Raw genomic sequence first — 57,671 nt, 5'->3', positions numbered from 1 at the left:
GCTCTGACAGACCAGTTTCTGGAAAATTTCGACCGCTGGCATGGCGGGCAGGAACTCTTCAACCTGGTCGACAAGGCGCTTGGCTACGCTGGCTCGTCGAACCCCGCATAAGAAAAACGGGAGGGCAGTTTGCAGACAGTAGAGGACTTCTTACGGCGAAAGTTCTGGGGCTGGGGGTATCAGGCAGGCCCCTTGGACGACACCCTGACAGATACCTTTGTTGATTTCTTGCGAACGACCACTGGCATGGAGGCCAGTTCCCCTCTGGCACTCCCGGATCGGGAATCCATCACCTTGCCCGACCCCAGATTCCCCCTACCCTCTGCCTGGGAAAACTGGATCACCAGCGATAAAGAAATTCGACTACATCATTGCTTTGGCAAGTCTTACCGTGATTCCTGGCGATGCGCCCATGGTCAGTTTGATAACCCCCCGGATTACGTGGCGTTTCCAAACGATGAGGAGCAACTGTCCGAATTAATGGTATTCGCCCGCAATAACCGTATAAGTCTCATTCCATACGGCGGCGGCTCCAGCGTGGTTGGCGGCATTGAGCCACCGAAAAGAACGTCCTCTGGCGGGGTCATCACAGTCAACATGCTACACTTCAACAAGGTGCTTGAAGTGGACACCCAGTCCCGCTGCGCCCGCATTCAGGCCGGCACCTACGGCCCGGATCTGGAACAGCAATTAAAGCCCCACGGGCTTACCCTCAGGCACTTTCCCCAGAGCTTCGAGTTTTCCACGCTCGGCGGTTGGATAGCGACCCGAGCGGGTGGTCATTTCGCCACGCAATACACCCACATTGATGACTTTGTGGAATCGGTTCGCGTGGTCACTCCCCGGGGCGTCATTCAAACCCGTCGCCTGCCCGGCAGCGGTGCCGGCCCCAGTGAGGAGCGGCTGTTCCTGGGCTCAGAAGGTACCCTGGGCATCATTACCGAGGCATGGGTACGACTTCAGTCCGCCCCTGAGTATAAAGCGTCTGCCACGGTCGGCTTTAAAGCATTTGAGCACGGGGTCGAAGCCTGCAGACAACTCAGTCAGTCAGGCCTTCATCCAACCAACGCACGATTCATTGGCCGGGGTGAAGCCCTGTTCATGGGGCTTGGTGACGGCAACCTGGACATCCTGATTCTGGGCTGCGAATCCAGTACTTTTCCGGTCACTCAAAAACTCAAGGATTGCCTGTCGATTGCCACCGCGTGCGGTGGCATCAACCTGTCCGAGCCAGCAGCATCCGAAATCGACAACCAACGGGATGACAAGGCCGATACGTGGAAGCAGGCCTTTATTACCGTACCCTACCTGAGGGATGAGTTGGTCCGCAGGGGCCTGATTGTCGAAACCTTTGAAACGGCAATCACCTGGGACAAGTTTGAACATTTCAATGCCCGGATTCTGGCTGCCGCTGAGCACGCCATTGAAAGATTATGTGGCAAAGGGTTTGTTACCTGCCGATTTACCCACCTGTATCCAGACGGTCCCGCGCCCTATTACACGGTGATGGCTCAGGGCAATGGCACGGATGATCTACAGCGGTGGGATGAGATCAAGCGTGAAGTTTCGGATGTGATCATCAACGAAGGCGGCACGATTACTCACCATCATGCCGTGGGTAAGGATCACCGAGAACACTACCTGCGACAGGCGTCTCCGCTCTTTATTTCCATGCTGGAGAATGCAAAAACTTCGGTGGATCCGGAACAGATTCTGAATCCCGGTGTTCTGCTTAAAAGCCCGGAAAGCCGGACGAACTAGCTCGAAAAACAACTCGAGGAGGCCCAGGCCTCCTCGACAAAAGGTATCCCTCAGGAAGGGCAGCAGGCTCTGCCATTTCGCAAGTTAGCGAGCACTGGCGGCATACTGTTTCTGTAGCGGCAGCAGATCAAACACCCGCTCCGGCCGATTCGGGTCCACCAACTGGGTTGGAGATTTGTATACCCGGGGAGTGCTGTAAAGCATCTTCAGAGCCGTGCTGTGAGGCATGGCCATATACCGGTCGCCATGGTGCTCTTCCAGCCACTCACGCACCCTCGGCGCCATGTTGGACGACATCTTCGGGAAGAAGTGATGTTCGATGTGGTGGCTAAAACGGAAGTGCAGACGATCTAGCACGGGCCCCACCCGCAAGCTCATGGAGTTATCCAGCGGGTTATTCGTCGGGGTTTGTGGGCGCAGAAAGTGGTTGGTCAGGATGTATCCCTGCCCCAGGGCATTGGCAATCATGAACGGTACCAGCACCGTGAATACCGCCAGTGGCCCGGACAATACCGCCAGGACACCCCATGCAGCCACACACACAAATGACTGAACAATGGCCTTCCTTCGATTGAAGCCCTTGAACTGTTTGCGTCGCTTGGCCTGGAACCACAGCACCAGCTGGGCGTGGAAGGTGAAGGAGTAGAAGAGAAAGAAATAGCTGTACCAGGTGCCGGATCCCGGCGCCAGCTTGGTGAATTTCTTCTGCTTCGGATCCACCTTGTAGCGGCGCAAAGTACCAAAACTGTCCGGGTCGGTATCCCCCGAATTGGTATTACCGTGATGGACCACGTTGTGCCATTTGCGCCAGAACTCAGGCGGAACAATCAACGGTCCAAAGCCAAGCCAGCCAAAGAAGTTCTGCCATCCCTTGCTCATGCCAAGGGCACCGTGCATCACCTCATGGGCCAGCAGCGCCTGGCAACCAATGGTATGACCAACGACCAACGCCAGGCCAAGATTCGCATACCAGGGCAAGCCAGCGAGAAGAATGGTTGCCAACCCACCCCAGATCACCATCTGCAGGGGCAAAAACCAAATTACCCGCCAAGGTTTGGCCTTGAAGGTATCCGCCGGCAATTCCTTTTTCATTCTGTCTCTGAGCTCACGCTCATCGGCCTGTCCAAACACCACACTTTCCAACGGTTCGGGTTTCACGGCTGCATTCATTTTTCACCTATTCGCGTGTTCATATCTTGCACAAAACTAAGAGTACACGTGTGCGCTGAAATCTACAATACAACAAAGGAAATAACAACCAGAACCCATAACAATTACCATTAAACGACCATTAATGAGTACACATGTACTTATTTAATTCGCACCCAAAGACCATTCCATGCTTCACCCCAGTGGAACGTCAAAAAGCTGAATGGCATCAACGGGCAAAAAAAACGGGAGCCGAGGCTCCCGTTTCTTAACACTCATTCTGGTGAATATTCCGGCTCAGCCGCCAGATAAAGACTGGTCCGTTGGGTCAATCTCCATCTGCTGGATGGCGATAACGGCCTGAGTTCGATTCCGGACACCCAGCTTGCGAAACACGGCCGTGATGTGAGCTTTAATGGTGGCTTCCGAGACATCCAGATCGTAGGCAATCTGCTTGTTAAGCAGCCCCTCTGCCAGCATTCCCAAGACCCGGAATTGCTGGGGTGTAAGGGATGCGAGCCGCTCCGAAAAATCCGTTGCTTCGGAATCCATCCGCTCGATTTTTTCAGCCACCCCTTCCGGCAACCAGACGTCTCCCTCGAGTACCGCCTGAATGGCTTCGGTAATGGTCGGAAGTGGTGCCGACTTCGGAATGAAGCCGGACGCCCCATAATCAATGGAGCGTCGCATCACCTGAAGTTCCTCGGAACCTGAAACGACGACCACCGGCAAACCGGGATACTGGCCACGCATAAACACCAGCCCGGAAAACCCGTGGGCCCCCGGCATGTTCAAATCCAGCAGAACCAGATCCGCATCCGGGTGCGACTCAACCGCCGCCTGCAGTGCCTTGATGCTGTCCACTTCAACGGTCTTGGCATCCGGCACTGCCTGACTGACCGCCTGCTTCAACGCAGCTCGAAACAGCGGATGGTCATCAGCGACGATGATTGTCTGTGTCATTCACTTGGTTCCTCTCAGGTTCAAGGCCCTGTTCCGGGCCTTATTTAAACTCACGATTGCTGATCAACTCATCCACCACGCCCGGATCGGCCAGGGTGGACGTGTCGCCCAGCTGCTCATGCTCGTTGGCTGCGATTTTTCGCAGAATCCGGCGCATTATCTTACCAGAGCGAGTCTTCGGCAGCCCGGGGGCCCATTGGATAACATCCGGTGAGGCAATCGGACCAATCTCCTTACGCACCCACTGGACCAGTTCTTTCTTGAGCTCGTCCGACGGTTCCTGACCCTGGACCAGGGTCACGTACACATAAATACCCTGTCCCTTGATGTCGTGCGGGTATCCTACCACGGCTGCTTCAGCCACCTGGCTATGAGCCACCAGGGCGCTTTCCACTTCGGCGGTGCCCAGACGGTGACCCGACACATTCAGCACATCGTCCACCCGGCCCGTGATCCAGTAGTAGCCGTCTTCATCACGACGGGCACCGTCACCGGTAAAGTAGCGGCCTTTATAGGTACTGAAGTAGGTCTGCTTGAACCGTTCGTGGTCACCGTAAATGGTCCGCATCTGGCCGGGCCAGCTGTCCAAAATCACCAGATTGCCCTCGGCCGCACCGTCAAGGATATTGCCATCGTTATCCACCAGCGCCGGCTGAACACCGAAGAACGGCAGCGTGGCGGAGCCTGGCTTGAGATCAACCGCACCGGGCAGCGGTGTTATCAGAATGCCGCCGGTTTCGGTCTGCCACCAGGTGTCCACAATCGGGCACTTGCTGTTGCCGATCACCCGGTAGTACCACTCCCAGGCTTCCGGGTTGATCGGTTCACCTACGGAGCCCATCAACTTCAGTGAATCCCTGGACGTATCTTCCATACAGGATTCGCCCACCGCCATCAGCGCCCGAATGGCCGTCGGCGCGGTGTAGAGGATGTTCACCTTGTGTTTATCAACCACCTTGCCGATGCGCGATGCGTCCGGGTAATTGGGCACGCCTTCGAACAACAGGGTCACGGCGCCATTACACAGCGGGCCGTACAGAATATAACTGTGGCCGGTGATCCAGCCGAAATCGGCAGTACACCAGTACACATCACCGTCGTGGTAGTCGAAGACGTATTCATGGGTCATGGAGGCATACACCAGGTAGCCCCCGGTGGTGTGCAGCACCCCTTTTGGCGCGCCGGTGGAACCGGAGGTATACAACATGAACAGCGGGTCTTCAGCATTCATCGGCTCCGGCGGGCAGTCGGTGGACGCCGACGCCATCAGGTCTTCGTAACGCTCATCCCGGCCGTCATTCCAGGGCACATTGTCATTGCCTGTGCGCGTCACCACGACCACTTTTTCCACGTGGCCGGCGCTCTCGTTTTTGAGGGCCGCATCCACATTCTTCTTGAGCGGGATCACCCGGCCGCCACGAATCCCCTCGTCAGCAGTAATGACATAACGGGACTGACCGTTAGCAATCCGGGCCGCCAGGGCTTCGGGGGAGAAGCCGCCAAAGACCACTGAGTGAATCGCACCGATTCGGGCACAGGCCAACATGGCAACGGCCGTTTCAACAATCATCGGCATGTAGATGGTGACCACATCGCCCTTCTTGACCCCAAGCCCTTTCAGGACATTGGCAAACTTGCAGGTCTCTTCGTACAGCTCACGATAGGTCACGTTGCGCGAATCAGACGGCTCATCGCCTTCGAAGATAATGGCGGTCTGATCGCCCCGCTCTTCCAGGTGGCGATCCAGGCAATTGGCGGAGGCGTTGAGCTCACCGTCTTCAAACCATTTGATGGACAGGTTATCGAAATCGTAGGTGGTATTTTTTACTTTCGTGAAGGGCTTGATCCAATCAACACGTTTGCCGTGCTCAGCCCAGAAGGTGTCCGGATCTTCGACTGACTGACGGTACATGTCCTCATATTGTTGCCGGTTAACCAGCGCCCTTTCGGCAACCTCAGAACTTACCGGAAAAATGTGTTTCTCAGTCATAGTGCTCTCCCTTTCGTTAAATTCTCTTGTCATTGTGTTCTAACAGAGTGCTGGGCAGCGTCGACTCTCAGGCCCTTTTCCTGCGAATAGCCGTAGTTCACCATGTGTTCAATAGAACAATGAATTAGACCAACGTCCAAACCGAACACGGGCCGCCAACGGCAGGCGGAGGCGTCCCGTTTCCGCTACCACACCTGCTTAAAGCTTAGAACACGCATAACGAAAAACAGCCGGGGGGAGAGCCGCCCGGCTGTAATGGTCTTACATCAATCAATAGGGCCCGACGGTACTTCCGGAGACAGGCCTTTTCGATCAGGCCGCTGCTTTGCGGACCTTTGCAGAGCGTAGGCTATACACCTTGCGTTTCTTGAGCGCATACCGGTTCAAACCGGCAAGATGCGTGTCTCGCAGATAAGAGCGCCAATCGATGGCTTTCGCATCTACCGGGAACAGGGCCTGGTCAACACTGCCCATCCGCCTCGCGAGGGCCTGAAGACGATCGTTATGGAAGACGTAATCCGGCGCAGTGTAGAACCCGAAGATCGTCGCCAGCGAACGGGTGGTATCCAGATTTCGAAGTATTTTCAGCTCGCGGCTGTTGCCCAGCATTTTCAGCATCCGGTCGGTGATGCTCAACGGCAACCTTGCGCCACTTACGACCAGGTCAAAGAGCTTCCGATCCACCGCAAAGAAAGGCTTCGAGGGCTGACGGTAGAAAAGGTGGTCATACCGATCATAGTTTTCTCTGGCTTCAGCCATGATGTGGTCAATGAACTCGCCAAGTCGAATGGGATTGGTTCCGCCGCTGCACGACTGGTAGATACGATGTTTGCCGGGCTCGGCCATGGCTTCAGCCAGCGAAAGAATGATGGAATTCGCAACCAGGTCCACCGGAATCACATCGATAATGCTAGAACGTTTGCCCGGGAACAGAGTGACCTTCTCACGGGCGTAGGCCAGGATGATGGCATCAGCGACCTTCACGCCTTCAATCCAGCCCGGTGCTGGTTCGTCCAGAGCACTTTCAATAATAGAAGGACGCAGAATGGTCAGCGACCGGCCTGACAACGCCTTCATCAACAGCTGCTCTCCCAACCACTTGGTAAAGGTATAGGTATCACTCCAGCCATAATGGTTAGCCTCCCGAATACCCAGGTCGACCAGCTTTTTCTCCAGGGCGCTCCCCGAATAACGGGACCGCACATCCGCAATCTTATCCTCAAGCAAACGGACCAGCTCCTCGATTTCGAAGTAACCGTCGTCGCTTTGGGGAATGTCGGCACCAGCCGGCTTAATCACGGCCTCACCAACGTTACCGGCATTCTTGCCATTGACGTAGCAGGTGGACACCTGAATCACCGCAAGTTCACTGTTCCGGAATGCCAGTTCAGCAATGTTGTACAGGCACAGCGTGTTGATTGAGAGCGCCTTGTCCAGCTCTTCCCGGAAATTCACGCTCGCTGCGGAGTTGATAATGGCATTCAGATTGCCAGCCAGCGCCTCAAACGCCTCATCTGACAAACCGAACATCGGCTCGGTCACTTCACCGGTAATGCAGTGGACACGCTCCTCGATGAAATTCTCGAAGGCCTCATTATCGTCATGTCGCAAGCGCTCAAACACTGAAGACGTGGCGATTTCTTCCAGAAACCGACCCCGTGCATCCGGATGGCGCTTGTTACCACGAATGAGAAGATGAATACCGCCAATCTCGGGTACGGCTCGGATCAGTTTTTCAAGCACGACCTTGCCAAGAAATCCCGTCGTTCCGGTAATCAGAACATGTTTGCCTCGAAGCTGTTCGAGGACTTTCGATGTCGTCTCTCCGGACGATAACTGCTGTGCTGCCATGGGCGAACTCCTTCTCAATTGTCTATAGATCTTCGGCCACTAACTTCCTGTGACCTCAAGTCAGCTAAAAATGGGTGCATGAAACTCGCTGCACAATGCGGGCCATAGTCACCAGACCTTTGAACAATAATTGCACGGGCATCGTGACACTCTAGTGACAGAGCACAAGTTACGGGACGGTAACCGCCGTTGCGGCAATGGGAAAAGGCAGGAGGAATTCCTGCCTCAAGAAGGTTTAGTGCTGGCCGCCGAAGCCACCTGCCATCGTATTAAGCAACTGGTCGACCGAGACATCCTCTGGCTGTTCTTTCAGGGCCTCAACCAGTCGCGACTGGTCTCCGAATCGCCCCGAGTCATAGGCTATTTCAGCTGCTGGCAACACAGGTTCCGGCTTGGCAGCCGGTTCGGGCGTGATCAACGATTCGCCTGCTCCGGAAGACGGGGTCTGAGACGCAACGGAAACCAGTTCCGTCCGAACCGAAACAGGTAAGACCTGATCTGCCAGATGCCGCAGGTGCTCAGCAAAACGCACACGGTCTTCCTCGGACAATTGCTCCCACTCGAGCCCACCTAGACCTGTCTGGATGATTTCAATGGTGTCACTGTCGGGCATGCTCCCGAGCAGTGCAAACAAACGGGTGAATGCCTCATAACGCAGCATGCTGTTGCTGGCCACCATGGGGAGCACCGTTTCCAGTTCCCGCACCGCGCTCATACAACGATCCCCGGGACGCGCCAGCGTCTCTCCAAGCTGTTTCCCTGCCATATCAAACTCCCTGTATCCATTCAGAGTGGCTTCGGCTTACCTGCCTTAAAAATCCTACACAAATCACAAGTCCGGCAAGAGACTGCCAGAAATACTACCTCAGCCGTTTAATCGCCGGCTGATATTGTCTAAGCTCGACCCCTGTTACAAAAGCAAACATTTTTCGGAGCATTAACTGCTTCTCAAAATCCTCGAACGAATGCGGCAGGCAAGCGTATGGATTTAGCTCCTGATCTTCAGTTACCGAGTCTTCCTGAGATCATTCTGCGTGTATTGGACGCCTGTCGCCAAAACGACACCCCCCGCTCAATCAGCGACCTGGCGAGCATGGATACGGCCCTGGTTGCCCGAGTGCTCTCACTGGCCAACTCATCAAGCCCGAAACCCGAAAGCATCACTTCGATCGATGAAGCGCTGATCCGGCTCGGCAGTGAACGCTTTCGAAGCCTTGTACTTACCGCTGCGCTCCAGCAGCTACCACTGGATCTGGGCTATGAAGAGTGGCTCCAGCTCAGGGACTTCTGGCGCCATTCCCTGAGCACGGCACTGACGGCCCGAGCCCTGGCCACATTGACCCGCTACCCGAGCCCGGACCAGGCGTTTATGCTGGGCATTCTGCATAACGTGGGGGAACTGCTTGCCATCAAGACCCCCACGCCCGAGGACAAGCAATACTACTTCAATAATCTGACTCTAATTGCCGCCAAGCTAGCCACCGACTGGGGGCTGGGTATCGTTCCCGCCGACGCCATGCGTTATCAGCAGGCTCTTCCGGACGAACTGCGGGACGCAGGCCACCTGGTCAAAATCATCAGTGTCGCGACGCGGCTGGCATTATCCGATGCGGCCGGAATAAAGGCCGCGAAAACGGTGTTTGGCCTGACCGAGGAACTGATCAAGGAACTCAACCGACGCATTGCGCATGAAGTTGCCACGGCAGCCACCGGGTTCGGAATTACGCTGGATGGTGACTACCATGGAGAACGCGCAGCCCGCCAACTTCAGCAAACCGTGTTACAAGAAAGCATGGCGAGTCAGGCTCTGCAGCGGTCCGATCTGACCGCGAGCATGGACAACATACTCGCCGACACGGTGAACAGCCTGAGCATGGTAACCGGGCGCCCCGCCCTCTGTTTCCGACATCGCGGTGAAAACCTTGACCTGCTGGCCGGAACCCTCGGTTCTCTGCCCGAGCTATCGGTCTCCTGCAGGCCGGGCGGCAGTGTGTTGACCGAGGCGTTCAACACAGGAAGCGCCACCCAGCTCGGCGACCGTCAACCCACGGTCTTGGATCGCCAGATTCTTTCGATATTGCGCACCCCAGCGCTGATTGCCGTCCCACTGCATACGGGCACGGTATGCCCGGGCGTCTATCTGCTCGGCACCGACCGTCAGAATCTCGACGCCACTACGGAACTGGCCTCCCTGTTCACCAATTTATTGTCCACACGCCTGCACGAACATTCCGACCACTTGCTGGAGAGTAAGGACAGGCCCGACTCGCCTGAGCTCAACCAGGAACTGATTCGCAAGCAGGTGCATGAGATCAATAATCCTCTCACCATCGTACGCCAGTACCTTCATCAGCTGAGTCGGCAGGCCCAGAGTGGGGAAATTCTTGAGAACCTGGCCGTCATCAAGGAAGAGCTCGATCGTGCCGGACTTCTTATTGATCAACTGGGGCACCCGGCACAACAAAGCTTGCCCGAAAGAACTCAGATCGAATTGAACGACGAACTCAAGAACCTGCATCGCATTCTCGGCGACACGCTTTTTGATGATGACAAGCACCAGTTTGAGGTTCAGCTTTGTGAATACCCCTCACGACTGGCCGCCGATGCATCGGCCATCCGGCAGGTAGTGATCAATCTGGTTAGAAATGCGGCCGAGAGCTTGCCCGAGGAAGGCGGCAAGGTTGAGGTTCGAACCGCCTCACCCATATGGCACGACTATCGCACCTGGGTAGAACTGGAAATATCAGACACCGGCACCGGAATCCCCATCGACGTTCGGGAAACCCTGTTCAAGCCGGTACAAAGCACAAAGGGAGAGGGCCACAGCGGACTGGGCCTGAATATTGTGAAGAAAATCATTGATGACATGGACGGCATCATCGCTTGTCGAACGGGACTGGAGGGCACAACCTTCCGGATTTTGCTGCCGACGGTGAGCGAACAAACATCTCTCGTTGAAGACGTAGAAACAACGGAAACAGCCCAATGGCATCTGAATTCACAGCCAACAAACCCGATGGTCAACTGACAGCCCGGATACTACTCGCCGATGACGAACCGCGACTCTTAACCATGTTGGCCCGGCTCCTCAGGGAGCAGGGCTATCAGGTAACCGAGGCACACGGCGGCAAACAGGCCTGTGAGATTGCGTCAAAGGAAGTATTTGACCTGGCCCTGCTGGACCTGCGTATGCCCGGGGTGGACGGCTTCGCAACCATGACTCACCTTGCCCGCAGTCAGCCCGACTGCGGGGTAGTCGTGGTCAGTGGTGAGAGTTCGTTTAATGCTGTGAGCCAGGCCCTGAGACAAGGCGCCCTCGACTACATCCGCAAGCCCTACGACCCGGAAGAGCTGCTCACCACGGTTGCCCGGGTTCTGAAAAAACGCTCGCTCCTGAAGGCCCATGAGCATATTCAGGTCCGTCTTGAAAAGTCCGAGGCGCTGCACCGCTACATTGTTAACAGCTCCCCGGACATTGTGTTCATGCTCGATTCCCAAGGCCAGTTCTGTTTCGTCAACAGCAAAGTCAGTGGCTTGCTGGGCTACCAGCCAGCCGAATTGTGCGGTCGTCACTTCCGCCACATTATCGACGAGCGGGATATCACCAAGGGTATTTACTCCCTGAAAGACCCAACCATTTCCGCCGACAATCCCAAGACCCTGGAGCTGAGATTGAAATCCCGGGGCGACGGGAACAATGCCCGGCACTTTGAAGTGACTGCATTTCCCATCGACCCCCAAACCTGGCCCCACGCCGGCACCACCCAGGGCAATGGCAGCGGGAAAGGCGCCCGCTATTACGGCACAGCTCGGGATGTCACCGAGCGCAAGGAAGCTGAGGCCTTCATTAACTACCAGGCCTACCACGATCTGCTCACCCGGCTGCCCAATCGCAGCCTGTTCCAGGATCGTCTGGAACTGGCCATCACCCATGCCCGGCGAAACAGGCAGCGGCTGGCCGTCATGTTCCTGGACCTTGATCGTTTCAAGGTCATCAATGACACCCTCGGTCATGGAATGGGCGATCAGCTGCTGCAGGCCGTCGCCCAGAGACTGGAAAAATGCCTGCGCAAGGGCGATACGCTGTCTCGATTTGGCGGGGATGAATTCACCCTTCTTTTACCCTCCATTACTGACGAGGAAGACGCCCGCGGGATCGCCAAAAAGCTAATTGATGCCTTGAGGGCCCCTTTCCGCCTGGGTGACCACGAGGTCTTCGTCGGCGTCAGCATCGGCATATCGATTTATCCCGAAATGGGCACCAGCCTGGATCAGTTGATCCAGAACGCCGACATCGCGATGTACCACGTGAAAGCCTCGGGTAAGGACGGCTACCGTTTTTACAATGAAACCATGAGCGTCGATGCCACCAGCCGTCTGCAGATGGAAAGTGACCTCCGCCTGGCACTGGAAAGAAATGAACTGAAAGTGTTTTATCAACCGCAGGTATGTTCAACGTCGGACCGTGTTGTGGGCCTTGAGGCGCTGGTACGATGGCAGCATCCAGAGCGAGGTCTGATTTACCCGGGCGAATTTCTGCCTCTGGCAGAGGAAACGCGCCTGATTGGTCAGGTCAGCGAACGGGTACTCGACCAGGCCTGCCAGGATGCCGCACGCTGGATTCGGGCCGGGCACAAGGATTTGAGGCTGGCGGTAAACCTCTCTCCGGTGCAGGTGGAGCACCCGCGCTTTGTCGAAACCCTGCTCAGGAAAGTCCGTGCCCATGGGCTTCCCACCAGTAACCTCGAAATCGAAATCACCGAAAACACCATCATGAATGACCTGGAACAGATCAGTGAAAAGCTCCGGGAACTGGCAGCAACGGGTGTTCGGATTGCCATTGATGACTTCGGCACCGGTTACTCTTCACTGAATTACCTGCACAGGCTTCCGATTCACACTCTGAAAGTGGACCAGTCGTTTGTGAAAGCCATTCGTGGCGGGGAAGACGGTGCCTGTATCGTAAACGCCATCGTTGCCATGGCACACGGCCTGAAGCTGGACATTGTGGCCGAGGGAGTGGAAACGAACGAACAACTTACCTACCTGCGCCGCCTCGGCTGCCACCAGGTGCAGGGTTTTTACTATGGCCCGGCAAGGCCGTCCGCGAACATCTTGCAATCGCTGGTAAAAACCCGAACGGCTGCGCCAGTCTTCTAGCTCTCCTTTTTCGATTGTCGAACACTCCGCTAACGAACATTGACAAGGTTTGCAAAGCGAGCCTTTGCGTAACTTTTTGTATATCGAAATGCGGATTGCTGCACATAATTCAGCCAGCCTGTTCACTAATCTCAGACCTACCAGGCGTTGATCATCGTCCCCGGCTGTCAGGCCAACAATGACAAAAAACGATGACAACATCCCGAACAACAAGAACAGGCGGCAGTCACCATGCGCGACAAGTACAAATACATCGGTCCGGCCTACGATTTTCTGAGCCACCTGTACAGTGGCAAGAACATCCATCGATGCAAGACGGCGATGCTCGATGTTGAAACCGTCAAACCGGGTGATCGCATCCTGTTTGCCGGTGCAGGCCATGGGCGTGATGCCATCCGTGCCGCGGAACTGGGTGCCGAGGTGACCGTTGTCGACCTGTCCGAAACCATGCTGCGCAAATTCGCTGCGGCCCAGCAAAAAGAAGCGCCGCGCCTGAAAATCCGTCGAATCCACAGCGACATCATGAACGTCGAAGAGGTTGAGCAATACGACATGGTCGTTGCCAACTTCTTCCTGAACGTTTTCGACGAGGAGATGATGGTATGGGTGCTGGAGCACCTGATTCGTCTGGGCAAGCCCAATGCCAAAGTAGTGGTGGGTGATTTCTGCTACCCAAGTGGCAACCCCCTCGCCCGCATGTTCAAGAAAACATACTGGTATCTCGCCGTTTTGATCTTCTGGCTATTTGCCAACAACGCCTTCCACAAGATCTACAACTACCCCGAACACATGCAGCGTCTTGGATTGCGAGTGGCCGACAAGAAGCATTTCAGGCTGCTCAACATGGACTGCTACTGGTCCATTCTCGGTAGAAAGCAGGCCTGAAACGGCCACCTTAGGGACAAACATCAGGGAACAAACGCATGTCGGATCAAACCCTTGCCCTGGATGGACTCCAGACACTCGCCAACAACACGTTCACCTTTGCCGAGCGGGTAAGCTACCTGAAAAAGCACGGGATTCACTCCCAGTCCTTCTCCACCCTTCAGCCTGGCATGAGGTATTTCGACATGCCGGGAATCGGGTACATCGCCTACATGAGGAAATGGGGCGGAACATTCGTTCTATCTGACCCGGTCTGTGCCCCGGAGCAGTTCGCAGTGATTCTGGAACACTTTCATAACCGTTTTCCGAACGCCAACTACATCCAGGTGTCGAAGGCAGTCGTGGATTTTCTCCACCTGCGCTTTGGTCTCTATGGCACCCAGTTCGGCTGCGAATCCCGAATCGACCTGCGCAAATGGTCCATGAGCGGCAAGAAAAAGCAGATTTTGCGCACTGCACTGAACCAGGCCGAGAAGCACAACATTTCTGTCAAGGAGCGATTCAGCGATGACCATACACGGGAAATTTCCGAGGCCTGGATTCGCACCCGCAAGTGCAAGAGTAACGAGATCCGCTTCCTGATCCGCCCGATGGAAATGAATTATCGGGAAAACGAGCGGCACTTCTACGCCTACCAGGATGGCAAGGCTGTTGGCTTCATCTACTTTGACCCGATCTACCTGAACAACGAAATCATCAGTTACGTACCGAACATTTCCCGGGCCAACGCCGACTTCAAGCAGGGCATCTTCTATACCCTGATGATTCGCGCCATGGAGGTCTTTAAGGCGGAGGGGGTCCCATTCGTCGATCTTGGGCTGATTCCCATGTCACTGGATTCCACCACAGAACATCAGGAGAGCCGCATCCTTAAGAAGCTTGAGCATCTGGTGTATGAAAAAGGAAACTTTCTCTACAACTTCAAGGGGCTCGAGTTCACCAAATCACGGTTCCGGGGCGAACAGTTCAAAACCTATTGCTGCCATAAGCGAGCGCTGCCCGCACTTGAGTTCCTTGCCATGTTCCGGCTAACCCGTCTGATCTGACGGGTTCGGCCATTGTTCAGAAATGATCCTGGGAGCCAACCCCAGACCCGCCATGAACTCCTCCACATGATCAGGGGCTGGCCCGGAAAACAGCGCCTGCTGGACGGGCCAATGGCCTCTGCTCTGATGGTTCTGGGCTGCCTCGAGTTGCCCCTGCTCCTGTAACCAGTGTCCAACCCGCCGTGCAATGGCCTGACCGGAGTCCACCCAGTGGTCGACTCCGGGCAAGACTTCCTTCAGCGCGTCCTTGAGCAACGGATAATGGGTACACCCCAACACCACAGTATCCACCTCCAGCTGACGGAAAGCCGCAACCACCTCCTGCAGTTCCTGTCCAGGCACCGGGACACCGCGCACAAGATCTTCCGCCCAGCGCACGAGTCCCGGATGACCTATCCGCTCCACCTGGCAGTGCGCCGCAAACTCGTTCACCAGATTATCCAGGTAAGGTCGTCGAATGGTGGCCGGGGTAGCGAGGACGCCTATTCTTCCGTTGCGAGTCTGGGCGGCGGCCGGCTTGATGGCGGGCACCACGCCAACGACCGGCACGGGGGTACTGGCACGAAGGTGAGGCAGAACCACAGTACTGGCGGTATTGCAGGCGACCACAATGACATGACAGGGCATCTTTTCCAGCGCCGCCGAAATCAGGCTCAGGCAGCGTTCCACCACAACGGTTTCCGGCTGATCGCCATAGGGAAAACCCAGGTTGTCCGCCAGGTAAATCAATTCAACTCCAGGCCATTCACGGGCAATGCAGGACGCCACACTCAAGCCGCCAACGCCGGAATCGAACACAAGCACCCTGGGTGCCGGCTGTTCACTCACTGGCGGTCTCCATCACCACGAATCTGCCTGCCCATGGCGTGAATCAGGCGACCCGCAATGGTTGTGCTCGGTGGCACCGGAGGCATACTGTCTGGCATAAACCAGTCGGCATCCGCCAGCTCATCTTCCTGAAGCTTCAACTCGCCACCGGCATAATCAGCGAAGAAACCGACCATCAGCTGGTGGGGAAAGGGCCATGGCTGGGAGGCGTAGTAACGGACATTGGCAACATCCATCCCGGTTTCTTCCTTCACCTCCCGGACAACGGCTTCTTCCAGGCTTTCCCCCGGCTCAACGAAGCCCGCTATGAGGCTGTAGAAGTGCCGCTTAACCCGAGAGGATTTGGCCAGGAGCAGGCGATCGGCCTTCCTGATCACCACAATCACACAGGGCGCCAATCTCGGATACCAGGGAATCTGGCAGGCCTCGCACCACTTGGCTCGCTCCCTGTCATGCACCTGGGTCTGTTCACCGCATCGTCCGCAATAGCGATGATCTCGCCACCACTGCCAAACCTGGGCGCCGGTACTCAGCAGTCCGGCCGGCGCATCCTCCGCCATCAGAAGGGCATCACGGAGACTCACCAACTCCAGCTCTGGCAAAATGTGCTTTTGTCCCTCGGTCACAAACACCGACTGCCTGCCCAGGGTGCCCAGAGAAACCATCTCTTCCGACAACTCCTCCAGCAGGTGCTCGCTGGCCGGCACCAGCCAGCCTTCCGCTGGCTTTAGGATGTCATGTCCTGAAAACAGTAACAGCGAGTCTCCTGGTTGAGGAGCGGTTGTTGCCCAGCCCGGAAGCCATTCGTCGTCGGGAATCGTCATATCGGCCTTTTAAATATCCTACGGATGCGCCACGCTGAAATGTAACATACCGGCAAGGAAACCAAGTATGTACTCCGGCTTTCCGCACCGGTCTCAACCAAGTAAAATTAATCCCTTTATGTTTACCGGAGCACGAAAGTATGCGACTTTTCCAGGGCATTCACAGCCTGATTCTGGCTTTTTTCCGGAAGATCCTGTTTCTCTGGGTCAGGACCGATGCCAGCGGCAACAGTGCTGAAGCCCTGGGGCTGGATCCTGAAAAACCGGTTTGCTACGTGCTCCCGACCAGCTCCCTGTCTAGCCGCCTCGTTCTTGAGCATGAGGTTATTCGTTCCGGCCTGCCCGGGGCAACGGAAGCCCTACCTGTCAAGAACGGCCCGGCCCACTCATTCTTTTTCCTTTACGAACGTCCGGGTGGCCTCATTCGTCGCCGGCCAACCCCCACCACAACACCCGAGTTTGAAGCACTGATCCAATACGGGCTGGCGCACCCTGACGAAGACGTTCAGATCGTGCCGGTGTCCCTGTTCTGGGGCCGCTCACCCGACAAGGAAAAATCGCTGGTCAAGCTGCTGCTGTCCGATACCTGGAACGTAGCAGGGCGACTGCAGAAGCTGCTCATCATTATGGTGCACGGCCGCAGTACCTACGTGCAGTTCAACCAGCCGTTGTCACTGAAACTGGTCATTGATGAGTACCGCCATTCCGAAGAGCGGGCCAAAAGAAAACTCGCGCGTATCCTGCGCACCCACTTCCGGCGGGTACGTCAGGCGGTCCTCGGGCCGGACCTGTCACACCGGCGAACACTGGTCAGCAGTCTGGTACGCACCCCCGCGGTAAAGGAAGCCATTCGGGAAACCGCCGCCAAAGAAGGTGTTGCCCCGGAGAAGGTGCGGGCGAAGGCCTGGAAGTACGCAGACGAAATTGCCGCCAACATGTCCATCGTCACCATCCGCTTTCTGGAAGTGGTGCTGTCCTGGCTCTGGAACCGGATCTACAACGGGATCGCCGTCAATAATATCAAGGTGGTCAAAGAGGTCGCCCAGGAAAACGCGGTTGTCTACGTTCCCTGCCACCGGTCCCACATTGATTACCTGTTACTGTCCTACGTCCTGTACAAGAATGGCCTGATGCCCCCCCACATTGCTGCCGGCATCAATCTGAATATGCCCGTGGTCGGGCCGATCCTGCGCCGCGGCGGTGCCTTTTTCATGCGCCGGAGCTTCAAGGACAACCCGCTCTACGCCACTGTGTTCAACGAGTACATGCACGTGATGTTCTCCCGGGGCTATTCGGTGGAGTACTTTGTGGAAGGTGGCCGCAGCCGGACCGGGCGGATGCTTCAGCCCCGCCCCGGCATGCTGGCCATGACGGTGCGCAGTTTCCTGCGGGATCACCGCAAGCCCATCGTGTTCGTGCCCGTCTATATTGGCTATGAGAAAGTGATGGAGGGGCGAACCTACCTGGGTGAGCTTCGGGGCAAGAAAAAGCAGAAGGAAAGCATCTTCACCCTGGCCAAGACCGCTCGCAAGCTGAGCAACTCCTTTGGCCAGGTGGCGCTGAACTTTGGCGACGCAATTCCGCTGACTGACGTGCTCGATGAAGTTCACAATAGCTGGCGCGAGGAAGCCTATGATTCGGAGTACCGCCCGGCCTGGCTCAACAGCGTGGTGGACCAGCTCTCTCAGCGGGTGGCTGCCAACATCAATGCTGCCGTCGCAGTAAACCCGATTGGCATGACCGCAACCGTCCTGTTAGGTACCGAGCGTCTGGCGATGGACGAAAAACAACTGATCCGCCTGATGGATCAGTACGCCGAGCTACTCAAAGCCTTCCCCTATGCCGATACCGTCACTCTGCCCGAGGGGAGCGGTAAGGACTGGGTGGCCTACTGCGAAAATATGGGTCTGGTGGAGCGCCAGCCCCAGAAACTGGGCGACATTATTGCCCTGGAAGGCAGCAATGCCATCCTGATGACCTACTACCGGAACAACATCCAGCACCTGTTCGCCCTGCCGGCGCTGGTGGCCAGTCTGTTTGAAAACAAGGATGCCCTCAGCAGGGAAAAGATCCTGTTTCTGGCAGGTGTTGCCTATCCGTATCTGCAGGCTGAACTGTTCCTGAAGTACAGCGCCGACGATGCTGAAAAGGTCATCGATCAGTGGATTGATGTATTGATCGATCAGGGGCTGCTGATCACTCTGGAGGACGGCCGGATTGGTCGCCCTGCCGAGGGCACAGAAGAGATGCTGCGCCTGCGGGTACTGTCCCGCTTTATTATTCAGACCCTGGAGCGCTACCACATCGCCCTGGGAATCCTGCGCAAGAATGGGTCCGGCAAGCTGACCGCCGAAGAACTGGAAAATCAGAGCACCCTGCTCGCCGAGCGCATGTCCATTCTGTTCGGCCTCAATGCACCGGAGTTTTTCGACAAGACTCTGTTCCGCAATTTCATCGCCCATCTCAAGAAGAACGATGTCATCACAACCGATGACAACGGCCTGATCAGCTACGGAGATGGCCTGGATGAGGTAGCGGACGATGCCCGGCTGGTCCTGGGGATAGAGAAGCGGCAGGCCATCCAGCAAGTCACCATGCTGGATGCGTGAGCCTAGCTGGCCGGCAACGCCTTGATCGGATAAATGTCGTAACGGCTGCTCTTTCCCTCGACCACTGTTGCCGGCTCTGCACCCTCAATCGAGGGTGCCTTCCTGGGACGCTTGACCACAACGCGGTAACGCGCACAGTCAAGAGCGGCGGCCAGCAACTGCGCGGAATCCTCATCGTCACCAACGATTTGCCGGAACACCTGCATTTCCTTTTTGACCAGCGCAGACTTGTCCCGATGCGGGAACATAGGGTCCAGATACACCACGTCCACTGCATCCGGGCCGGCTTCCGATAGCCAGTCGATACTGCTGCCCGACATCAGCGTCATGCGCTCAACGATGGGCGCACAATCCACATTGAGTGCTGCCCGGGCCAGGCCATCGGCCAGCAGCGCATGAATGATCGGGTTGCGTTCGAACAAGGTTACCGTGCAGCCGAGACTGGCCAGCACAAAACCGTCTTGCCCCAGGCCTGCCGTCGCATCGAGCACATGCAGCGCTGCCTTGGTTTTTTGCATTCCAACTGCCTTGGCGACCAGCTGCCCCACTCCGCCGCCATGCTCGCGCCGGTAACCCATTTTGCCAGCAACGAAGTCCACGCGAACCGGGCCCGGGGCACCTTTGCCGGTTACCTGCAGACACAAGCCCTGTTCGTCGGAAAACAGAATGACTGGAAAATCCCGGACATCTTTGGGGCGAACCACCCCAAGGTCGGGCAGGCCCAAGCTGTCTGCGAGAGAGGACGTAAGAGAAGAATCACCGAGTGGACTTCGGCCAATGGCCAGCCCGTTACCGGAGGAAGAGGGTGCGTTCCGTGCCCGTTTCATTAAACCAGAATACTGATGTCAGCCAGCGCGCGAACCGGCCCAGAGCGCTTCCTGCCGGAAGAGCTGCTGCCAGTCTGAACACCGAAATTACCAGATGCTACGCCGCCAATCATGAAAGTAACCAGGACTCAGGAAAAAGGACAAGTAAACGGCAAGTATGGGCGATGTACGGGCGGAAAAAAAGTCGCCCTATTCCCGACCGGGCAGCTTCTTCCAGGCCACTTCGTCCCGGATGTAAACTGGCTGAGCCTGTTCCGCCGGGACGCTCCGCCCGTGCCGGACCTCTTGTTCTGCCAGCCGGGCAACCCAGGCGGCCCGAGGCACCAGCGACTTGTCTACTGAATCAACCTCGCTGACCACCGACTCCGGCATCTGATCCCTGAAAGCCCAGCCCATTCCGGCACCGATCCAGCGTTTCGGAGCACCTTCGAGCGTCACCAGAGACGGAGGGCAAACCCGCTCTTCCCCCTGCAGGATGGGCAAATTGTCCTGACAGGCGAAGCAGCCCCAGTACACCTCGCTCATTCGAGCATCAAAGGCCACCGCTACGGCATCCCCATCGTCGAGCCTGTTGGCATCGATTGCCCCCAGCGCCACTGCTTGCAGCGAGGACACAGGAACCACCGGCACTTCGAGGCCCCAGGCGAGGCCCTGAATGACGCCGGTGGCAATCCGAACCCCCGTGAACGAGCCGGGGCCGCGGGCAAAGGCCAAGGCATCCAAATCCGAAGGTGCGAGCTCCGCTTCTGAAAGCAGTTCGCGAACCATAGGCATGAGCAGACGCGTATGCCCACGGGGCGCGATTTCAAATCGCTCGGACAAAGCACCATTCACCAGGAGGGCGGCAGAGCAACCCTCCGAGGATGTATCGAGTGCCAGCAATTTCACAGAGAGGAAATCCCGATGTCTTATTTAAGTTCGGACAGGATCTGGTCGCGAATGCTATCCAGGCTACCAACACCTTCAACGCGGACGTAACGCGGCGCAGCTTCCGGTTCCTTGGAGGCCCAGTCCTGATAGTAACCAATCAGAGGAGCGGTCTGGTCGTGGTAGATACCCAGGCGCTTACGCACGGTTTCTTCCTTGTCGTCCTCGCGCTGAACCAGCGGTTCGCCGGTTTCGTCGTCCTTGCCCTCAACTTTGGGCGGATCGTATTTGACGTGGTAGATCCGACCGCTGCCCTCGTGTACCCGACGGCCAGACAGACGGCTAACGATCTCCTCGTCGTCTACGGCGATTTCAACCACGTAATCGATAGAGATGCCCTGGTCTTTCAGAGCCTCGGCCTGAGGAATGGTGCGTGGGAAGCCGTCCAGCAGGAAGCCATTCTTGCAATCCGGCTCCTGGATACGTTCTTCGATCAGAGCGATGATGATGTCATCAGACACCAGCCCACCGGTCGCCATCACTTCCTTGACCTGTTTGCCAAGCTCGGACTCAGCCTTAACCGCGGCTCGCAGCATGTCACCGGTGGAAATTTGCGGGATGTCAAAGCGCTCGGTAATGAACTGGGCCTGAGTTCCCTTTCCTGCGCCCGGTGCGCCTAGCATGATGATCCGCATAAGTTTGTGCTCCCAATATAAGTAGTATCGTGTGAAAAGTTGCGGCAAAAGCTCTGACCTTTGCGACAACCTCTCTATCCTTTGACACCCACTGGCCTCCAGATTCAGAGAACGCGCATTATACGAAGTCAGCCCTCATAGAGAAAGTCGACCTACGTACCAGTCCCGAAGCATAGTGTTCTCTGCAACCGCCATCCATCCTGGGTTGGACTGCCAAGGTAACCGCAGAGAATCCGGCGCTGACTGGACGACAATCTGCCGCCCGCACACTCCGTGAGGTGTCGGGCAGTGTTCCAGAGCCCAGCCAGCGCTGTGTGCCTGGAAGGTCAGCGGCAGTCTACTCTTCACATCCCTAATTAACCGGTGTTTCGCATGCCAGCCGATATTCCGGCCATGGTTACTTTCAGTGCGCGCTCTACCAACTCCGACACTTCACCCTGCTCCTCCCCTTGCCGGCTACGTCGAAGCAGCTCAGCCTGCAGATAGTGCAGAGGATCCGTGTATGGATTGCGCACCCGCATGGAGTGAGCGAATACCGGCTCGGCTTCCAGCAACTCACTCTGTTGCTTGAGTTCCAGCAGCCGCTGAATGCACTGCTGCAGCCGACTGCGCAGGTCGGCGCCTAACTCCTTGAGCTGCGGATCATCAAGCAACGTCTTCTCATAATAACTGGCAATCCTGAGGTCAGCCTTCGCCACCACCATTTCCAGCATGTCGATGTACGTTCGGAAAAACGGCCAGCCTCGCATCATCTCCCTGAGCTGGGGCAGCTTTTTCTCCTGCGCCGCTTCTTCCAGAGCAACGTCACTGCCCAACCAGCTGGGGAGCATCAAACGCATCTGGGTCCAGGCAAAGATCCACGGAATCGCCCGAAGGCTCTCCACCCCGCCGGTCGCCTTGCGCCGGGCCGGTCGACTGCCGAGGGCCAGCTTGCCCAGCGCCTGCTCCGGCGTGACCTGCCGGAAATAAGGCACAAAATCCGGGTGCTCCCGAACCACTTCACGATAAGATTTCAGAGACCGCTCTGTCAGCCAGTCCATGGTCTCCCGCCAACCCGGTTCGGGTTGAGGCGGCGGCGCCAGGGTGGCTTCAACAACCGCTGTGGTGTAAAGCGTGAGGCTTTGAACCGCCAGTTCCGGCAGACCAAACTTGAAGCGGATCATTTCACCCTGCTCGGTAATTCGAAAACTGCCATTCACAGACCCAGGGGGCTGAGAGAGGATCGCCCGGTTGGCCGGTCCGCCACCCCTGCCGACCGTGCCGCCACGCCCGTGGAAGAGGGTCAGGTGCACACCATACTGGCTGGCGACTTCCGTCAGTTTTTCCTGGGCCTGGTACTGCGCCCAGGCGGCCATCAGCTGACCGGCGTCTTTGGAAGAATCAGAATAACCAATCATCACTTCCTGGCGACCCTGGGTGTACTGCCGGTACCAGTCCACCTGATACAGGGCCTCCATGCTCTCAGGAGCCCCACGCAAATCGTCCAGAGTTTCAAACAGCGGCACAACACGCATCGGGTGCCTCATCCCGGCTTCGCGAAGCAGCAAAATGACATTCAGCACATCGGAAGGCTTGCTGGCCATGGAAATCACGTAGGAGCCCAGGGCCTGAGGCGTCTGTCCGGCAACCACTTCACAGGTGGCCAGCACTTCGCGAACGTTATCTGAAGGCTCCCAGTTGCGAGGGACCAAAGGGCGTCGGCCCTGCAGCTCCTCAACAAGGAACGCCTGCCGCTGCTCTTCCGACCAGGACAGGTAGTCCCCAAGGCCGAGATAACTGACCATCTCGGCCACAGCCTCAGCGTGACGGGAGGCCTCCTGCCGGATATCGAGACGAATCAGCGGCAAGCCAAAGGTATGCGCACGGCGAATAGTGTCCAGTAAGGGTCCATCGGCAATACTGTCCAGGCCACAGGCCACCAGCGATCGGTAGCACAGCTCCAGGGGCGCGGTCAGATCCTCGTTTTCAAACAGTATGCCGGTAGCATCGGCCGGCTCACCGTTAATGCAGGCCTCGGCCCAATCGCGGGTTTTGATCAGCCGCTCGCGCAGACCGCCAAGCACTTCGCGGTAGGGTTCCCGGGCATCGCCCACCACACCTTTCAGTTCATCGCTGGCCTGCCACATGGAAAGCTCGGCACGCAGCATCTTGATGTCCCGCAGGAACAGGTCAGCCGCCATCCAGCGGCCAAGCAGAAACACCTGCCGGGTGACATCGTGGGTCACATTCGGATTGCCGTCCCGATCCCCGCCCATCCAGGATGCAATGCGGATGGGCGACACCTGCATGGGGAGACCATTGCTCGTCGCGTCCATCAGTGAGGCATCCAGACTCCTCAGGAACTGGGGTAATGCATGCCAGAGGCTGTGTTCGATGACCGCAAAGCCCCACTTGGCTTCATCCACCGCCGTCGGACGCTCATGGCGTATTTCATCGGTGTGCCAGGCCTCCGTAATTAACCGGAAGAGTCGGCCAACGATCTCTTCCCGCTCGGCGGGCAGCAGATCATCGTGATCCAACTGCCCCAGGCAGTGGGACATCTCGTCATACTTCATAATCAGCGTACGGCGAGCGACTTCCGTCGGGTGAGCCGTCAGCACAAATTCGAGCCGCAGATCCGCCACTTTCTGGTGCAGCTCTGCCGGGCTGACGCCGCCTGCTTTCAAACGAGCAAAGACGTCCCCCAAGGATTCAACCACCAGGTCGGATTGGTGCCCACGCTTGCGGCGGATGCCGTGATATTGCTCGGCCAGATTGGCAAGATTGAGAAACTGGTTGAAGGCGCGGGTAACCGGCAGCAGCTCGTCAACTCCCAGCTTACCCAACAGGCTGACCAGACGCTGACCGGAATCGCCTTCCTGGAGCCGGTCGCTCTTGGCGGCAGCTCGGATCTCCTCGATCAGCTCGAAACAGTCCTGCCCCGGGGATCGTCGGATACTCTGCCCCAGCAGCTCTCCCAACAGGCGAACATTTTCACGAAGATCAGGGTGAAGCTCGGTCACGGTTACGTCCTTTTAATTGACGGCGACAAACGAAACTTACGATACTAAGGTTTGGTTCAGAAAGTCTATTGGCGAAGCTCGCCGGCGGCCCTAGGAGTCCACATGAAAGTAACCGATCTGCCAAAGCACTGGGAAAGCGACAAGCAAACAGTTGAGCGCACTCACGACTACAATCTGAGACTGCCGCTGGAAGATGCGGCTCGGATTGCAGCACTGGCAGAGATCTATCCGGACCGCAGTGAAAGCGACATCCTGAACGACATGATCAGCGCCGCGCTGGATGATCTGGTGCGCCAGACACCATTGAAAGACCGACTGGAAAGCAAGAAAGCCAAGTAACACCCATCGGGCCGTGGCACCTTGTTCTGAGGCCCAACGAAATGGAGCGCCGTTCGGCGCTCCAGATGCTTCATGACTGAGATATCAGGGAAGAAAGGTCAGGCGACTGAGTCCAGCTGACGAGCCTTCAAGCGCTGGATGTGCTTCTGGCTCAGACTGACAAACTTGGGCGTCAAGCCCTGATCTTCATAGATTTCGAAACCATCCTCATCGTACGCCACAACTTTGGTTCCCTGAACATAGGGGAAACTGGTTTCAAGTTCGTCCAGCGCCGCAGACACCAGATCCCGCATCAGGTCCTGCGGAGATTTCATCGGATAAAGCGCCGCCAGCTTTTCCAGGCGACTGTGATGCTGGTCAGACAAAGCCGCAAAATAGGCGTCGCGAGTCAGCCGTCCCCGCGCATGTTTGTCCCAGTAATTGACCAGATCCTTAATTTTCATCGTGCCCTCACTCCTGCATCTTTTTCATCGCGAACGGACTCTGATTTCCGCTGCGGAGAAGTGTAGTCGAACCGGCTTTTCAGGGGGCATGAAATTGGTAACGAATTGTACTTACGACTTTTTTCCAGCCCACGCTACGTGCCAGTGCTGCCTTTTTCAACGCCCTTAACCGACTGCCAGACAGCATCCAGGGCGTCCAGACTTTCATCATCCATGCTTCGCCCTTCCCGCTCCAGAATCCGTTCGATCTCCCGGAACCGGGACTCGAATTTGTGATTGGTTCGCTTCAGGGCTTGCTCAGGATTTACGCTCAAAAAGCGTGCAAGGTTCACACAAACGAACAGGAGATCGCCCATCTCATCTTCAACGGCATCCGCATCGCCGGTGCCAGCCTGAAGTTCCGTCCAGGCCTCCTTCAGTTCGTCAATTTCCTCATGCAGCTTATCGAACACCGGCTCAATGTCTGGCCAGTCAAAGCCGTGCCGGGCAGCCCGTTTCTGCAGTTTTTCCGCCCGGGCCATGGCCGGTAATGTGCGGGCAATACCAGCGAGCCGGCCGGGCTCTTCCTCCGCAGGGGGCATCATCGCACGCTCTTCCGCCTTGATGCGCTCCCAACTCTCTTTGATCCAGGCCTCGTCCGGGCGGTTGTTGGGATCAATGCGGCTATCCAGCGTGCCCGCCGGAAAAACGTGAGGATGGCGACGTACGAGCTTGCGCACCAGATTATCCACCACTTCGTCAAACTCGAAGCGACCTTCCTCCCGGGCAATCTGCGCATAGAAGATGACCTGGAACAGCAGATCCCCAAGCTCGTCCTTCAGATGACCATAGTCGCCCCGCTCAATAGCATCGGCTACTTCGTAGGCCTCCTCGATGGTGTGAGGAACAATGCTGCTGTAGGTCTGCCTGGTGTCCCAGGGGCAACCCGTGTCCGGCTCCCTGAGGCGGGCCATCAGCGTTTTCAGATCATCGATTGAGTAGCTCATCCGCGCCTGCGTCTTACGTCGATAATGTTCGAAAGATTACGAATCTGCGCCAGCAAACGTGCCAGCTGCTCCAGGCTCGAAATCTCCACCGTTACCGTCATCGTGGCGGTGTTTTCGTCCTTGTTGGTTTGTGTGTGCAGCGCCACCACGTCCGTTTTAGAGGCCGACAACACCTGGGTAATATCTCTCAGAAGACCCGAACGATCGTAGGCTTCGATCTCGATGTCCACCGGATACACCGCCGTGGGCTGGCCACCCCAGCTCACCTCGATGATCCGGTTCGGCTCATACTCCCGCAGGTGCAGGAAGGTCAGACAGTCGAGCCTGTGCACCGTCACGCCCCGGCCAACCGTGATATAGCCGCCGATGGGGTCTCCCGGCAGGGGCTTGCAGCACTTGGCCACCTGGGTCTTGAGTTTGCCTACCCCCACGATATGGATGTCTGAATCCGCCGGGATCGGTTTGCGTCGCTGGGGTGCCAGCTTCAGATCGAGCTGTTCGCTCTTCGGTTCCAACAGTTGCTGGGCACAGTGGGCCACGTGCGCCGGCCGAAGATCGCCAGCGCCGATGGCGGCAAACATGTCATCAGCGCAGAGGTAGTTCACCCTCTGGGCCAGATCGTTCAGGTTCACGTCGTAAATGGAAAGGCGCTTGAACTCGTCCTCCAGAATAGCCCGGCCGTCGACAATGTTCCGGTCACGGTCCTGCTGTTTGAACCAGTGTGTTACCTTGGCACGCGCCCGGGAGGTCTGGATGTAACCGAGACTGGGATTCAGCCAGTCGCGACTTGGAGCCGGGTTGTTAGAGGTGAGAATAAACACCTGATCCCCGGTCTTCAGCGGATAGGTCAAAGGAACAATGCGGTTGTTCACCCGGGCTCCTCGACAGGCATGACCTATCTCGGTGTGCACACGGTAGGCAAAGTCCACCGGTGTAGCGCCCTGGGGAAGATCCACCACGTGGCCTTCGGGCGTGAAGACATAGACCCGATCGGAGGTCACATCGGATTTGAGATGGTCCGCCAGCCCGGACAAATCCCCCAGCTCTTCCTGCCACTCAAGAACCTGGCGCAGCCAGTTGATCTTGGCGTCGTAGCCGGTGGACTTGTTGCTCTTGTCAGTGCCTTTATACAGCCAGTGGGCGCACACCCCCAGTTCAGCTTCCTCGTGCATCTGATGGGTGCGAATCTGCACCTCGACCACCTTGCCTTCGGGGCCAATCACCGCGGTGTGCAGGGACTGGTAACCATTTTCCTTAGGGTTGGCGATGTAGTCGTCAAACTCGTTCGGGATATGACGCCAGAGCGTGTGCACAATCCCCAGCGCGGCGTAACAGTCCCGGACTTCGGGCACCAGAATGCGCACCGCCCGAACGTCGTAGACCTGGGAAAAATCGATGTCCTTGCGGCGCATCTTTCGCCAGATGCTGTAGATGTGTTTGGCTCGCCCGGAAAGCTCCGCCTTGATTCCGGACTCTTCCAGCTGCTCTTGCAGAATCTCGATCACGCTGCGGATATAGCTGTCCCGCGCCAGACGCTTTTCGTCCAGCAACTTGGCGATTTTCTTGTAAGCGGATTCATGCAGGTAACGGAACGACAGATCTTCCAGCTCCCACTTGATGTGACCGATGCCAAGCCGGTGAGCCAGGGGGGCGTATATGTCGAATACTTCCCGCGCCACCCGCATGCGCTTTTCTTCGGACGCATTCTTGACCGCCCGGATGACGCTGGTCCGCTCCGCCAGTTTGATCAGGGCCACCCGTACATCATCGATCATGGTGACCAGCATCTTACGGACGTTATCGAGCTGGCCTTCGCTCTGGCCGAGGACATTGCCTTTCAGTGGATGATGAATGGAGGAAATTGCTGCCATCTGCAGAACGCCCTTGATCAACCCGGCAATCTCGTCGCCGAACTCCCGCCGGATGTTTTCCAGCGGCAGACGTTCCTCGCGTACAGCCCGGTAAAGCATGGCAGCCACCAGGCTGGCCTGGTCCAGATGCAGTTCGGCCAGCACCTGCACCATTTCCAGCCCGATCCGGAAACTGCTGGCGCCCTCAGTCCACTGCTGTTCATCACGTATAGCCCGCAGGTCAGCTTCCGCGGCCCTCTCACAGGCCTGGCGGAACTGATCAATGTCTTCGAGTTGCGTCAGGCCGGAAACGTGCTGCACGCAACGCTCTATGTCGACCTCGCCCTCTTCAGTGACGACGTAATCTTCGCGGACTTTTACCATAGCGTTTTCGCTGTCCCTGTTTGTTACCGCCCATTATCCCATAGGGCGAACTACCTTTAGGAAGCGTCCCGCTCGAACAGAGCAATGGACTCAACATGGGTGGTGTGGGGAAACATATCCATCACACCGGCACGCACCAGCCGATAGCCATTGCGCACCATGACCCCGGCATCACGGGCCAGCGTTGCCGGGTTACAGGAAACATAGACGATTCGGCCGGCGCCGAACGCTGTCAGGTACTTGCAGATTTCCTCGGCGCCAGACCGGGGCGGATCAATCAGAATCTTGTCGAAGCCCTCTTTCGCCCAACTCTGACCGGTGAAATCACCATGCAGGTCGGCGCCGTGGAAGCTGACGTTGTCCAGACCGTTCAGCTGCGCGTTCTCGCGTCCGCGAACAACCATGGCATCATCGCCTTCCACCCCGACCACCTGGCCGCCCCTGCGCGCCAGCGGCAAGGTAAAATTACCCAGACCGCAGAACAGATCCAGCACCCGTTCACCCGGTTGAATGTCGAGCCAATCGACCGCTCGATGAACCATCTTCTGGTTAATACCCGCATTGACCTGGGTGAAGTCCATGGGATGGAACTGCATGGTGAGATCGAACTCATCCAGCCGATAGCTTAGTCGCTCATCCCCATGCCCGGAGGACTCTGGCCAGATTCTGTGAACAGTGTCAGGCCCTTTCGGCTGGAGGTAAATATGCAAATCGTGGGCCTTTCCAAACTCGATCAGGCGCGTGCGATCTGACTCGCTCAGTTCATCCATATTTCGGAAGACCATAGCCGCCACATCGTCGCCGCAAGCCACCTCCACCTGGGCAATCCGCTTGTAGGCTTCCAGCTCGTGCAGCATCTCCCGAAGAGGCATGATCCGCTCGCCAATGCGCGGATCCATCACCACACACCGATCGATGTCGGTCAGGAAGCTGTTGCGCTTCTCGCGAAAGCCCACCAGCACAGACTCCCGCGCCGTCACGTAACGCACGCCCAGACGGGCCTTTCGGCGGTAGCCAAGGGTGTTGTCGGAGCGCATGGGAGCAATCCACTCTTCCGGCTCAATGCCTCCGAAGTGGGCAAAATGCTCCCGGAGGGTATCTTCCTTGAACCGAATCTGGGCATCGCCGCTCATGTGCTGGAGACTGCATCCGCCACACAGGTCAGCAAAGCCGCATGGGGATTCCTGACGCTCCGGCACGCTTTCCAGTAGCTCGATAGCCCGCAATTCATCAAATTTGCTGCGGGTGGATACCATCTTGGCCATCACGGTCTCACCCGGCAGGGCACCGTCGACAAACTGGGTCTTGCCATCCTGACGGGCAATGCCCCGGCCGTCGTGGCTCAGGGTCTCGATGGAACAGCGCACAGGCTCCGTCGGTAGAGCCTTGCGGCGTCGTCTGCTCATAAAACTACTCTCGGTTAGACGGTGGTTCAGGCGCCGGGAAAGACGCCGGTGGAAAGGTATCGGTCGCCTCGATCACAGATAATGGCAACAATAACGGCGTTTTCAACCTGGCGAGACAGTTTCAGGGCGGCAGCAATCGACCCACCGGAAGACACCCCGCAGAAAATGCCCTCCTCGGCGGCCAGGGCACGCATGGTGTCTTCGGCTTCCTGCTGGTCAATGTCCATGACCTGATCGACGCGGCTGGCGTCGTAAATTTTCGGCAGGTAAGCCTCGGGCCAGCGACGGATACCGGGGATGGAGGCACCCTCTTTCGGCTGCAAGCCTACAATTCGGATATCCGGATTACGCTCTTTCAGGTAACGGGACACGCCCATAATGGTGCCCGTGGTGCCCATGGAGCTGACGAAATGGGTGATACGCCCCTCCGTCTGCTGCCAGATTTCCGGGCCGGTGGTTCGGTAATGGGCCAGAGGGTTGTCCTCGTTGCTGAACTGGTCCAGCACCTTGCCCTTACCCATTGCCTCCATATGCTGGGCCAGATCACGGGCCGCCTCCATGCCCTCTTCCTGACTGACCGTCACGATTTCTGCCCCGTAGGCACGCATGGAAGCGCGTCGTTCTTCGCTCATATTGGCAGGCATGATCAGAACCATCCGGTAACCCTTGATGGCAGCTGCCATGGCCAGGGCGATGCCGGTATTGCCACTGGTGGCTTCGATCAGCGTATCGCCGGGCTGGATGGCGCCCCGACGCTCGGCTTCCTGGATCATGCTTAACGCCGGCCGGTCCTTGACCGATCCAGCAGGGTTATTGCCTTCCAGCTTGGCCAGAATGATATTGGAGGTCTCGCCCGGCAGACGCTGCAGGCGAACCAATGGGGTATGCCCTACATAATCTTCAATTGTGGGGAAATTCATATCATTACCCTGTGGTACACTTTTGAGGTAGGCATGATACGCGTTATGAGCGCCATCTCCCAATAAAGCTTCTAGCTATATCCATGACTGGCAGCTATAACTGTATCGACTTTTCAGTGGGCACGGGAGGCCGTGTTAACGCAGCCGCCTGCTGGTAATCAGTCAAGACAGGGAAGGCAGGTCCGGGGCACTTCTTTCCAGAGGCTCAGGGCCAGACAAGAATTCGGGATCAGACTATGCGACGCTGGGGCATTCGCAAAAAGGTGCTGGTGGTAACCCTGGTTCCCACCCTGCTCACCACACTCATGTTGGGGATGTTCTTTACGTATAGCTGGGTCACCAACATTGAAAGCCTGCTGAAAGACCGGGGCGAGTCCCTGTCCCGTCAGCTGGCCGCAGGTTCCGAATACGGGCTGTTCACCGCCAACCGGAGTCTCCTCAACAGTCTGTCTAAAGCACTGCTTGAGGAGCAGGACGTCCGCTCCATCACCTTTTTTGATCGCGAAGGCAACCGCCTGCTGCACACCGGGCCGGTTGGGTCGGATACGCTGACATCCGATGAGCTTTCAGGGGAAGCGGCCACCAACTTCCGGCTCGAGCACAGCACCCGCTTCATCACCCCCGTGTTCCTGCAGGACCTGATGATTGAGACCATGCTGGCACCGGAAGCCGGACAACCCATGTCCCAGCCCCAGGCACCCATGGGCTGGGTCGCTGTCGAGATGTCCCACATCCGTACCGAAAAGGAAACTTATAAGGCGCTCCTGATTTCACTACTGCTGGTTCTGGCAGGTGTGGGGCTCAGCCTTGCGGTTGCACTGCGCCTGAGCCGGGCCTTCACCTCACCGATCTTTGAATTGAACGAAGCGGTCGCAAAATTCAAAGAAGGCATGCTCGACACCCGGGTTCACACGGAAGCCGGCCCGGAGTTCGAGCAACTGGAATCCGGGCTCAACGCCATGGCAGCCGAATTGAGCCAGGCCCAGGCTGAAATGCAGCAGAACATTGACCAGGCCACGGAAGACCTTCGGGAAACCCTGGAAACCATCGAAATCCAGAACATCGAGTTGGACTTCGCCCGCAAGGAAGCCCTGGAGGCCAGCCGCATCAAGTCGGAATTCCTGGCCAATATGTCCCATGAAATCCGTACGCCGCTGAACGGGATCATTGGCTTCACCGAGTTGCTTCTCAAAAGCCCGCTACCCCGCCAGCAACGAGATCACTTGAATACCATTCGCAAGTCGTCGGAAATCCTGCTGACCATCATCAATGACATCCTCGACTTCTCGAAGATCGAGGCCGGCAAGCTGATTCTGGACCGGGTGCCTTTCCAGATTCGGGACACGGTGGAAGAGGTCATGACCATGCTGGCACCGGCAGCCCACACCAAGAATCTGGATCTGGTGCCGCTGGTATACAATGACGTACCGGATGGCATTCTTGGCGACCCGCTGCGGGTGAAACAGGTCATCACCAACCTGCTGAATAACGCCATCAAGTTCACCCAGACCGGCGAGGTTGTCCTTCGCGCCAGCCTGGAAGAAGAAAGCGAAACCGCAGACGGCAGCCGTGTCACCCTGCGCATCAGCATCACCGACTCTGGCGTCGGGCTGTCCCGCGCCCAGCAGCAATCCCTGTTCAATGCGTTCAGTCAGGCGGATGCCTCCACCGCTCGTCAATACGGCGGCACGGGACTGGGGCTGGCTATTTCCAAGCGACTCGTCGAGGAGATGGGCGGCAAGATCGGCCTGGAAAGCGAACTGGGCAAGGGCTCGACGTTCTGGTTTACCCTGACCTCGGACATCGCCGCCGGCAGCGACACCATCGATCCCAAGGATTCGCTCCGAGGCGAACGCGTCATTTATCTGGAGCAACAACAGACCACCGGGTTGGCCGTTGAGCACCTCCTGCGTGACTGGGGCATGACAGTGGACCGGGTGAACTCGCCGGCGGCCCTGCAGGAACGCATCGAGGAAGCACAGAAAGATCAGGCCGGCTACGCCCTCGCCATTATTGGCATTACCCGGCACCTGCTGAACTCGAGCCAGTATTGCGGTCTGGTGCGCAACCTGGAGATCGAACGGGATTGCCGGACACTGCTGCTGACACCCACCCTGGAAACCCAGGACCCGCCGCTATCCGGCTTGGCCAGCGGGCACATTACCAAACCCGTGTGCCGCGATACCTTCTACGATGAACTTGTGCTGCTTGTTCATGGCGTCAGTTCCGCAGGCCGAACGTCGCTGGCAGCCACGACGCCCGTTCAGCCGCTGCCAGGAGGAACCGCACCAAGGATCCTCGCTGTGGATGACAATGAGGCGAATCTCAAGCTCATCATGACCCTGCTTGATGACTACCAGATCGAGGCCGTGGGCGCCTCCAGCGGGTTCGAAGCGTTGAGCAAGAGTCGGGGCAATCCCTTCGACCTGGTGTTCATGGACTTGCAGATGCCCGGCATGGATGGCGTTGAAACCACCGCCCGGCTGCGGGAAATGGATCCGGCGTCACACCGAACGCCCATCATCGCCCTGACCGCCCACACCCTGGCCGATGAACAGGAACGCCTTGTTCAGCAGGGTTTTGACGGCTATATGCCCAAGCCCATCAGCAGCGCTCAGCTGGTGGACATCATCCGGGAATACACCGGATACGTGTGCCATGGGAACACACCGGTCTCTGAGCACTGTCGGGTACCCGAAGTGCGAGACACCCACCTGTCGATTCGCCCCTCGGCCCGGAAAATGCAGCAGGACTGCGTCAGTATCGAGGAAAGCATTCAACTTGCAGCTGGCAAAACCGATCTGGCGGAAGAGCTGTTCAGCATGCTTCTGGAGCAAATGGAACTGGACCGCGATCGGGTTGAGGAACTCTGGGACAACAACGATCTGGAGGGGCTCCTTGACTGCGTACACAAGCTGCACGGAGCAACCCGTTACTGCGGTGTGCCGGAACTTCGTGCGGCAGCCAACCGGCTTGAGACTGCGTTGAAACGACACGCACCGGACCTTGAGCACCACAAGGCGCAGCTCGTATCCGCCATGGAGCGGCTACAGATCTGGAGCGATCAAACCGACTGGCAGCAACTGTTCAGGGAACAACGACCGGAAACAGAGGAAAGCACCTGATTTCCCGCGTATGGATGGGTGGGAGGCCGGTCAGCCCAGCCCCCGCGCCCGGTCCAGAATCCCCTTCATTTCACGAACCGCCTCTTTCAGCCCGGTGAACACAGCGCGGGCAATAATGGCATGGCCGATGTTCAACTCGTTGATGTGAGGAATCGCGGCAACCTGTTCGGTGTTGTGGTAATGCAGACCATGGCCAGCATTGACGATGAGCCCCTGCGAATGGGCATAGACCACCGCATCGGCAATCACCTTCAGGGTTTTCTCCAGTTCTTCCGGTGTTTTCGCCTCGGCGTACTCGCCGGTGTGCAGTTCAATCACCGGAGCACCACAGCGTACCGCCGCATCAATCTGGTCCGGGTCCGGATCAATAAACAGCGACACCTCAGCACCAAAGCCAGCCAGACGCTCACAGGCCCGGGCAACGCGGTTCTCCTGCCCAATGACATCGAGCCCCCCTTCGGTGGTCAGCTCCTCCCGCTTTTCAGGCACCAGGCACACACATTCGGGACGAACCTGCTCGGCAAACGCCAGCATGGGATCGGTCACCGCCATTTCCAGATTCATCTTGGTCTGCAGAATGTCTCTCAACATGAGGACATCCCGATCCTGGATGTGGCGACGGTCTTCCCTCGGATGAATGGTAATTCCGTCAGCGCCGGCTTCCTCAGCCAGGATCGCGGCCTGAACCGGATCCGGATAGCGGGTGCCACGGGCCTGTCGCAGTGTGGCCACATGGTCGATATTTACGCCCAGTAAAACTCTAGGATTCATTCCGTTCTCCCCGAAGGTGGGTGAATAATGTCCGACTATGCAGTGGTTTGCCTTGCAGGAGATGGTCCGTCAGCACCCGCATAACGCGCTTTGCGGTTTGCCGGCACAAGGCTTGTTCCAATTCGCCCCGAGCAAGTGCCAGAAGCGCTTCTCCAGGCAGGTTTTGTAACCGGGTTCCCGGCCCCGCATTCAAAACAATCCCCTGCTCCGGATCATAGCCATAGCTTTGCTCGGGCAAGACAGGTTGCCCCACGTCGGTGGCCAGGTCCCACGCAAAACCATAGCCCAAGGCTTCGGCGAACGCCGCCTCAAATCGCCGCAAGACCGGCTCGACATCGGTCGCATCCGCCAGCGCTGAAATGGCATCGATGTAGGCAGCAAACACCTTGGGATGAGGGTCGGCGACGGGAAGAGCGCGCTGGAGAAGCTCGTTCAGGTAGAGGCCGCTGTACAGCGAAGCCGTGCGCGTTGGCGCGGGGCCACGGCGAACCTCGACACTGGTCAGGGTTTTCAGCTCTCCCCGCCCGGTCCAGTCAACCAGCAGGGGCTGGAAGGGCTGGAGCTGCGCCTTGAGCGGGCTCCTGGCGCTGCTAGCTCCCCGTGCGATCAGCGCGACACGCCCGGCGTTCAGGGTGAACAGTTCAACCAGCAGACTGGATTCACGCCAGGGCCGGCGGTGAATCACATAGGCAGGCTCCTGGTGCACTGTCCCGCGCATTCGGGCCTCAGTTGGAGTTCATGCCAAGGCTTTTCAGGGCCCGATCGCTGTCTGCCCAGCCACGCTTGACCTTGACCCACAGGCGTAACATGACCTTGCTGCCAAACAGCCTCTCCATGTCGGTCCGGGCTTCCTGCCCGATACGGCGCAGACGCTCGCCCTTATCTCCGATCATGATCTTTTTCTGCCCTTCCCGCTCGACCAGGATCAGCGCGGAAATGTGCAGGGTCTTGCCCTGGTGTTTGAATTCTTCAATTTCCACGGCCACCGAATAAGGCAACTCCGCCCCCAACTGGCGGGTGATTTTCTCCCGCACGATCTCCGAGGCCAGGAAACGCTCACTACGGTCAGTAATCTGGTCGTCCGGGTAGAAGTGGATACTCTGGGGCAGGTAACGCCCCACCGCCTCTTCCAGCGGTTCCAGATTATTTTCCTTCAGGGCAGACAGGGGGATGATCTCGGCAAAATCCCGTTTCTTCGACAGCATCTCGAGATGGGGCAGCATCGCCTCACGCTTTTCGAGCTTGTCGATCTTGTTGACTGCAAGGATGACCGGGCACTTGAGGCGACTGAGCTTCTCCAAAACCATCTCGTCACCAGCGGTCCAGTTCATCTCGTCAACAACGAACACGACAACATCCACATCGATCAAAGCCGAGGTTGCAGCCTTGTTCATATACCGGTTCAGTGCGCGGGGTTCTTCCTCATGCATCCCCGGCGTGTCGACATAGATCGCCTGCACCGGACCATCGGTCTTGATGCCAAGGACCTGATGCCGCGTGGTTTGAGGCTTGCGGGAGGTGATGCTGAGCTTCTGTCCGAGGATATGGTTCAGCAGGGTGGACTTGCCCACGTTGGGACGGCCCACGATGGCTACAAATCCACAACGACTGTCAGGGTTGTCCGGTCGGGTAATATCGTTCATTACGAGGTCTCCACGCCCAGTTCTTTCAGGGCATTGCGGGCCGCCTGCTGCTCGGCGATTCGTCGACTGCTGCCGGTGCCGGTGGTTTTCCTGTCCAGTGACGGCAGGGCGCACGAGACATGGAAAGTCTGATTGTGGGCCTCGCCATCTACCGAGATCACATCGTACCGAGGCAACGGAAACTGCCGGGACTGCAAGTATTCCTGAAGGCGTGTTTTTGGATCTTTCTGGGTATCCTGCAAGTCCAGATTCTGGAGCCGCTGCGTAAACCAGTGCAGCACCTTTTCCCGGCAGGTCTCGAAATCACTGTCGAGGTAAATAGCACCGATAATGGACTCAACCGCATCGGCCAGAATCGACTCCCGCCGGAATCCGCCGCTTTTCAGCTCGCCGGAACCCAGCCTGAGGTATTGTCCCAGCTGGAATTCCCGGCCGATCTCAGCCAGGGTCACACCCTTGACCATTCTGGCACGCAGGCGGCTGAGCTGCCCTTCGCGAGCCTTTTCGAAATGGCAGTACAGGTACTCGGCAATCACCATATTCACGATGGAGTCCCCAAGGAACTCCAGCCGCTCATTGTTCTGATTGCCGTAACTGCGGTGGGTGAGCGCCAGCGTCAGACGCTCGGGCTCTTTGAACTGATACCCGATGCGCCGCTGAAGCTGATCAAGATCCGGTTGCGAACTCACTGGCCCTTCATCTCGTAATCGTGTTTGAAGTGGACGACCGCATCCACATTGCGGAACAGGTTTGTCCTGACTTCGTAATCAACAAGCAGAGCAACCAACTCGCCGTTTTTCTCGACGGTAATGGCCTCTTTCTCGAGGGTTCGGACGTTATTTACGCTCAGGCGCTTATTAATCAGGGCGTGCACCTGGGCAGGCCCCATCTTGGAAAGTCCCTTGGTACCTTCCAGGCCCTCCAGAGTCTGTTGAATCGTATAGTCATCCATATACGCAGGACCGAGCTTGATCACCAGGGTCAGCAAGCCGCCGAAGAAAAGCACCATGACCATCATGGTCAGGCCAGAAGCACCACGCTGACGTCCAATGCCAGAGATTTTATTTTCGTTCATGTTTACTGCACTCCAGACTCGTTGGAATTATTCGATACCACCTACGCGATCAAAGGACGGCAGACTGGTCAGCGATTTCCAGTGCATCCAGATCGCAAATGCCTTTCCAACCACAAGCTCGTCCGGGACAGTCCCCCAGTACCGGCTGTCGTTGCTGTTGTCCCGATTATCACCCATGACAAAGTAATGACCCTCTGGCACAACCCATTCACCCTCGCCTTCGACACCCGGGCGCCCCATGGTCAGGAAAATATCATGCTCGAGATCACCCAGGTCCTCCCGGCGGAGTTCCACCGGCGGCAATCGGGCAATAAACTGGCTTTCGACCTTGTCACCGTTGATAAACAGCTGCTTGTCCCGGTAACGGATTTCATCCCCCGGCAGCCCTACGACCCTCTTAATGTAGTTGGTTGAACCATCCTGAGGGTAACGGAAGACCATCACATCACCGCGTTCCGGATCGCCCAACTCGACCACCTTGGTGCCGGCTACGGGCAGCCGAAGGCCGTAGGCGTACTTGTTAACAAGAATAAAGTCGCCCACTTCCAAAGTCGGAAGCATGGACCCGGAAGGAATCTGGAACGGTTCTACCAGGAACGACCGCAAGACCAGTACGATGGCCAGTACCGGAAAAAACGAGCGGCTCAGGTCAACCAGGTAGGGTTCCTTGGGCTCCTCGCCTTCCCCTGCTACGGCTGCAGAGTCCGCTGGCTGACCAGCACGAGCCGCGGCCAGACGCCGCTCCCGTAAAAACAGTTTATCCGCCAGCCAGATCAGACCCGTTGCGAAGGTCAGAACTACCAGCACCAGGGGAAAATCAATATCCATCCAGAAGCCTTTTTGTTATTTGTCCACTTGCAATACCGCCAGAAACGCTTCCTGAGGCACTTCGACATTGCCCAACTGCTTCATGCGCTTCTTGCCTTCTTTCTGCTTCTGTAGAAGCTTTTTCTTCCGACTCACGTCACCACCATAACACTTGGCCGTTACGTTCTTGCGTAACGCCTTGACGGTTACCCGGGACACCACCTGAGTGCCGATGGCCGCCTGAATGGCGATATCAAACATCTGACGGGGAATCAGCTCTTTCATCTTTTCGATGAGCTGGCGTCCTTTGTAATGGGACTGGTCCTTGTGAACGATCAGTGCCAGCGCATCCACCCGATCGCCGTTGATCAGCACATCCAGGCGCACCAGGTTCGCCGGCTGGAACCGCACAAAATGGTAGTCCAGTGAGGCAAAACCCCGACTCGCCGACTTGATTCGGTCGAAGAAATCCATCACTACTTCCGCCATCGGCAGCTCGTAAGTCAGTTGCACCTGGGATGACATGAAGTGCATGTTTTTCTGTACGCCACGTTTCTCTTCGCACAGCGCAATCACATTCCCCAGATGTTCTTGAGGCACAAGGATGTTGGCCTCCACGATGGGTTCTCGCATCTCTTCGATGGAGCCAATATCCGGCAGCCGCGAGGGGTTGTCGACCGACAGGGTCTCACCCTGCTTGGTGATAACTTCATAGATCACCGTTGGCGCGGTGGTGATGAGGTCAATATCGTATTCGCGCTCAAGACGCTCCTGGATAATCTCCATGTGGAGCATGCCCAGGAAACCACAGCGGAAACCAAACCCGAGAGCGTCAGAATTTTCCGGCTCGAAGAACAGGGAAGCATCGTTGAGGGTTAGCTTTTCCAGGGCATCGCGGAAATCGTCGTAATCGTCCGCACTGACCGGGAACAGGCCAGCGTATACCTGGGGTTTGATCTTCTGGAAGCCCGGCAGCATCGGCGTTTGTTCCGCATGCTTCTGGTGCACGATGGTATCGCCCACCGGCGCGCCGTGGATATCCTTGATACCGGCCACCACAAAACCGACATCACCGGCCTCCAGGATGCCGGTATCTGTCTGCTTCGGGTTGAAGATGCCCACCTTGTCGACGCCCCATACACGGCCCGTCGATTTCATGACAATCTTGTCGCCCTTGCGAAGGGTGCCTTCGGTGACACGAACCAGAGACACAACACCGAGGTAATTATCGAACCAGGAATCGATAATCAGCGCCTGCAGGGGAGCCTGGCGATCGCCCTTGGGAGGTGGAATGCGCTTGATCAGGTCTTCCAGCACATCCTCGACGCCTAAGCCACTTTTGGCGCTGCATTTCACCGCGTCAACGGCCTCAATGCCGATAATATCCTCGATTTCGGCAGCAACCCGCTCCGGCTCGGCCTGCGGCAGATCCATCTTGTTGAGCACCGGAACCACTTCCAGCCCCTGCTCGATGGCGGTATAGCAGTTCGCGACCGACTGAGCCTCCACGCCCTGGCCCGCATCCACCACCAGTAACGCCCCCTCACACGCATAGAGAGAGCGTGAAACCTCGTAGGAGAAGTCCACGTGCCCGGGTGTGTCGATAAAGTTCAGCTTGTATTCATGACCATCCCGCGCCTTGTAATTGAGCGTCACGCTCTGCGCCTTGATGGTGATCCCTCGCTCTCGTTCCAGATCCATGGAGTCCAGCACCTGCTCCGCCATTTCACGGTCTGTCAGGCCGCCGCAGATCTGGATAAAGCGATCTGCCAGGGTCGACTTACCGTGGTCAATGTGGGCAATGATGGAGAAGTTACGGATTCGGCTCAGTTCACTCACAGATGATGCGTACTCACAATTGGACGAAGAATTGGGCCCAGACAGGCCGCTGCCGGAGGCCGGCAAAGGCGTGATTTTACCGGTTACCGGCCCGCATTGCCATGATCAGGAGATGAGGGGCTTCTCGTACTGCCGGATCAGGAAACCGATCAGGGTATCCTCGTCGAGTGGGTAGCTGAACAGATTACCCTGGCACTGGGAGCAACCGGACGTTTTCAGGAAGCTCAGCTGCTGGGGCGTTTCCACGCCTTCAGCCACGATAGTCAGGTGTAGTTTGTGGGCAAGAGCAATGACCGCGGACGCCACATCAGTAGCGCTGACGTTGTAGGGAATATCTCGAATGAACTCGTGGTCGATCTTGACCACATCCAGAGGCAGCTGCTGAAGCGCCACCAGTGAACAGGTACCCGTACCAAAATCATCCAGGATCAGGCACACACCGAGATCGTGCAGTGCCACCAGCACTTCCCTGACGGTTCGGGCATCTTCATTCAGAAGCTGAACCGGAAGTTCCAGTTCCAGACGATCTGGCGACACCCCGGTTTCAGTAATGACCTGCCGCACCATGTCGAGAAAACCGTTATCCATCAGCTGGCGCACCGAGAGGTTGACGGCCATTTTCAGTGACTCGAAGCCCGCCCGTTCCAGCGCCTGCACCTGGATGCAGGCCTGGCGCAACGCCATCTCACCAAGTCGCACGATCATCCCGGTTTCCTCCACGAGTCCGATAAACTGACTCGCCGGAACCAGACCCTTCTCGGGATGGTGCCAACGCAAGAGCGCCTCAACCCCTATCACCCGCTCGGAGGCCAGATCCACCTTGGGCTGGTAGTGCAGGACAAAACGATCCTCGTTCAGCGCCGAGGTAAGTTCTTCTTGCTGCAGCATTCGGCGGGCGGCCTTGATGTTCATGGCCGGAGTGAAGAACTGGAAGTTATTGCGCCCCAGCTCCTTCGCTTTGTACATAGCCAGATCGGCGTATTTCATCAGGGTGACCGGATCTTCGCTATCGTCCGGGATCATGGTGATACCGATGCTAACGGTGACTGCGACCTCGTGATCGTTCAACCGCACCCGCTGACACAAACGCTCCAGGATGCCCCCGGCCACCCGGCCTGCGTCTTCCGGCCCGCCAACTCGGGACAAAAGAACCACAAACTCATCGCCACCCAGCCGTGCCACCGAATCGTCTTCCCGGACACCGCCTTCCAGCCAGCGTGCAATCTGGCACAGCAATTCGTCACCTGCGTCATGACCAAGGGTGTCATTGATTCTCTTGAATCCGTCCAGATCCAACAGCATCAGCGCCGCCGTTTCTCCGGACCGACGGCTGCCAGTCACCACATGCTTCAACCGGTCTCGCAACAGCTGACGATTGGCCAGTCCGGTCAGCGGGTCGTAGAACGCCAGGCGATGCAATTCAGATTGCGCCGCTTTCAACTGCGTGAGATCCCGCAGGCTCAGTACAACGCCGTTGACCCCCGGCGTCGCCAGCATGGCGGTGAAGGTACCCTCCATTTCACGCCATTCTCCTCCGGCATCACGAATACGTGCCCGGGTAACCGGCACCGGACGGCCCGAGTGCCCCACGGCTTCTTCGAAGCACTCCTGCAACTTCGGCCAGTCATCGGTGTGCACCAGCGGATCCAGCGCCAGCGAGGGAAGCTGTGCCGGATCAAATCCCAGGATGTCGTAGCTGGAGGGGCTGGCAAAGGTCACACGTCCCTCGCGATCCATCACCAGGGTGACGTTTGCCGCACCCTCGGTGATCGCCCGATAGCGACCCGCACTCACCTGCGCCATGAGACGGGAGCGAATCAATGCCAGAACCAACAGAAACAACAGTGCACTGATGGCGGCACCACTGCCCAGCACGATGGACGGGCGTGGATCCGACGCCAGGTAATCAAACGCTGGCGTGGAGCGGGTCTGGAGCAACCAGTCACGACCGCCGGCAGAGACAGTCTGGTTCATCTGGAAACTGAAAAGCTCGTCCAGCGACCCGAGGTTGGAGCCATACATCAGGAAGTCCTTCTCGGGGACCCCCTCGTCGTAAATACGGACATCGAGAAACGGCGAAATCAGACCAACGATACCGTCGATCAAATTATTCATCCGAAACGCACTGAATACGTAGCCAGACAGCATCATCCGGCGTTCTGTGCGGTTACTCGGAGCCTCCCCTCCCTGGTACACGGGGTAGTACATGAGAAAGCTTGCCTGATCCTCAGCCAGCTCTTCCTGCACCAGCACCAGCTTGCCGGTAACCATCGGAGCCGCCTCGTCCCGCGCCCGCTCCATGGCTTCGCGGTGCACCGGGTCGCTGAACGCGTCGTAGCCCAGGGCTCGACGATTGCGATCGGTACCTGGCTCGAGATAAACCATGGGGTAATAGTCCGGACCGGTACCCAGGGGGCGAACCAGATAACCGGGAATGCCGTTGGCGCGAACAAAGGCGATGTGATCGGCCATGTCCCGTACATCAATCCTGCGCACGTAACCGATGCCCTGTATGCCGGGGTAATACCGATTGATATCGACCTTCTCAATGTATTCTCGCCACTCATCGCGGGTGACGCTTCCAGTCACGGAGAACAGTCCCGCACCGCCAGCGAGCACCTGTTCGTAGTTGAGAAGACGCTCTTCAATGGCGGTTTTGAGCTGCAGGGATTGGGTACGGAAACGGGCTTCAGTGCGGTCTTCAACCAGACGAATCGACAACTGCCACAACAGGACGGTAGCCCCAAGAGCAACAGCCAACACCAGCCACGCTGCCCATCCATGACGCAAGGACAGCAGTTGCCCTGTCGTGAGATCCTTTTTCTTCGTCATCTGGTCTGTTCCAATCCCTGGCCGCTCTGCTTGAAATGCGAGCAAGTATAACAAAAGCCCCCGGAAGTGTCGTTTTTGACACCAGCCGGGGGCTCAGCTTCAGACGCCTTCCTAATTTGGCTCGATCAGGGCTTCATGACGAGATAAAGAGCACGCCCTTCCCTGACCACACGCACCGAAACAGCCTTTCCCTCGGGTAGCGATTCGACCACATTCCGGAAGTCAGCCACGGAGGACACGGTTTCCCGGTTGATCTCAGTAATGACGTCTCGCTGGCGAATGCCCGCCTCGAAGGCTGGCCCGCGAGCCACTTCAGTAACCAGCACGCCCTCCTGGACGCCAAGTGAGTCGGCAAACTCCCTCGGAATGGGCTCTACGGTCAGGCCCAGCGGTGCGGACGAGGAGGCCGGACCACCCTCGGACGGCGCAGCCGCCAACTCACCACCCTGTTCGGGCAAGGCACCGATCTTCACGCCCAGCTCCATTTCCTCACCGCGGCGAAGTATCGTCAGCGTGGCCGTTTCCCCAATGGGCGTGCGGCCAACTTTCGGCGGTAAATCGGACGAAAGCTGGATATTCTCACCTTCGTATTCCAGCACGATATCACCCGACTGCAGACCAGCCGCCTGCGCGGGAGAACCATCGATCACCTCAGCAACCAGCGCACCGCGAGGACGCTTCAGGCCGAAACTCTCAGCCAGATCCCGGTTCACTTCCTGAATCAGCACACCGAGCCAGCCACGGGCCACACGACCGTTATCACGAATCTGACGGAACACGTTCATCGCATCGTCGATCGGAATTGCGAAGGATACCCCCATGAAGCCACCGGAACGGGTGTAGATCTGAGAGTTGATACCAATCACCTCGCCATCCAGGTTAAACAGAGGACCACCGGAATTTCCGGGGTTGATGGCCACGTCAGTTTGGATAAATGGCACGTAGTTTTCTGACGGCAGGGACCGCCCCAGAGCGCTGACAATGCCAGCGGTTACCGTGTAGTCGAAGCCGAATGGCGAACCAATGGCAAACACCCATTCACCAACTTCCAGATCTTCCGAACGGCCGACCTGAACCACCGGCAGGTCATCGCCATCGCTCAATTTCAGAACCGCCAGGTCGGACCGGGGGTCCGTACCCACGAGCTTGGCAGGCAATTCCCGGCGATCACTCAGGCGCACAATGATCTCTTCAGCACCTTCCACAACGTGGTTGTTCGTCAGGATGTAGCCATCGGAAGAAACAATAAACCCAGAGCCCATTGACTGGCGGGGAGGCCGGTTACCGCCCGGACCGCCGAAATCACCCCGGGGACCACGCCGGAAAAAGTCCTGGAAGAATTCGGGCAATTCCTCAAATTCACGTTCATTGAAGGGCAACCCGAACGTGTTGCCTTTCTGGGGGGCAGCTGTGGTACTGATGTTGACCACAGCACTGGAGTTATCCTCCACCAGATCGGTGAAGTCCGGCAGCCCCCGGGCACCTGCGCTGGAACTCCAGGCACTCAAAACCAATAAAGACAGCATGAGCAGCGCCCCGAACATAGCCTGGGCCCGGAGCGCGGGTGCAGGCTGGACAGCCGCAGTAATTAGTCTCGGCATGACATACTCCCTTGTTTTCAATACCCAAAACGTAATCTTGAGTTGACTGGACTGTTTTTCAACTTACAAAACGGTAGGGTTTGCACGGCAACTACCTGCCAGCGCCTGATGGAATCCGGTTCACCCGCAACAGCCTTGGCTCATAAGCGTCCCCTGAACGGGCGTGGAGCCCCCGTCCGATGAAAAAGCCAGCGCCGAGCCCGAGAACGGCGCCGACTATGGCCCAAAGATCCTCCCCCCCGGATAGACTATGGCCGGCCACGCTGGCAACAACCAGCAACACCAGCGGAATGGCGTAGGCCAGCATGGATGCGCCAAGCAGGGCCCGCTCATCAATGCCCAGAGTCACCTCATCCCCGACAACAGCGTTCACCGAATTCGTGACCAGCACCTGATTGGCCCGACCGGATGTCGCCGCGGCAAGCACTCGCTGACCACACCCACTGCGTGCCGAGCAAGTACTGCAGGCGCTCTGGCGAATGGTTTGCACCCAGACGCGACCGTCTTTCACAGCCACAACTTTTCCGGTCTCAGTTATCATCAACTACCTCATTCAACGCCAGCGCATCCTCTACGCGTACCGACTCGGCCACCTGCCGCGCGGTGTCCGGAGGAATCTCGCCTACCACCGTGACCTGATACCGACCTCCACTTATCTCCAGCGCCCGCATGTAAACGGTCGTTGCACCGATTCGGGAGACTCCGGTCGGCATTTGAACATCCCCCTCCGGCTCGACAAACACGGAAAAGGCAGAGATGCCATCGGAATAGGCAATCGCCTGCCCACGCCCTGAGCGAGGCGTGGCTGCGACCATAAAACCATCGGGAAACCAGTCAAGGCTCCAGCCATCGGACGCCGCCAGCTCACCTGCTGATGCGGAGTCGCCCTCGAGCGGAATGGTCACTTCCTGCCCCTTGCTCAGAATCTCAAACTCCTCATCCGCAATATCGTTGGTGATCTCCAGGCTGGTGAACTGGAAGTGCTCCAGCACCGTCCCGTCCGGATACCCTATTTGCCCTTTCACCAGCAATGCGGTCTTCTTTTCCAGCCAGAGACGATGGCTGTACCGATGTCCATCCTTGGCTGTCAGGGTAATCACGACAACCGGATACCCGGCAACCCGCCCCTCGCCGGCAAGCTCCGCGGTGTACCAGCGATTCATGGAGACACCGGTACCGGCGTAGGCTTCGGCAAAAGGCCCCGACGGAATAACCTGATCCAGCCGGACCTGCCCCCGACGGGGCAGTACGCAGACCACTTCCATGCCTTTACGAACAATTTCGCCTCCGCCGCCATCCTGGAGAACCAGGCGTTCCTGCACCATACCATCCCGATACCGATGGGCAATTTGCAGGGAGTGCATCTGACTGCCTCGCCCGTATACAAAGACGCCCCGATAAGAGGTCATATTCAGGGCGGGTCCCAGTCGTTCAAGCCACTGGTCCGCGGTCAGCTCCTCGGCCCTCAGGGGTAATATGAGAAAAAACAGAAGGGTTAATAGCGGCCAGCGTATATAGTCGTTGCCGGTTGGGTGTCCATCAGTGTCCGCCTGTTGCTCCATGCTCAACCTCATCAATAACCGCCACCAGACACACTTACCAGACGCGCATAGCCAACGGCACCGCGACCGGCAGCCACGCTGTTGTGCTGTGCGTGCTCCAGCAGATACCGGCTCATATGATCCCACTGGGCCTGATCCAGCCCCTGCAGAGTGACTTCCGGTGCCTTTTCAACCGGATCTTCGGAGGCTACCACCGCCGGAACGGCGGGCGCGTCCAGGGCTTCCCAGTTGGCCCCGGCTCCGAATCCGACCACAAGGGCCAGCGCCACCATGGCAACCGCCGGCCACTGCCAGCGGGTTCGGGGTGCCGAACGCTCGCCACCCTTTGGAATTCCGGGCACCGGCTTGCCCTCCAGGGCCTGCCAGACACCATAGCTCACATCGAAGCCGTCGACCGGCGAAGGCCTGCTATGCATCAGGCAGCGCACCTGCTGCCAACGCTGCCACTGATCACGGACTTCGCTCTGCCCGTCGTGGGACAGCAGGCGTCTGACAGACAGCTCGTCCGCTTCGTCATCCATCATCGCCGATAGTGTTTCTCTGAGACGATCATCCATAAGAAGCAACCTTGATCATGTCACTGAATGATTGAGCAGCGGTCCGAGCTGCCGATCAACCGCATCCCGCGCACGGAAGATGCGGGAACGCACCGTACCGATCGGGCACTCAAGAATCCGCGCTATATCTTCGTAACTTAAGCCTTCGTACTCACGAAGCAGAAACGCCGAGCGGAGTTCCTCTGGCAGGTGCTCGATCGCATTCTGCAGTTCGGCCTGCAACTCCTGGCGCTGCAAAAGGCGCTCAGGTGAGGCAACATCACGAAGACGCTGGCCATCCTCAAAGGTTTCCGCCTCGGCAACATCGGCGCTGCCTTGCGGCCTTCGGCCCCGGGATTCCAGGAAATTCTTGGCGGTATTGACCGCAATCCGGTACAGCCAGGTGTAGAACGCGCTGTCACCCCGGAAACGGTCGAGAGCCCGATACGCTTTGACGAACGTTTCCTGAGTCAGGTCCATGACTTCCTGACTGTCGTACACGTAGCGACTGATGATGGAGGCAACCCTCGACTGGTATTTCAGTACCAGCAGATCGAACGCAGAACGCTCCCCGTTGCGCACCTTGCGCACGAGTTGCAGGTCAGTCTGGCTGTCAGGAACGCTGCCCTGTCGCTGATCTTCGTCGGGAGTCATGGAGAATGTGCCGGGCTTCCCTGTTATCCTGACCGGCTCGCCGGTCTTCGTGAGCGCTTTTTGAATCATAGTAGCTGTCCGGCGTTTTCAGGCACGCGATGTCTTGGACCGCGTCAGAGGCCTTTACTGTCAGGCCAAATAGACAGCACGGACAAAGTTTAGTTCAATAGGCATCCACATTATGCCCCTCGATCACAACCCGATGCCACAGTCCTTCGAATACGACGTTCTTATCATTGGCAGTGGTGCCGCCGGCCTGACCGTCGCCCTGAACCTGCCCGAGCATTTGCGTGTCTGCGTGCTCAGCAAGACCGATATCACCAGCGGGGCCACGCTGTGGGCCCAGGGTGGTATTGCCGCCGTCCTGGACGACGATGACTCCACCGAAGATCACGTCAGGGACACCCTGGCCGCTGGCGCGGGTTTGTGTCATGAGGACGCCGTCCGCTTTACCGTCGAACACGGCCGGGAAAGCATCGACTGGCTGGTCAATTCCGGCGTCAACTTTACGCGAGATGAAAACGCCGGCTTCCACCTGACCCGCGAGGGTGGGCATAGCCGCCGGAGAATCATCCACGCGGCAGATGCCACCGGCCACGCGGTATCGACCACTCTGGCGGAACAGGCCGCGGCCCGGGCCAATATCAAGCTACAGTCCGGCCGGGTGGCCATTGACCTGATTACCCATCGCAAGCTGAACCTGCCCGGCAATCGCTGTGTTGGTGCCTATGTCCTGAACCTTGAGGACAATCACGTTGAGCTGTTTCGCGCCCGGTTCACGGTCATCGCCACCGGCGGCGCCTCCAAGGCCTACCGGTACACCACCAATCCGGACGGTGCCTCCGGCGACGGAATCGCCATGGCCTGGCGGGCCGGATGCCGGGTGGCCAACATGGAGTTCAACCAGTTCCACCCGACCTGTCTGTACCACCCCCATGCCAAGTCGTTCCTGATTACCGAGGCGGTTCGGGGCGAAGGCGGCCTGTTGAGGCTGCCCGACGGCAGCCGCTTCATGGATCGATTCGACGACCGGGCCGAACTGGCACCCCGGGATATTGTTGCCCGCGCCATTGACCATGAGATGAAGCGTCTGGGTGCCGACCACCTGTACCTGGACATCAGCCACAAGCCAGCCGACTTTATCCAGCGCCACTTCCCGACCATCTACGAGAAGTGCCTTGGCTTTGGCATCGATATCACCCAAGACCCGATCCCGGTGGTACCTGCCGCCCATTACACCTGTGGCGGCATCATGACCGATGACCACGCTCGCTCCGATGTAAACGACCTGTACGTGGTTGGAGAGGCCGCGTTCACCGGCCTGCACGGCGCCAACCGTATGGCCAGCAACTCCCTGCTGGAATGCCTGGTATACGGTCGCGCGGCCGCAGCGGATATTGCCAGCCGGGAGTCTGCCGTGCCGTCGGCGCCAGACGCTCCCGACTGGGATGAAAGCCAGGTGCGTGATTCCGACGAGGATGTTGTAATTTCCCACAACTGGGACGAGCTGCGCCATTTCATGTGGGACTACGTCGGCATTGTCAGAACCACCAAACGACTGCAGCGTGCCAAGCACCGGGTGGATCTGCTGTCCAGTGAAATCGGCGAGTTCTACAGTAACTACAGGGTATCCAACGATCTGCTGGAACTGCGTAATTTGGTCACGGTGTCAGACCTGATTATCTGCTCGGCCCTGCAACGAAAGGAAAGCCGTGGTCTGCACTATACCCTCGACTATCCCGGACTGAGCAGCGAAGCCGGGGATACCGTTCTGGTGCCAACCACCTACCGAACGCTTGCCCCCTGACCCGGGGCTTCGAACCCTGGAAATTTATCCAACCTGATGGAAGTAACTATGTCCGCACCTTCAGACAACTCCGAATTCAACCGCCTCTGGTGGCACAGCCGGCGCGGCATGCTGGAACTCGATGTGCTGCTGATTCCGTTTATCGAGGAGGTCTACCGTGACCTTCCTGCGGAAGACCAGGCCCGTTACCAGAAGCTGCTCAGCTGTGAGGACACGGACATGTTCGAGTGGTTCATGCAGCGGAGCCGTCCGGCCGATCCCGACCTTCAGCGCATCGTGGACATGATTCTCAACCGTGTTCAACCGGATTGAGCTGCCACTGCGCCCATCCATACTGTCCGGGGTAGTCGCCGCACTACCCTGGCTGGCCATCGCAGCTTTTCTCATTGTCGTTGGCTACACCCGCATTCCCTGGTTTCTGGGCGCGGTACCCGCGGCACTCTGTGGCGCCTGGATTTACTTCCGCCGTATGGGGCAACTGAAAGGCAAGACTGCCGTCACCTCACTCCTGCTGGAACAGGGCCAGCTTTACGCCCAACTGGACAGTGGTGAGCGCAAGCCGGTGTCACCATCCCCCGCCAGCAGACTCGGCAGACGCCTGTCCCTCTTGAAACTTCGGGCGAACGACTCCACTGTCAGAGCGTATTCCGCCATCCTGATTGACGGCGGCACGATCTGCCATGGGAACGTACCCGGCAACGAATACCGTCGACTGCGAGTCTGGCTAAGACTCGGCCAGCACACCCTAACGACCCGAACTGGAGCAACGAATGACTGACACACAGGCACCGGTTTCCCCGACCACCGCACAGATTCCCCGGCCGGAATCCGGCTGGGCGGCACTCACGGACCGGGTGATCATTCGAGTCAGCGGCACGGGGACAGACCCGTTTTTGCAAGGCCAGTTCAGCCAGAACCTGGCCGAAGTGGTGCCTGGCTACTCCCCCCGTGCGGCTGCGGCCAATCCCAAGGGTCGAGCCTACTGCCTGACCCGAATGGTCCGGGAAGGCGACGACATCCTCCTCGACTTACCCGCCGCTCTGGCTGACGGCACGCTTGCTCACCTGCAAAAGTATCTGATGCTGTTCCGCGGCACCTCCGCCAGTATAGAATCGGAGAGCCGCATACTGGGCCTGTTCGGGACTGATGCGGCCAGCGTTCTGGCCGGTGATCGCCTGCCAGAACTAAAAGCCCCCGGCGATACCCTAGAGATAAAGGAAGGCTGCCTCATTCGGGTGGAACCTACCGCAGAGGGTCTGCCGCGTTTTGAGCTGTGGTGCCTGACCGGTGCGATCGAATTCGCCAACCTCCAGGAGCACTCTCTCGCGGACTGGCAGGCCACGGAAGTGGCAGCGGGAGTCGCGATTCTGAGTCCCGCTACACAGGAAGAGTTTGTTCCCCAGATGCTCAACTGGCAGCATTTGGGTGGCGTCCATTTCAAGAAGGGCTGCTATACCGGACAGGAAGTCATTGCACGAATGCACTTTCTCGGGCAGCTCAAAAAAAGCCTGTTTCGTTTTGCGCTGAACGACGCAGCCACAGCGCCCACACCGGGTTCTGCCCTGCTCGCCGGTGATCGCTCCGTCGGAACTGTGGTCAATGCCATCCAGTACGAAAACGGCCGTTGCGAGCTGCTGGCGGTGGTCCGGCACGATGCCGATGTGAAGGCGCTCCGCGCAGAAGACGCACCCGATCACTCACTCGAACCACTGCCACTTCCCTACGCCGTTACAGAGCAAACGCCGCCCGCACGAACAGATACATAAGTCTGCAGAAAGCCAAGGCCAGACTTGCCATAAGCTGTTCTTTCGTTGCGAAAAAATGCGGACATTGGCGCTCGTTCAATCGGCATTTGTGGCAGCCTACGGTTTAACAGCATCGCCGCCGTCAAAAACCTGAACGACGTTCGATCACGCAGACATGGATACGTGCCAGGACGATCTGGGCGCCAAGATGGAAGCAGCCATGCCCCCGCGTCAGTAAGTTCAGCTACTGATAACGAGCCAGCAGATCGGCTCTGGAGGGTAGCGCCCAGTTGATGGGTTGCCGCCCTTTTTGCTGCAACCACTCATTGGCGCGAGAGAAATGCTTGCAACCGAAGAAGCCGCGATAGGCACTGAGCGGCGAGGGATGCGGCCCTTCCAGAACGAAGTGCCGGCTCCGGTCAATGTGCAGACCTTTCTTGCGGGCGTAACTGCCCCAAAGCAGGAAGACCACGCCGTCGCGTTCCCGATTGATGGTTTCCACCACCTTATCGGTAAAGCGTTCCCAGCCTTGTCCCTGGTGAGCGCCAGCCTGCCCCTGAACCACCGTCAGCACGCTGTTAAGCAACAACACGCCCTCTTCTGCCCAGGGCTGAAGGCAGCCATGATCCGGCGGTGAAATACCCAGGTCCGCCTGGATTTCCTTGAATATATTCACCAGAGACGGTGGCGCAGGCACCTCCGGCCGCACCGAGAAGCAAAGGCCATGGGCCTGTCCCGGGCCGTGGTAGGGGTCCTGCCCCAGAATCACCACGGATACCTTGTCCAGTGACGTGGTATTGAGGGCGTTAAAACAGTGCTTGCTGGAGGGAAACAGCACCTTGCCCGCCTGCTCTTCCTGAGCCAGGAATTCCGCAAGCCTATGCATGTAGGGCTCGCGGAACTCCGGGGCAAGGTGTTCGGACCAGCCCCGGTCAGGCCTGAGCTGATTTGCCAGAGCCTCGACCGGATGCATGGTTACTTCTCGTCCTGATGAATCTCGACCTTATGCTCCGGACGCATGGCCGGGAACAGAATCACGTCACGGATGGACGGACTGTCGGTCAGCAGCATGGCCAGACGGTCGATACCGATACCTTCACCGGCGGTGGGCGGCAGGCCGTATTCCAGAGCCATGACGTAGTCTTCGTCGTAGAACATGGCCTCGTCATCCCCGGCGTCCTTTTCAGCCACCTGGGCGTGGAAGCGCTCAGCCTGGTCCTCGGCATCGTTAAGCTCAGAGAAACCATTGGCCAGCTCACGACCACCGACGAAGAATTCGAACCGTTCGGTGACGAACGGATCGCTGTCCTTGCAGCGGGCCAGCGGAGACACCTCTTTCGGGTAATCGGTGATGAAGGTCGGCTGAACCAGCTTGTGCTCTGCCGTAGCTTCAAAAATCTCGATCTGAGCCTTACCCAGCCCCCAGTTGTCCTTCAGCGGGATGCCGAGCGAGTCTGCGACGCGGCGCGCGCTGGCTTCGTCACCCAGTTGACCGGCCTGGATGTCCGGATTGTGCTCAAGGATGGCCTCCACCACAGTCATGCGACGGAACGGTTTGCCGAAATCGTATTCGACAGTTTCGGTGTCGCCATTGGCCAGTTCGCGGGTGTTGACCACGGTCGTGGTGCCCAATACCTCCCTGGTAATCTGGCGCAGCATATCTTCGGTGAGGTCCATCAGGTCGTTGTAATCCGCATAGGCCTGGTAGAACTCCACCATGGTGAATTCCGGGTTGTGCCGGGTGGACAAGCCCTCGTTACGGAAGTTGCGATTGATCTCGAACACCCGCTCGAAGCCGCCCACCACCAGACGCTTGAGGTACAGCTCTGGCGCGATGCGCATGTACATATCGCGACCAAGCGCATTATGGTGAGTGATAAACGGACGTGCAGTCGCACCGCCCGGAATCACCTGCAGCATCGGCGTTTCCACTTCCATGAAGCCGCGGGCGTTGAAATAGTTCCGCATGGCATTGATCAGGCTCGTGCGAATCTGGAACGTCTTGCGAGTTTCCTCGTTCACCATCAGGTCCACATACCGGTGCCGGTAGCGGGCTTCCATATCGGTCAGGCCCTTGTGTTTCTCCGGCAGCGGACGCAGTGACTTGGTGAGCAGGACATACTCATCCATCATCACATACAGGTCACCCTTGCCGGACTTGCACAGGGTACCCCGGACTCCAACGATATCGCCCATATCCCAGTGCTTTGTGTCTTTCTGCACGTGTTTGGTGGCATAGATCTGGATACGCCCGGTCATGTCCTGAACCACTTTGAACGCTTTCCGATCCAGCATCATGCGACCGGCAATGGCCACCTTGATATCCAGCGCTTCCAACTCTTCCTTGCTCTTGTCGCCGTATTTCTCCTGCAGCTCGGCTGCCGTGGCGTCGCGACGGAAGTCATTGGGGAACGGATTGCCCTGGGTGCGCATGTCCGCCAGCTTGGCGCGGCGCTCGGCAATCAGCTTGTTGTCCTCGTGCTGTGCATTCTGAGTGTGTTCAGTCATGTTGGCTCACTAAAATCGGGGATGTCCGGGTTCGTCTGGCGCTGTTGCTTACAGCGCCATCTTCAGGCTGGCTTCGATGAACTTATCGATGTCACCATCCAGCACGGCCTGGGTATTGCTGGTTTCCACCTTGGTGCGCAGATCCTTGATACGACTGTCGTCCAGCACGTAGGAACGGATCTGGCTACCCCAGCCGATGTCGGCTTTGGCGTCCTCGGCCTTCTGCTTCTCGGCGTTGCGCTCCTGCATCTCGCGCTCGAACAGCTTGGCTTTCAGCTGTTTCATGGCCTGGTCTTTGTTCTGGTGCTGGCTTCGGCCAGCCTGACAGGCCACGACAATGCCGGTGGGGTTGTGGGTCAGACGAACCGCCGATTCGGTCCGGTTAACGTGCTGACCACCAGCACCGGAGGCGCGGTAAACATCCACGCGCAGATCCGCCGGATTGATTTCAATCTCGAAGCTGTCGTCCACTTCCGGTGACACAAATACCGAAGAAAACGAGGTATGACGACGGTTGCCGGAATCGAACGGCGACTTCCGAACCAGGCGATGAACGCCGGTTTCAGTGCGCAACCACCCGTAGGCATAGTCACCCTGAATGTGGACCGTGGCGCTCTTGATGCCGGCCACTTCACCTTCCTGCAGTTCGACAATCTCGGCTTTGAAACCGCGACGCTCAGCCCAGCGCAGGTACATTCTCAGCAGCATGTTGCCCCAGTCCTGGGCTTCGGTACCTCCGGAACCAGCCTGGATATCCAGGTAGGCATTGTTGGCGTCCATCTCACCGGAAAACATGCGGCGGAATTCCAGCTTCTCGAGTTCCTGATCCAGGCCGCCAAGATCCGACTCGATCTCCTCAACGGTACCTTCATCGTCCTCTTCCACCGCCATGTCCAGCAGGCTCTCTGCATCAGAAAGACCGTTGGTCAGGTTGTCGATGGTCTTGACGATCAATTCCAGATCGGCGCGTTCCTTACCCAGCCCCTGGGCCCGCTCGGGATCGTCCCAGACGGAGGGCTGTTCCAGTTCGCGTTCTACTTCAACCAGACGCTCACTACGCTGGTCGTAGTCAAAGATACCCCCTGAGCGCTTCAGTGCGCTCACGAAGCTCTTTAATCTTCGTCACAATGGGATTAATTTCCATGAAACCCTTACTCGCTCTTGAAAATGGTGAGTAAAAACAGTGGCGGGATTCTACCGGAATTCTGCAGCCAAATCAGCCGCGGTAAACCGAACCCCTAGGCCAGGGGTTCAAGGTGGTCGATCAGCAGCTGCAGGGTTGTCCGGCCACGGAAGGTGTTGGCATCGGGTTTGTAGACCACCCTGGCCCCCGTGCGGGTGAAGTCCGGCACTTCCGGCCCGGTGTTGAAAGCAATACCGTCAACGAGATCGCCGCCTTCCACGGATTTGAGCACCACTTTGAGATGGTTCTCTCCAACAATACGCTGGCTTACCACGTGAAACTCGCCGTCGAACACCGGTTCGGGGAAATGCTGCCCCCAGGGGCCTGATCGTTTAAGAAGCAGGGCCGTATCCAGACACAGTTCATCGACACTGAGCGGGCCATCGGTCACGATGGTGGCTTCCAGGTCCTCGGCGCCCAGGGATTCCCGCACGACCTCATCGAAAGCCCGGGAAAATTGCTCAAGGTCCTCGCGAGCCAGGGTCATTCCAGCGGCCATGGCGTGCCCGCCGAACTTTTTGATCATACCCGGATGCCGGGCATCCACAGACGCCAGAACATCCCGAATGTGCAGCCCTGGAATTGATCGGGCCGAGCCCTTGATGTCTTCTCCATTGTCGTCGCTGGCAAAGGCAATGGTGGGGCGATGGGTTTGCTCCCGGATTCTTGCCGCCAGGATACCAATCACGCCCTGGTGCCAGTCCGGATCAAACAGCGCCAATCCCCAGGGCAATCCTTCAAGATCCAGCGACATAGATGCCAGCAGCTCCTGCGCCTGAGCCTTCATATCCCGCTCGATGTTTCGGCGTTCCCTGTTGAAGGTATCCAGCTCTCGGGCGAGGCGTTGCGCTTCCTGTTCGCTGTCAGCCAGCAAACAGGCAATACCCACGCTCATGTCATCCAGGCGACCCGCCGCATTGAGCCGGGGCCCCACCACAAACCCCAGATCAGAAGAACTGATGGCCGAGTGATCTCGCCCGGCCACCTCAAGCAGCGCAAGAATGCCCGGTCGCGCGGCCCCCTGACGGATGCGACGAATTCCCTGCTCGACAAAGATCCGATTGTTATGGTCCAGCGGCACAACATCCGCCACGGTTCCCAGCGCCACCAGATCCAGCAGTTTGCCCAGATTCGGTTCCGGCGTGGGCAAGCGTCCGCTGTCCCGCAGCCGTTTTCGCAACCCTGTCAGCACATAGAACATCACCCCGACACCAGCGGCGTTCTTGCTGAGGAATTCACAACCGGGCTGATTCGGGTTCACGATGGCGTCCGCTTCCGGCAACTCCTTCCCCGCGAGGTGATGATCGGTGATCACCACCTTGACCCCCAGATCACGGGCGGCCCTGACGCCCTCGATGGCAGAAATGCCATTGTCTACGGTTACCAGCAGATCGGGCAGATCGCCGTCATCCCGCAACCGTTCGATGATGCCAGGTGTCAGTCCGTAACCATCAGAGAACCGGCTGGGTACCCGAAAATCGACATTCCGGAGCCCCAGCATGGACAACCCCAGCATTGCCACGGCGGTGCTCGTCGCGCCATCGGCATCGAAGTCACCCAGGATAACAACGCGCTGCTGTTGCTCCACCGCCTTCGCGAGCAACTCGATAGCTCGTTCCATCCCCTTCAGGGACATCGGTGAGGCGAGGGATCGAAGGGTATAGTCAAGCTGCTCGTCCGAGCTGACACCTCGGGCGGCATACAGACGCTGGAGTATCGGAGGAAGCGATTGCCCCCAGGCCGGAGCCTGCTCCGGCCTGGGGCGTCGAACGATCTTTTTGGAAGTCATGCCGGATCAGGCATTTTTCCAGTGGGAAGCGATGAACTCCTGGACACCGGCAATGTTGTTATCCAGCACGGTGTAACGCTCCTCACGGTCGAACAGGTCTGCCATATGGGCCGGCAACACCGGCTTCACAGTCAGCCCCGACTCGGCAATGGCGTCCGGGAACTTGGCCGGATGCGCGGTACCCAGGGTGATCATCGGCACCTTGTCATCGCGACGACAGTTCCGGGCAGCACGCACACCAATGGCCGTGTGGGGGTCAAGCAGGTACTCGTTCTGCTCGTAGATTTCCCGGATGGTATCGCAGGTCGCCTGGTCGTCCACCGTGTCACTATCGAACAGCTTGCGGGCGTGCCGCCAGCGGTAATCCTCAATACTCACCGGCCCCTTTGCGGCGTCTTCAAGCAGCGTCTTGATGGCCTCGCCGTTACGCCCATGAAGATCGAACAACAGGCGCTCAAAGTTACTGGACACCATGATGTCCATGCTCGGCGACAGGGTGTGCTCCAGCGTACGCTGCTCATAGCGGTTGCCGCTCATGAAACGGTGCAGGATGTCGTTTCGGTTGGTGGCAATGACCAGCTGGGAAATCGGCAGCCCCATCTTCTTTGCCAGGTAACCGGCAAAGATGTCACCAAAGTTCCCGGTCGGTACCGAGAACGCCATACTCCGGTCCGGACCGCCCAGAGCCAGGGACGCCTGAAAGTAGTAGACAATCTGGGCCATGATCCGGGCCCAGTTGATGGAATTGACGGCAGCCAGCTGCGTCTTGCCGCCCAGGAAGCTCTGATTACCAAAGCTATCCTTGACCATGCGCTGACAGTCGTCAAAGTTGCCGCGAACGGCTATGTTGTGGATGTTGTCGCCCAGCACGGTCGTCATTTGACGACGCTGCACTTCAGAAACCCGCTCGTGAGGATGCAGGATAAAGATGTCCACATGCTTGCAGCGGCGGCATCCCTCTATAGCGGCCGAACCGGTGTCACCGGAGGTGGCCCCCATGATCACCACATGCTGGTTGCGCTTTTCCAGCACATAATCCAGCAGGCGTCCCAGCAACTGCAGAGCAAAGTCCTTGAACGCGAGGGTCGGCCCGCGGAACAGCTCCATCACCCACTCGTTGCTGTCAAGCTGGACCAGCGGCGCCACGGCCTTGTGATTGAAGGCCGCGTAGGTTTCCTCCAGCATCTTCCGGAAGTCATCCTCCGGAACCGCGTCATCCACAAACGGATACATCACGTTAAACGCCAGCTCGCTGTATGGGAGCCCGCGCCAACTGCGAATTTCTTCAAGACTGAAATGCGGGAGGGATTCGGGCACATACAGGCCGCCATCGGAGGCCAGGCCAGTTAACAGAACGTCCTCAAAGCCCAATGCGGGAGCTTCACCCCGCGTACTGATGTATCTCACTG

Annotated in this window: 47 protein-coding genes (1 of these 47 only partly in view); 13 read left to right on the top strand and 34 right to left on the bottom strand. The window is 57.9% G+C overall.

What is annotated here, in order from left to right:
- Together K8I84_RS01035 and K8I84_RS01030 are read left to right on the top strand one after the other, a co-directional pair.
- Positions 1-111: the final stretch of a D-2-hydroxyacid dehydrogenase gene (locus K8I84_RS01035; RefSeq protein ID WP_223792866.1), read on the top strand. It extends 882 nt beyond the left edge of the window; the window shows 111 of its 993 coding nt (coding positions 883-993); the start codon falls outside the window, past its left edge; it ends in the stop codon at positions 109-111.
- Positions 112-129: 18 nt separating this feature from the next.
- Positions 130-1,761 (top strand): FAD-binding oxidoreductase, encoded by a 1,632-nt coding sequence (locus K8I84_RS01030; protein WP_223792865.1) that lies wholly within the window; start codon positions 130-132, stop codon positions 1,759-1,761.
- 84 nt (positions 1,762-1,845) lie between these two features.
- Here K8I84_RS01030 and K8I84_RS01025 read toward each other — a convergent pair whose 3' ends face one another.
- From K8I84_RS01025 to K8I84_RS01005, 5 genes are all read right to left on the bottom strand, one after another.
- Positions 1,846-2,931, bottom strand: coding sequence for a fatty acid desaturase family protein (locus K8I84_RS01025; RefSeq protein WP_223792864.1), 1,086 nt, complete (start codon positions 2,929-2,931; stop codon positions 1,846-1,848).
- Between the two features lie 276 nt (positions 2,932-3,207).
- Positions 3,208-3,873 (bottom strand): LuxR C-terminal-related transcriptional regulator, encoded by a 666-nt coding sequence (locus tag K8I84_RS01020; protein WP_223792863.1) that lies wholly within the window; start codon positions 3,871-3,873, stop codon positions 3,208-3,210.
- Positions 3,874-3,913: 40 nt separating this feature from the next.
- Positions 3,914-5,863, bottom strand: coding sequence for an acetate--CoA ligase (acs, locus tag K8I84_RS01015; protein WP_223792862.1), 1,950 nt, complete (start codon positions 5,861-5,863; stop codon positions 3,914-3,916).
- Between the two features lie 312 nt (positions 5,864-6,175).
- A complete protein-coding gene (locus K8I84_RS01010) occupies positions 6,176-7,714 on the bottom strand; it encodes a fatty acyl-CoA reductase (protein ID WP_223792861.1) in 1,539 nt (512 codons plus the stop codon).
- 235 nt (positions 7,715-7,949) lie between these two features.
- Entirely contained in the window at positions 7,950-8,480 is a 531-nt protein-coding gene (locus K8I84_RS01005; RefSeq protein ID WP_223792860.1) for a hypothetical protein, read from the bottom strand.
- Between the two features lie 216 nt (positions 8,481-8,696).
- Here K8I84_RS01005 and K8I84_RS01000 point away from each other — a divergent pair, with 216 nt between their 5' ends.
- From K8I84_RS01000 to K8I84_RS00985, 4 genes are all read left to right on the top strand, one after another.
- On the top strand, positions 8,697-10,742 hold the full coding sequence (locus tag K8I84_RS01000) for an HDOD domain-containing protein (protein ID WP_223792859.1): 2,046 nt from the start codon (positions 8,697-8,699) through the stop codon (positions 10,740-10,742).
- Complete coding sequence (locus K8I84_RS00995; RefSeq protein WP_223792858.1) at positions 10,700-12,874, top strand: EAL domain-containing protein; 2,175 nt, start codon at positions 10,700-10,702, stop codon at positions 12,872-12,874. The genes K8I84_RS01000 and K8I84_RS00995 overlap by 43 nt, the downstream gene beginning before the upstream one ends.
- A gap of 231 nt (positions 12,875-13,105) precedes the next feature.
- A complete protein-coding gene (locus tag K8I84_RS00990; RefSeq protein WP_223792857.1) occupies positions 13,106-13,759 on the top strand; it encodes a class I SAM-dependent methyltransferase in 654 nt (217 codons plus the stop codon).
- A 38-nt stretch (positions 13,760-13,797) separates the two neighbouring features.
- Complete coding sequence (locus tag K8I84_RS00985; protein WP_223792856.1) at positions 13,798-14,805, top strand: DUF2156 domain-containing protein; 1,008 nt, start codon at positions 13,798-13,800, stop codon at positions 14,803-14,805.
- Here K8I84_RS00985 and murI read toward each other — a convergent pair.
- On the bottom strand, positions 14,788-15,633 hold the full coding sequence (gene murI / locus K8I84_RS00980; protein WP_223792855.1) for a glutamate racemase: 846 nt from the start codon (positions 15,631-15,633) through the stop codon (positions 14,788-14,790). The genes K8I84_RS00985 and murI overlap by 18 nt on opposite strands.
- Positions 15,630-16,457: an NAD(+) diphosphatase gene (gene nudC, locus K8I84_RS00975; RefSeq protein ID WP_223792854.1), complete on the bottom strand. Its 828-nt coding sequence runs from the start codon at positions 16,455-16,457 to the stop codon at positions 15,630-15,632. Before nudC ends, murI begins: the two co-directional genes overlap by 4 nt.
- 140 nt (positions 16,458-16,597) lie before the next feature.
- Here nudC and plsB point away from each other — a divergent pair, with 140 nt between their 5' ends.
- Positions 16,598-19,066: a glycerol-3-phosphate 1-O-acyltransferase PlsB gene (gene plsB, locus K8I84_RS00970; RefSeq protein ID WP_223792853.1), complete on the top strand. Its 2,469-nt coding sequence runs from the start codon at positions 16,598-16,600 to the stop codon at positions 19,064-19,066.
- A gap of 2 nt (positions 19,067-19,068) precedes the next feature.
- On the opposite strand, the gene K8I84_RS00965 is transcribed toward plsB, so the two are convergent.
- The 4 genes from K8I84_RS00965 to ppc form a co-directional block, all read right to left on the bottom strand.
- The gene (locus tag K8I84_RS00965) at positions 19,069-19,893 is read right to left on the bottom strand and encodes a class I SAM-dependent methyltransferase (RefSeq protein ID WP_223792852.1); all 825 of its coding nucleotides are present in this window, start codon (positions 19,891-19,893) and stop codon (positions 19,069-19,071) included.
- Between the two features lie 189 nt (positions 19,894-20,082).
- A complete protein-coding gene (tsaB, locus tag K8I84_RS00960; protein ID WP_223792851.1) occupies positions 20,083-20,781 on the bottom strand; it encodes a tRNA (adenosine(37)-N6)-threonylcarbamoyltransferase complex dimerization subunit type 1 TsaB in 699 nt (232 codons plus the stop codon).
- Positions 20,782-20,801: 20 nt separating this feature from the next.
- The gene (gene adk / locus K8I84_RS00955) at positions 20,802-21,455 is read right to left on the bottom strand and encodes an adenylate kinase (protein WP_223792850.1); all 654 of its coding nucleotides are present in this window, start codon (positions 21,453-21,455) and stop codon (positions 20,802-20,804) included.
- A gap of 356 nt (positions 21,456-21,811) precedes the next feature.
- On the bottom strand, positions 21,812-24,457 hold the full coding sequence (ppc, locus tag K8I84_RS00950) for a phosphoenolpyruvate carboxylase (RefSeq protein WP_223792849.1): 2,646 nt from the start codon (positions 24,455-24,457) through the stop codon (positions 21,812-21,814).
- Positions 24,458-24,559: 102 nt separating this feature from the next.
- Between ppc and K8I84_RS00945 the strand changes: the two genes are divergently transcribed.
- On the top strand, positions 24,560-24,796 hold the full coding sequence (locus K8I84_RS00945) for a hypothetical protein (RefSeq protein ID WP_223792848.1): 237 nt from the start codon (positions 24,560-24,562) through the stop codon (positions 24,794-24,796).
- Between the two features lie 98 nt (positions 24,797-24,894).
- Here K8I84_RS00945 and K8I84_RS00940 read toward each other — a convergent pair whose 3' ends face one another.
- From K8I84_RS00940 to cysM, 5 genes are all read right to left on the bottom strand, one after another.
- The gene (locus K8I84_RS00940) at positions 24,895-25,239 is read right to left on the bottom strand and encodes a pilin assembly protein (protein WP_223792847.1); all 345 of its coding nucleotides are present in this window, start codon (positions 25,237-25,239) and stop codon (positions 24,895-24,897) included.
- A gap of 134 nt (positions 25,240-25,373) precedes the next feature.
- Positions 25,374-26,225, bottom strand: a complete 852-nt coding sequence (gene mazG, locus K8I84_RS00935; protein ID WP_223792846.1) for a nucleoside triphosphate pyrophosphohydrolase — start codon at positions 26,223-26,225, stop codon at positions 25,374-25,376.
- Positions 26,222-28,459, bottom strand: a complete 2,238-nt coding sequence (relA, locus tag K8I84_RS00930; RefSeq protein ID WP_223792845.1) for a GTP diphosphokinase — start codon at positions 28,457-28,459, stop codon at positions 26,222-26,224. Before relA ends, mazG begins: the two co-directional genes overlap by 4 nt.
- 56 nt (positions 28,460-28,515) lie before the next feature.
- Positions 28,516-29,865, bottom strand: a complete 1,350-nt coding sequence (gene rlmD, locus K8I84_RS00925) for a 23S rRNA (uracil(1939)-C(5))-methyltransferase RlmD (RefSeq protein ID WP_223792844.1) — start codon at positions 29,863-29,865, stop codon at positions 28,516-28,518.
- Between the two features lie 26 nt (positions 29,866-29,891).
- A complete protein-coding gene (gene cysM / locus K8I84_RS00920; RefSeq protein WP_223792843.1) occupies positions 29,892-30,785 on the bottom strand; it encodes a cysteine synthase CysM in 894 nt (297 codons plus the stop codon).
- A gap of 236 nt (positions 30,786-31,021) precedes the next feature.
- On the opposite strand from cysM, the gene K8I84_RS00915 reads away from it, so the two are divergent.
- The gene (locus tag K8I84_RS00915) at positions 31,022-33,910 is read left to right on the top strand and encodes an ATP-binding protein (protein WP_223792842.1); all 2,889 of its coding nucleotides are present in this window, start codon (positions 31,022-31,024) and stop codon (positions 33,908-33,910) included.
- A gap of 30 nt (positions 33,911-33,940) precedes the next feature.
- Here the strand turns inward: K8I84_RS00915 and pdxJ are convergent, their stop codons facing one another.
- The 13 genes from pdxJ to rpoE form a co-directional block, all read right to left on the bottom strand.
- Positions 33,941-34,681: a pyridoxine 5'-phosphate synthase gene (gene pdxJ / locus K8I84_RS00910; RefSeq protein ID WP_223792841.1), complete on the bottom strand. Its 741-nt coding sequence runs from the start codon at positions 34,679-34,681 to the stop codon at positions 33,941-33,943.
- Entirely contained in the window at positions 34,671-35,399 is a 729-nt protein-coding gene (gene recO / locus K8I84_RS00905) for a DNA repair protein RecO (RefSeq protein ID WP_223792840.1), read from the bottom strand. The genes pdxJ and recO overlap by 11 nt, the downstream gene beginning before the upstream one ends.
- A gap of 7 nt (positions 35,400-35,406) precedes the next feature.
- Positions 35,407-36,324: a GTPase Era gene (era, locus tag K8I84_RS00900; RefSeq protein ID WP_223792839.1), complete on the bottom strand. Its 918-nt coding sequence runs from the start codon at positions 36,322-36,324 to the stop codon at positions 35,407-35,409.
- Positions 36,324-37,013, bottom strand: a complete 690-nt coding sequence (gene rnc, locus K8I84_RS00895; RefSeq protein ID WP_223792838.1) for a ribonuclease III — start codon at positions 37,011-37,013, stop codon at positions 36,324-36,326. The genes era and rnc overlap by 1 nt, the downstream gene beginning before the upstream one ends.
- Positions 37,010-37,399 (bottom strand): DUF4845 domain-containing protein, encoded by a 390-nt coding sequence (locus K8I84_RS00890; protein WP_223792837.1) that lies wholly within the window; start codon positions 37,397-37,399, stop codon positions 37,010-37,012. The genes rnc and K8I84_RS00890 overlap by 4 nt, the downstream gene beginning before the upstream one ends.
- A 27-nt stretch (positions 37,400-37,426) precedes the next feature.
- Positions 37,427-38,227, bottom strand: a complete 801-nt coding sequence (gene lepB, locus K8I84_RS00885) for a signal peptidase I (RefSeq protein ID WP_223792836.1) — start codon at positions 38,225-38,227, stop codon at positions 37,427-37,429.
- Positions 38,228-38,242: 15 nt separating this feature from the next.
- The gene (lepA, locus tag K8I84_RS00880; RefSeq protein WP_223792835.1) at positions 38,243-40,045 is read right to left on the bottom strand and encodes a translation elongation factor 4; all 1,803 of its coding nucleotides are present in this window, start codon (positions 40,043-40,045) and stop codon (positions 38,243-38,245) included.
- A gap of 105 nt (positions 40,046-40,150) precedes the next feature.
- Positions 40,151-42,877 (bottom strand): EAL domain-containing protein, encoded by a 2,727-nt coding sequence (locus tag K8I84_RS00875; protein ID WP_223792834.1) that lies wholly within the window; start codon positions 42,875-42,877, stop codon positions 40,151-40,153.
- 125 nt (positions 42,878-43,002) lie between these two features.
- Positions 43,003-44,421 carry a DegQ family serine endoprotease gene (locus tag K8I84_RS00870; protein WP_223793705.1) on the bottom strand — a complete coding sequence of 473 codons (1,419 nt, stop codon included), beginning with the start codon at positions 44,419-44,421 and terminating at the stop codon, positions 43,003-43,005.
- Positions 44,422-44,569: 148 nt separating this feature from the next.
- Positions 44,570-45,019, bottom strand: coding sequence for a SoxR reducing system RseC family protein (locus K8I84_RS00865; RefSeq protein ID WP_223792833.1), 450 nt, complete (start codon positions 45,017-45,019; stop codon positions 44,570-44,572).
- Positions 45,009-46,040 (bottom strand): MucB/RseB C-terminal domain-containing protein, encoded by a 1,032-nt coding sequence (locus K8I84_RS00860; protein ID WP_223792832.1) that lies wholly within the window; start codon positions 46,038-46,040, stop codon positions 45,009-45,011. Before K8I84_RS00860 ends, K8I84_RS00865 begins: the two co-directional genes overlap by 11 nt.
- An 11-nt stretch (positions 46,041-46,051) precedes the next feature.
- A complete protein-coding gene (locus K8I84_RS00855) occupies positions 46,052-46,597 on the bottom strand; it encodes a sigma-E factor negative regulatory protein (protein ID WP_223792831.1) in 546 nt (181 codons plus the stop codon).
- A gap of 15 nt (positions 46,598-46,612) precedes the next feature.
- A complete protein-coding gene (rpoE, locus tag K8I84_RS00850; RefSeq protein WP_411722634.1) occupies positions 46,613-47,299 on the bottom strand; it encodes an RNA polymerase sigma factor RpoE in 687 nt (228 codons plus the stop codon).
- Positions 47,300-47,432: 133 nt separating this feature from the next.
- Here rpoE and nadB point away from each other — a divergent pair, with 133 nt between their 5' ends.
- The 4 genes from nadB to K8I84_RS00830 are packed head-to-tail and all read left to right on the top strand — an operon-like array spanning position 47,433 to position 50,803.
- On the top strand, positions 47,433-49,037 hold the full coding sequence (nadB, locus tag K8I84_RS00845) for an L-aspartate oxidase (RefSeq protein WP_223793703.1): 1,605 nt from the start codon (positions 47,433-47,435) through the stop codon (positions 49,035-49,037).
- Between the two features lie 48 nt (positions 49,038-49,085).
- A complete protein-coding gene (locus K8I84_RS00840) occupies positions 49,086-49,349 on the top strand; it encodes a succinate dehydrogenase assembly factor 2 (RefSeq protein ID WP_223792830.1) in 264 nt (87 codons plus the stop codon).
- A complete protein-coding gene (locus K8I84_RS00835) occupies positions 49,333-49,815 on the top strand; it encodes a hypothetical protein (protein WP_223792829.1) in 483 nt (160 codons plus the stop codon). Before K8I84_RS00840 ends, K8I84_RS00835 begins: the two co-directional genes overlap by 17 nt.
- Entirely contained in the window at positions 49,808-50,803 is a 996-nt protein-coding gene (locus tag K8I84_RS00830) for a YgfZ/GcvT domain-containing protein (protein ID WP_223792828.1), read from the top strand. Before K8I84_RS00835 ends, K8I84_RS00830 begins: the two co-directional genes overlap by 8 nt.
- Before the next feature lie 223 nt (positions 50,804-51,026).
- On the opposite strand, the gene ung is transcribed toward K8I84_RS00830, so the two are convergent.
- The 5 genes from ung to thrC form a co-directional block, all read right to left on the bottom strand.
- The gene (ung, locus tag K8I84_RS00825) at positions 51,027-51,755 is read right to left on the bottom strand and encodes a uracil-DNA glycosylase (RefSeq protein WP_223792827.1); all 729 of its coding nucleotides are present in this window, start codon (positions 51,753-51,755) and stop codon (positions 51,027-51,029) included.
- 2 nt (positions 51,756-51,757) lie between these two features.
- On the bottom strand, positions 51,758-53,290 hold the full coding sequence (gene lysS / locus K8I84_RS00820) for a lysine--tRNA ligase (RefSeq protein ID WP_223792826.1): 1,533 nt from the start codon (positions 53,288-53,290) through the stop codon (positions 51,758-51,760).
- Between the two features lie 48 nt (positions 53,291-53,338).
- A protein-coding gene (prfB, locus tag K8I84_RS00815; RefSeq protein WP_223792825.1) for a peptide chain release factor 2 occupies positions 53,339-54,434 on the bottom strand; the annotation gives its coding sequence in 2 pieces (ribosomal slippage) (positions 53,339-54,361 and positions 54,363-54,434; 1,095 coding nt in all).
- Between the two features lie 94 nt (positions 54,435-54,528).
- Positions 54,529-56,262, bottom strand: coding sequence for a single-stranded-DNA-specific exonuclease RecJ (gene recJ, locus K8I84_RS00810; protein ID WP_223792824.1), 1,734 nt, complete (start codon positions 56,260-56,262; stop codon positions 54,529-54,531).
- 6 nt (positions 56,263-56,268) lie between these two features.
- The gene (gene thrC, locus K8I84_RS00805) at positions 56,269-57,669 is read right to left on the bottom strand and encodes a threonine synthase (protein ID WP_223792823.1); all 1,401 of its coding nucleotides are present in this window, start codon (positions 57,667-57,669) and stop codon (positions 56,269-56,271) included.
- Positions 57,670-57,671: the final 2 nt, after the last annotated feature.

It is taken from the genome of Marinobacter sp. F4216 (genome assembly GCF_019931195.1).
In the GTDB taxonomy this organism is placed as follows: Bacteria; Pseudomonadota; Gammaproteobacteria; order Pseudomonadales; family Oleiphilaceae; genus Marinobacter; species Marinobacter suaedae.
The sequence above is the reverse complement of the archived record's forward strand: the minus strand, read 5'-3'. Positions and strand labels throughout refer to the sequence as shown.

Excerpts from the sequence above, each read along its gene's own strand:
- K8I84_RS01025 (WP_223792864.1), bottom strand. The coding sequence starts at position 2,931 with ATGAATGCAGCCGTGAAACCCGAACCGTTGGAAAGTGTGGTGTTTGGA.
- K8I84_RS01020 (WP_223792863.1), bottom strand. The coding sequence starts at position 3,873 with ATGACACAGACAATCATCGTCGCTGATGACCATCCGCTGTTTCGAGCT.
- acs (WP_223792862.1), bottom strand. The coding sequence starts at position 5,863 with ATGACTGAGAAACACATTTTTCCGGTAAGTTCTGAGGTTGCCGAAAGG.
- K8I84_RS01010 (WP_223792861.1), bottom strand. The coding sequence starts at position 7,714 with ATGGCAGCACAGCAGTTATCGTCCGGAGAGACGACATCGAAAGTCCTC.
- K8I84_RS01005 (WP_223792860.1), bottom strand. The coding sequence starts at position 8,480 with ATGGCAGGGAAACAGCTTGGAGAGACGCTGGCGCGTCCCGGGGATCGT.
- K8I84_RS01000 (WP_223792859.1), top strand. The coding sequence starts at position 8,697 with ATGGATTTAGCTCCTGATCTTCAGTTACCGAGTCTTCCTGAGATCATT.
- K8I84_RS00995 (WP_223792858.1), top strand. The coding sequence starts at position 10,700 with ATGGCATCTGAATTCACAGCCAACAAACCCGATGGTCAACTGACAGCC.
- K8I84_RS00990 (WP_223792857.1), top strand. The coding sequence starts at position 13,106 with ATGCGCGACAAGTACAAATACATCGGTCCGGCCTACGATTTTCTGAGC.
- K8I84_RS00985 (WP_223792856.1), top strand. The coding sequence starts at position 13,798 with ATGTCGGATCAAACCCTTGCCCTGGATGGACTCCAGACACTCGCCAAC.
- nudC (WP_223792854.1), bottom strand. The coding sequence starts at position 16,457 with ATGACGATTCCCGACGACGAATGGCTTCCGGGCTGGGCAACAACCGCT.
- plsB (WP_223792853.1), top strand. The coding sequence starts at position 16,598 with ATGCGACTTTTCCAGGGCATTCACAGCCTGATTCTGGCTTTTTTCCGG.
- K8I84_RS00965 (WP_223792852.1), bottom strand. The coding sequence starts at position 19,893 with ATGAAACGGGCACGGAACGCACCCTCTTCCTCCGGTAACGGGCTGGCC.
- adk (WP_223792850.1), bottom strand. The coding sequence starts at position 21,455 with ATGCGGATCATCATGCTAGGCGCACCGGGCGCAGGAAAGGGAACTCAG.
- K8I84_RS00945 (WP_223792848.1), top strand. The coding sequence starts at position 24,560 with ATGAAAGTAACCGATCTGCCAAAGCACTGGGAAAGCGACAAGCAAACA.
- K8I84_RS00940 (WP_223792847.1), bottom strand. The coding sequence starts at position 25,239 with ATGAAAATTAAGGATCTGGTCAATTACTGGGACAAACATGCGCGGGGA.
- mazG (WP_223792846.1), bottom strand. The coding sequence starts at position 26,225 with ATGAGCTACTCAATCGATGATCTGAAAACGCTGATGGCCCGCCTCAGG.
- relA (WP_223792845.1), bottom strand. The coding sequence starts at position 28,459 with ATGGTAAAAGTCCGCGAAGATTACGTCGTCACTGAAGAGGGCGAGGTC.
- rlmD (WP_223792844.1), bottom strand. The coding sequence starts at position 29,865 with ATGAGCAGACGACGCCGCAAGGCTCTACCGACGGAGCCTGTGCGCTGT.
- cysM (WP_223792843.1), bottom strand. The coding sequence starts at position 30,785 with ATGAATTTCCCCACAATTGAAGATTATGTAGGGCATACCCCATTGGTT.
- K8I84_RS00915 (WP_223792842.1), top strand. The coding sequence starts at position 31,022 with ATGCGACGCTGGGGCATTCGCAAAAAGGTGCTGGTGGTAACCCTGGTT.
- pdxJ (WP_223792841.1), bottom strand. The coding sequence starts at position 34,681 with ATGAATCCTAGAGTTTTACTGGGCGTAAATATCGACCATGTGGCCACA.
- recO (WP_223792840.1), bottom strand. The coding sequence starts at position 35,399 with ATGCGCGGGACAGTGCACCAGGAGCCTGCCTATGTGATTCACCGCCGG.
- era (WP_223792839.1), bottom strand. The coding sequence starts at position 36,324 with ATGAACGATATTACCCGACCGGACAACCCTGACAGTCGTTGTGGATTT.
- K8I84_RS00890 (WP_223792837.1), bottom strand. The coding sequence starts at position 37,399 with ATGAACGAAAATAAAATCTCTGGCATTGGACGTCAGCGTGGTGCTTCT.
- lepB (WP_223792836.1), bottom strand. The coding sequence starts at position 38,227 with ATGGATATTGATTTTCCCCTGGTGCTGGTAGTTCTGACCTTCGCAACG.
- K8I84_RS00875 (WP_223792834.1), bottom strand. The coding sequence starts at position 42,877 with ATGACGAAGAAAAAGGATCTCACGACAGGGCAACTGCTGTCCTTGCGT.
- K8I84_RS00870 (WP_223793705.1), bottom strand. The coding sequence starts at position 44,421 with ATGTTCGGGGCGCTGCTCATGCTGTCTTTATTGGTTTTGAGTGCCTGG.
- K8I84_RS00865 (WP_223792833.1), bottom strand. The coding sequence starts at position 45,019 with ATGATAACTGAGACCGGAAAAGTTGTGGCTGTGAAAGACGGTCGCGTC.
- K8I84_RS00860 (WP_223792832.1), bottom strand. The coding sequence starts at position 46,040 with ATGGAGCAACAGGCGGACACTGATGGACACCCAACCGGCAACGACTAT.
- K8I84_RS00855 (WP_223792831.1), bottom strand. The coding sequence starts at position 46,597 with ATGGATGATCGTCTCAGAGAAACACTATCGGCGATGATGGATGACGAA.
- rpoE (WP_411722634.1), bottom strand. The coding sequence starts at position 47,299 with ATGATTCAAAAAGCGCTCACGAAGACCGGCGAGCCGGTCAGGATAACA.
- nadB (WP_223793703.1), top strand. The coding sequence starts at position 47,433 with ATGCCACAGTCCTTCGAATACGACGTTCTTATCATTGGCAGTGGTGCC.
- K8I84_RS00840 (WP_223792830.1), top strand. The coding sequence starts at position 49,086 with ATGTCCGCACCTTCAGACAACTCCGAATTCAACCGCCTCTGGTGGCAC.
- K8I84_RS00830 (WP_223792828.1), top strand. The coding sequence starts at position 49,808 with ATGACTGACACACAGGCACCGGTTTCCCCGACCACCGCACAGATTCCC.
- ung (WP_223792827.1), bottom strand. The coding sequence starts at position 51,755 with ATGCATCCGGTCGAGGCTCTGGCAAATCAGCTCAGGCCTGACCGGGGC.
- lysS (WP_223792826.1), bottom strand. The coding sequence starts at position 53,290 with ATGACTGAACACACTCAGAATGCACAGCACGAGGACAACAAGCTGATT.
- recJ (WP_223792824.1), bottom strand. The coding sequence starts at position 56,262 with ATGACTTCCAAAAAGATCGTTCGACGCCCCAGGCCGGAGCAGGCTCCG.